This is a genomic window from Cobetia sp. PS-4MA (genome assembly GCF_057670765.1).
In genome coordinates this window covers 1,497,713-1,554,329 of sequence record NZ_CM173107.1, presented here as the reverse complement: position 1 = coordinate 1,554,329, position 56,617 = coordinate 1,497,713, and the positions used below count along the sequence as shown (strand labels likewise).

The window sequence follows — 56,617 nt, the reverse complement described above, 5'->3', positions numbered from 1 at the left end:
TCCCTGTCTCGATCAAGGATCTCTTCGATGAGGCCGGCATGACGACGCTGGCAGGCTCGCGCGCACTGGCAGATAGACACCCAGCCGACCAGGACGCTCCGGCGCTGAGCCGCCTGAAAGCCGCCGGCATTCTGCACGCCGGTCGCACCAGCATGAGCGAGTTCGCGTTTTCTGGTCTTGGCCTCAACCCGCACGTCGGCACGCCGCCCAACCCCTTCGATGGCAAGCGCATCACCGGCGGTTCGACCTCCGGCGGTGCGGCCTCCGTCGCCTTCGGGCTGGCCGCGGCGACCCTGGGCAGCGATACCGGCGGCTCGCTGCGGATTCCGGCGGCCTTCTGTGGGCTGACGGGCTTCAAGCCGTCACAGGCCAGCGTGCCGGGAGATGGCGCCTTTCCGCTGTCACCGAGCCTGGACTGTATCGGCCCCATCGCGCCCAGCGTCGCCTGCTGTCGCACGCTGTGGGAAGTCCTGAGCGGTGAGGTCGCTGACCCGACGCCCCTCACTCGCCCGCTGACGCTGCTGGTGCCGGAGAGCGAGCTGGTCAGTGAAGTGGACGCCGATGTAGCCGCCGACTTCGCCGCCCTGCTGGAACGACTCGAGGGGCTGGGTGTTCGCGTCCAGCGTGCGCCGGTCGAGGCCATCGAGGCCGCTTACGCCATCAATCAGCGCGGCGGCCTGGTCATTCCGGAAGCGGCCGCCGTGCATCACGAACTGCTGGCTGCCCATGAAGATCAGTATGATCCGTTGATCGCCGAACGCTTGAATGGCGGGCGTGACATCACGGCCAGCGAGTATCTGGCGCGCCTGTGGCCGCGCACCGCCATCCAGCAACGCTTCGCCCAGCAGGTGCAGGATGTCGATGCGGTGCTGATGCCGACCGTGGCCATGCGTGCCCCGCGTCGTGACCTGCTGGAGCAGGATGGCGCGCTGTTTGCCCAGCTCAACAAGCGTGCGCTGCGCAACACCAGCGTCTTCAACTATCTGGATGCCAGCTCGATCTCGATTCCCGCGCCGGCACCACAGAACGAGGAACCGCTGGGCCTGATGCTGTCACGCCCCCAGGGCCAGGATGTGGCGCTGCTGCGCGTCGCCCAGGCGCTGGAGACACTGCTGGCCTGATGATGCTGTCCCGGCTGACCGCAAGACGAAAAAAAGGGGCCTCCATCTGGAGGCCCCTTTTCCATGACACGGTTTTCATTGTGCGATGCCATGGCGTGGTCAGTGGACTGTCAGTCCAGGCGGCATCACTGATTGAGAATGATCGCCGTGATCACACCGGTCGCGACGGCCGTCAGAACGTAGCGGCCATCCACATTCAACCAGCGATGCCCTTCCGGCGGCCGGGACAGGTGGTGTGCCTTCCAGTCACTTACCCAGTAACGCTTGTTGCCGTAATAATCGCGCGAGACGTGGTCGCCCCGCTTCCAGTGCTGGGGCCCAGCGGAATGATGCCCCGCACGGGCCTTGCCGTGTCCTTGCGCTGCATGTTGCTGCTTGGCCTGGTGCTTCTGACCTTGCTGATTGCCTTGATGGTTGCCTTGCTGATTACCTTGCTGATTGCCTTGAGAGTGCTTGCGTTGCTGCTGATGCTGGCCTTGCCCACGATCATCACGATCATCAGGAGCCGCCTGCGCGACGGAGGCGCTCATCAGGGCAATCACCATGCTGCAGACTGTCAGGGTGCGGTTGCGCATCTTCGATCTCCTCGTCATGCCCGGGCACGTTCAACACCGGGAATTAGAAAACACTGTTCCTTAATTTTGATGACTTACGCTGCACTCTGCAAGTCTGCGCAAATTTCTTCACGTTTCCCGACAATGTGACCGAAGTTGTCGCCAAGATACCCACAGATGTCGCGACTTACCGACAGAGGTACCACGCAACACGACGAGATCCTGTTACGGGTGCCATGTCAGAAGTGCGGTTCACGGCCCAAGCAGTATCTCTTCAATGGTGCCGCTCTGAATATCCGTCAGGACGAATCCGCTGCGAAGCTGGAGCCAGCGCTGACCTGCGCTAGGTTCGGGTAGCTGATGTCGCTGCCAGTCCTCCACCCAGAGCGCCTTGTCAGATGCCAAGGCATCGGGCAACTGACCGCCACGTCTGAGCAGAGGCCCAGGTGACGCTGCCTTCGCATCGGACTTTCCTGCCGGAGGTGTCTCCGGGGCGGCCTTGTCCGCAACGGCCTTGGTCGGGACAGCCTTGTCCGCAACCGCCTTGTCCGCCTGCGCTTCTGCAGCCTGGCGTTGTTTCTGAATCTGCTTCAGCTCATGCATCTGCTCGGCCTGAACGCGTTCAGCCTTGGCCTGCCCTTCTAGCGCTTCGTGCTTCTTCTTGAGCTGCTCTTCATGACTCTTGCCGTCATCCGCGGCCTCGGCCTGCACCACCGAGGCACCCAACAACGCCAACGCCAGAGTCAGCCCCGTCAATGACCACCTGTTCATGTCTTGTCTCCTCGTCAGGCTGTATGCCTCTGGCGCCCTGAGCCCGGCTCAGACAACCATGAGTGGTCCCGGGAAGCGATGTGTCAGGCCCCCTGTTCTCCCCTCTCAGCATAACGCGTCAGCAGCGCAATGTGCGGTCGGATAACTCTCATCGGAACGATCTTTTATATGCCTGACAAGCACTTGACGCCAGATATCGCCCATCTGACCCAGATGAGAGGTGATCCCCGGGATCTCGGCAACGTACTGCCGCCACCATCTTGACTCACCCCGTGAGGCGGTCAGGGAGCCAAGGGTTGCCGTGTACGATGGCCTGCGCACCTTCATGCGCCAGCGATGCCCGGCGCTCGTCGCTGACCAGGATATTGGCAGCCCCTCTCCCGGACACAGGCGTGCGACCTGTTGCCCGGCCGCACGCCTTTCACTTCACCGCCTCAGCAGTGGGTTCGATCAGAAGCCTTCAAGCACGATCTTGCCCCTGGCCTTGCCGCTTTCCAGCAAGGCATGTGCGCGCTTGAGATTTTCGGCATTGATGGTGCCGAAGGTCTCCGTTGCCGTGGAGGTGATCTTGCCAGTGTCCAGCAGGCCCGCCACCTTGGTGAGGATCTCGCCCTGACGCGCGATATCAGCGGTGGTGAACAGTGAGCGAGTGAACATCAGCTCCCAGTGGATGGACACGGCCTTGCCCTTGAACGGCACCACATCGAGGGTCTGCGGATCATCGATCATGCCGAAACGCCCCTGCGGCGCGATCAACTCAGCCACTTGCGGTGCGTAGTGCTCGGAGAAATTGGTCGAGAACACGAAGGCCGGTGCACCGATGCCCAATGCCTCGATCTGCGCCGGCAACGGCTGGCTGTGGTCGATGACGTGATGCGCGCCCAGCGACGTGACCCACGCTTGGGTTTCTGGACGTGACGCGGTGGCAATGATGGTCAGATCCGTCAGTGCGCGCAGCAGCTGGATGGTGATGGAGCCCACGCCACCAGCCCCGCCGATGATCAGGATGGCACGTGCAGCGCCGGGTACCGGCTCGGTGACACGCAGGCGATCGAAGAGCATCTCGAAGCCGGTCAGCGTGGTCAGCGGCAGCGCAGCCGCCTCATGGACCTCAACGGACCTGGGCGCATGACCGACGATGCGCTCATCCACCAGATGGAATTCGCTGTTGGTACCGGCGCGGGTGATATCGCCGGCATACCAGACCTTGTCACCTGCGGCGAAGGAAGTGACCTTGTCACCGACGGCGACGACTTCCCCTACGGCGTCCCACCCGATGACGGCAGCTTCGCCTGCGGCCGGCTCGCGGCTTTCGCGGATCTTGTAGTCCACCGGGTTGACCGAGACAGCGGCAACCTTGACCAGCAGGTCGTGACCGGTGGCGACCGGTGTGTCCAATTCGATATCGACCAGGGCATCATCACGATCGATGGAACCGGCAGTGTAGTAACCAATGGCTTTCATCAAAGTCTCTCCTGAGATCATGTCAGTCACGGCAGCGCTGAATGGCTTTGCCGTGAAGCGATGACACCATGCTAACTCCATGGGCTGAGCGTAAAAACGACCCATATCCGCAAAGTTAATCCGGATAAAGCGGATAATGAGCAGCGAGTTTGCGGGTTGCCTCCAGGGAGACGCCAGCGGGTCGTCGGCTACAGAGGCAAGAGGCGACAACGCAGGACGGTCATCAGACACGTCCTGCGTTGGGGAAATACGCTGACAGGCAAGACAGGGCGAAGGACTGGCCAGACAAGCCCTTCGCCTGCCGCAAGCAGAGCCTGTCAGTTGGCGGGTGTCAGCTTGAGCAGGTAGTAATGCTTGTCGCTGCCATCGACACCCTGATTGAGCGCCGGGTGAGCATTCAGCTGATTGGTGGTGAGGTAGAGGCTGCCATCGGGCGCGAAGGCGAAGCCATCCGGCCAGCGCAGACGCTCATCATCCTGGGCAATGACCGACATGCCTTCGGGAGAAGAGAAGGTCAGCGCATTGTGCTCTACGTCACCGGCGATGATGCCGCCGCGACTGGCGTCGAAGATGAAGCCATCATTGGGACGCTTGGTGGCGTAATGCGTGATGGCGCGCGACAGCTCCGCCTCCGTGGCAGTGTCATCGGCCAGCTCAGCCGCCGGCAGACGATAGATATCACTGCCATTCACGCCACCGAAATACACGACGTCTTCTGCCGGGTCGAAGGCGATGGCGTTCAATCCCAGGTACCAGGGCTTCGGCTCGCCACTCTGCTCTCCCTCGCCATCACCATCGCCCGCCATCAGACGCCCATTAATGACCATGTCATGCGCCACCGGCATCAGCCTTTCATCGCTCTGCAGCACACGGCGCGTCTTGCCACTGGCGATATCCACCACCACGAAGGCCGGTTTCATGTGGGAGGCGGGGGCAGTGAAGGTCATGTCCGCGATATAGATCTTGCCGCGCCTTTCATCGATGACGAAATCCTGTAGGAAGGAGATCGGCAGCACGCTGTCTCCCCCAAGCGGGATCACCTTCTTGAGCGAATCACTGCGGGTATCCCAGCCCACCAGCTTGGGCGCACTGTCCTGACTGCCCATGTCGAGCATCCACACCACGCCCTGACGATCGGAATGTACGCCGATGATTGACGCGATGCCGACCTCGCCTTCTGCCGGGCCATCGGCCCAATCCAGAGTCGGGAATGGCACACGCTTGCCGCCCTGGGTGATCTCGACCACGCGCAGTGCCGGTGCATCGAGTGGCTGCTGGGACATGATCAGGCGGCCATCCGGCGTGAAGGTGATATTGCCGGGGCGGGTGTCCGAGTACTCGGCAAAGGTACTGAGGGTCGCGTGGCTCCAGGCACTGGCTGCGGCGCTCTGGTGGTTGTCGGCGGAGGCTTAAGCCGTTGTGGCATCAGCCTGCACGGCAGAGGCAGCGCTGACGCCCAGCGAGGCGATGAAGATGGCAGTCTTGAGGCGAGAAAACGGCATGGGGGCTCCTAGCCCGCCGGTTGGCGCTGTGCGCCGGGCCGGCAGGGTCGATGAAGATGAGATAGAGAGACTGGACGATGACGTGGTCATCGCCCGGGGGTTATAGAGATTCAGACGTGACGAATCAGGCGCGACGGCGCAGTTCATCTTCCAGTTCACTGAGACGCGGATTGCCGATGTAGAGCTGGGAGAGATCCTTGAGCGCCGCGGCGCCAATACGCGGACGTGCGTCCTTGCGCACCACCAGGGTGGCGTCATCTCGGGTACCCAGAAGCCCCTTGGGCTCCTTGAGGGCGCGAATCCGGTAGCGATGATGCAGGAACTGCGGATGCCACAGCGGCACCACGACCCAACGCCCCTCGGCGACGGCGGCTTCGTAGCGATCAAAGCACTCCGCTTCGCTACCGGTGCGGAAGACATACCCGGCTGCGCCCAGGCCGTACTGCTTGATGATCTCGGCCGAGAAGCGGCTGATGCCGGCACCGGGATTGATGCCCTGGATCAAGGGTTCCATCTTGCTCAGCGCCGGTTCCCGCAGCAGGTCCGTGACGCTTGCCACGGCACTTTCCGGCACATGATCCGGCCCCCCCCCCCCAGATGCAATAGGGTTCATATAGGACGGTGATCTTGTCGACATCGTGCAGCATCGGTGCCAGATAGGCCTCATGGCTCGACGGCAGCCAAGCAGAGGCCAGAATGTCGATCTCCCCTCGCCCCAGCATCGCGAAGGCCGCTTCGTGCGGCGCACTGGTGAAGGTGACGTCATGACCGTGACTTTCGAGAATACGGGCCACTTCCCAGGCACTGGCTTCGTGACAGGACAGCGCGATATGGCCGATGCGGATAGGGTCTGTCATGGCAGCCTCGAGTGGGTGGGCGTTGCAGGGGGAGAAAGCGAGCAAGTCAGGTGTTGCCGCCATGAAAAGCCAGGACCCACACCTCAGGCGAAAGCCGTCATCTCTTGCAAGGTGAACTCAGTGACCGCGCCTTCTGTCGCTGCCACGTACTCTTCCAGATGCGGTGCCTGCATGTGCTGCTGCCACAGCTCACGCGAGACCCAGTTCTCGTGAAAGGTGCCGGATTCTCGTTGTTCTGATGCAGGGTGTAAGTGAGGCAGCCTTCTTCAGCGCGGGTGATCGGCACCAGCTTGAGAAGCGCCGCCTTGACCTTCTCGATCTGGTCCGGCTTGGCGTGGATATTGGCGATGATGGTCAACTGGGACATGGCAGGAACTCCGTGAAGTGTCAGGAAGGCTTGAGTTGCTCAAGCGATGTGATCATCCTAGTCACAAGCCTTGTCCGTATAAACATCCCCTTTTTGCAAAGATAATTCGGAAAAACCGCACAATGCTACTGGACAACATCGCGCTGTTTCTGACAATCGTCGAGAAAGGCAGCCTGACCGCCGCGGGGCGCGAGACGGGACTGTCGCCGACGACGGTATCGGAGCGTCTGGCTTCACTGGAGGCGCACTACGGGGTGGTGCTGCTCAACCGCACCACACGTGCCATCAGCCTGACCGAAGAGGGCCGCACGCTGATGGAAGAAGCCCGTGGTCTGCTCGACAGTGCCTCGGAGCTTGAGACCCGTATCCGCCTGGGTGCCCAGACACTCACCGGTCGAATTCGCATCAGCGCACCGAGCGATCTGGGTCGCAACGCCCTGTCACGCGCCATCACCGAATTTCAACGTCAGCACCCCACCATCGAGATAGAGCTGCTGCTGTCGGACAGTTACATCGATATCGTCAGTCAGGGGATCGATCTTGCCCTGCGTTTCGGCACCATCATGGACAGCACGCTGCGCGTGCGTCATCTGGGCCAGAAACGCCGCCTGCTGTGTGCCTCTCCCGCCTATCTGGCGCAGCACCCCGCGCCACTGACGCCGGCCGATCTCAAGCACCACAACTGTCTGGTGATGCGCTTTGGCAAGAGCCTCGACAATGAATGGCACTTCGGCAACCACAAGGTGCCGCAGATCGTCACCGTCAGCGGCAATCGCATCGCCAATGATGGGGAACTGGTGCGCCAATGGTGTCTGGAAGGGTTTGGTATCGCCCTGAAATCGGAAGTCGACGTGGCGGACGACTTGCGCGAGGGTCGCCTCGTGGAGCTGCTGCCGGAGCACGCTGCCCCGCCCTCACCGCTTCAGCTGCTGTTCCCGCCCGCCCGCGCTCAGCCACGCCGCATGCAGGCCTTCGCCCAGCATCTGGTCGAGACCTTTTCGGACCACTGATCTGCCAATGCCCGTCCGGCTCGCCCATTCTCCTCATGACGTGCCGGGCAGAACGCACTTCCCGGCGAGAGACGACTCCTTCGCGGCCTTGGGGATCCCCCCGCGAAAAAGCCCCCGCCAGCCTGAGGCTGACGGGGACTGGGTGTCACATGACTCCCCCGAACCCAGGGGATCAGATCACTTGAACTTGTCTTCGTAGCTGGACTTGGCAGAGCTGACCTTGTCACTTGCCTTGGTCTTGGCAGAGCTGACCTTGTCACTTGCCTTGGTCTTGGCAGAGCTGACCTTGTCACTTGTCATGGCCTTGGCAGAGCTGGCCTTGTCACTTGCCTTGTGCTTGGCAGAGCTGACCTTGGAAGAGGCACTGTCAGTCCGGGAAGTCACCTTGGAACTGGCGTTGTCCTTGGCTGTGGTGTACTGGGGCTTGGCACTGTCCTTCGCCGCATCAGTGTAGGAATTTGCCATTGCCACTGAGGAGCCAGCTATGCCCATTACCATGAGTGCTGCAATCGTCATCCTGCGCATCGTACCTACTCCTCTCTACTCGCGAAATGTCCCCTTCCTGATCCGAAGGCCAAGGTCCTGGGAGACAGGGTGGTGGCACACTAACTCCTTGATATTTATGTTCGCAAGCCAGTCAGGCTCGCTTGACGAATGCTTGCATCTTGTCGAGGCGAGCGTATGAAACACGCGACGTCAACGTCTGATCACGCACACCAGAGGCACATCGCCTGCCGCGCCAGACGGGCGTGGATCTCAAGGAGCGTGCCCGGCATGCAAAGACCCCCTGCAACCGGAGGCTCAGGGGGTCTTGTCAACAGCGGGCAACTGCCCGACTCAAGCCGTGCCGAGCAAAAGCGTCATGCCATCAGTGGCGCTCGTTCTTGAGCACGTCAGCATAGTTCTTCTTCTGATAGCGGGAATTGGTATCGCTCGCCTTGTTGCTCGCCTTGTCGCTCACCTTGGACTTGGCATCGTGAGCCTTGCTGGCAACGTGAGAGGACTTGTCAGCCACCTGCCCGGAAGCAGCCGCCTTGTGGGATTGGGCAGAGGTCCTGACGCTGTCCTTGTACTGGGTGTACTGGGACTTGGCAGCGTGGCCATCATCAGCCGGGTTGCCGGCCATCGCTACGCTGGAACCGGCCATGCTGGCCACCATGAGTGCCGCGATCGTCAATGTGCGCATCGTGTCTACCTCATTGTCTTGCAGGAATACCGGCTCAAGAGGTCACACCTCAAGGCATACAATGAGTGCACACTAACGTGTTGATATTGCAGCCAGCAATTGCCCAACCGGGATATGACGATTCCTTTCACGTTACTCGCAGGCTGTAGCCAACTCGAGACGAGCGTGTCTCATCAGGCACCTGTCCCACCCTTGCCCGCCTCATGGCTTTACGCTGCTCCGCGATCCCCCAAAGCGGTAAAGATTCATCAGTGAATCATTGTCTTCATTTCATGGACGCTAACACCGATCGACGTGTCGATCAGGCTTGACCCAGCGCCAGAAAAACATTGTTATTTACTTGAGAAGAAAATTAAGTCACTGACAGGAAATAACCGAATTAAAAACACGTCAGTGAATGAGGTTCTTCATATCACAACAACTATGCCTTTCTGCCGACATCGGAGCCCAGAATGCCTCACGCGACCTGCACCTCAGACGATCACTTCATCCTCACCATCAGTTGCCCGGCGACGTCCGGCATCGTGGCGGCCATCACCACCTTCCTGACCACTCACGAGTGCTACATCAGTGAGCTGGCGCAGTACGATGATGAGGACAAGGGGCAGTTCTTCCTGCGCGCTCGCTTCCGTTTCAACACGGGCATCGAAGGCGATATCGAGCGTATGCGTCAGGCCTTTGAAGATGTGGCGGCGCCCTTCGAGATGCAGTGGCAGATCCACGGTGGCAAGGACAAGATGCCGGTGCTGATCATGGTCTCCAAGTTCGACCATTGCCTGGATGATCTGCTCTACCACTATCGCAAGGGTGAGCTGGACATGCAGATCACCGCGGTCGTCTCCAACCACCTGGACCTGCGCCCGATGGTCGAGCGCGAAGGCATCCGCTTCGTCTACCTGCCGATCACCAAGGACACTAAGGCGCGCCAGGAAGCGGCCTTGATGGACATCGTCGAGGAAACCGGCACTCAACTGGTGGTACTGGCGCGCTACATGCAGATTCTCTCCGATGAGCTGTGCCAGAAGCTGGCCGGGCGCGCCATCAACATCCACCACTCCTTCCTGCCGGGCTTCAAGGGCGCCAAGCCCTACCACCAGGCACACGCCCGCGGGGTCAAGCTGATCGGCGCCACCGCCCACTACGTCACGGCAGACCTCGACGAAGGGCCGATCATCGATCAGGCCGTACAGCGGGTCGAACACAACTTCGCCCCGGATGACCTGGTCGCCGCTGGCCGCAATACCGAGACCCAGGCGCTGACCAATGCCGTGCGCTATCACATCGAACACCGCGTCTTCCTCGCCAATGATCGCACCGTGATTTTCAAGTAAGGCGTCAAATAAGTTTTCAAACAAGGCGTCAAGCAAGTCTTCAAACAAGCCTTCAAGACAGACCACGCGTGAATCATCGGCCGTCATCCAAGGGAGGAAGCGCAGTCATGAATACCCAAGCGACACCCACCGCCGCCGTGATCGATGGCAAGGCCGCCTCGGCGCGACTGCTGGAGGAAGTCACGGCAGAGGTCGCCGGCCTCGCACGACAGGGCGTGATACCGGGGCTTGCCGTCGTGCTGGTCGGCGAGGACCCGGCAAGTCAGGTGTATGTGCGCAACAAGCTCAAGCGTACCGTCGAGTGTGGCATGCAGTCCTTCGAGCACATCCTGCCCAGCGAGACCCGCGAGGCCGAGCTGCTGGCGCTGGTAGCGAAGCTCAATGCCGACGCTGATGTGCACGGCATTCTCGTCCAGCTGCCGCTGCCGTCGCATATCCAGGAAGACGCGGTGCTGGAGGCCATCGACCCCGCCAAGGACGTTGACGGCTTCCATCGCATGAACGTCGGGGCGCTGGTCCAAGGGGCCGACGCCCTGGCGCCCTGCACCCCCACCGGCTGCATGCGCCTGCTGCGTGACACCTTTGCCGAGCGCGGTGGTGATCTTTCTGGCCTGCATGCGGTGATCATCGGGCGCTCCAACATCGTCGGCAAGCCGATGGCCAGCCTGCTGCTGGCCGCCAACTGCAGCGTTACCCAGCTGCACTCACGCAGCCAGAATCCCGCCGAACTCTGCCGCCAGGCCGATATCGTGGTGGCCGCGGTCGGGCGCCCGAACATGATCGGCGCTGACTGGATCAAGCCCGGCGCCGTGGTCATCGATGTGGGCATCAATCGCATCGCGCAGTCCGCCGAGGAAAGCCCTACCGGCAAGGCGCGCACCCGCCTGGTCGGGGACGTGGACTTCGCTGCGGTCAGCAAGATCGCCGGCGCCATTACGCCTGTCCCGGGGGGCGTCGGCCCGATGACCATCGCCTGCCTGCTCGCCAACACCCTGACTGCCGCGCGTCGCCAGTCGGCCTGAACCACTAGAGGTACGTTTGCGCGTACCGGGAGTGAATGATGCCCTTTTCCCTGCTCAAGTACGGCCTGTCCTCCGAGTATCCGGCCGAAGTCGACCTCCCACCGCCCACGGAGCTGAAGTCCCGCTACGACGTGGTCATCATCGGCGGCGGCGGGCACGGCCTAGCCACCGCCTACTATCTGGCCAAGTATCACGGCATCACCAATATCGCCGTGCTGGAAAAGGCCTACCTGGGCAGTGGCAACACCGCGCGCAACACCGCGGTGATTCGCTCCAACTATCTGACGCCGGAAGGCGTGCGCTTCTACAGCGAATCGGTGCGCATGTTCCAGGGACTGTCCAACGAATTCGACTACAACATCATGTACTCGGAGCGTGGCCAGCTGACCCTCGCGCATACCGATTCCACCGTGCGTGCCTTCCGCCAGCGCGCCGAGGTCAACACCCACTTCGGCGGGCGCACCGAGATGCTGGATCGCCAGCAGATTCGCGAGCTGGTGCCGAGCCTGAATCTGGACCCCGGCCACCTGCCGGTCATGGCGGGCCTGTGGCATATCGATGGCGCCACCGCGCGGCACGATGCCGTCGCCTGGGGATACGCCAAGGAGGCCGCCAAGCGCGGCGTCGAGATCCACCAGCTTACCGAGGTGCAGGATCTCGTGGTCGAAGGCGGAAAGATCCGCGCGGTGAAGACCAATCGCGGCACCGTGCAATGTGGCTGCGTGGTGCAGGCGGTGGCCGGGCACAGCTCGGTGCTCGCCAGCAAGGCCGGCTTCACCATGCCTATCATCAGCTATCCGCTGCAGGCGATGGTCACCCAGCCGTTCAAACCGTTTCTCGATCCGCTCGTCAGCTCCTCGGCCCTGCACTGCTACGTGCAGCAGACCAGCCGTGGCGAGGTGGTGTTCGGCGGTGGCTCCGACCCCTACCCGCTCTACAACACCCGCTCGACGCTGGACCTCAAGGAGAGCCTGATCGCCGCGGCGCTGGAGATGTTCCCCTTCCTGTCCCAGGCCCGCCTGATGCGCCAATGGGCAGGCACGACCGACATGACGCCGGACTACAGCCCGATCATGGGCGAAAGCCCCGTCGAGAATTACTACCTGGATGCCGGCTGGGGCACCTGGGGCTTCAAGGCGACGCCGATCTGCGGCAAGACCATGGCCGAACTGGTCGCCTCCGGCGGCAAGACCCCGGACCTGATCGCCCCCTTCGCGCTGGAACGCTTCGCGCGCTTCCGTCAGGTCAACGAGATGGGCGCGACTGCCGCCAGCCACTGACGCCTCGCGACGGCTCGACCTACAAGGCTCGATGACTGCCCGGGAATGCGCACCCCACGCTGGATGTACAAGAACAACGGTCAAGGATTTCCGCGATGAAGATCATGCCCTGCCCACTCAATGGGCCTCGAAATATCAGCGAATTCGTGTATGGCGGCGAGCTTGCCGACATGCCAGACCCCGATACCTGCAGTGACCGCGAGTGGGCCGACTACGTCTTCTTCAGCGACAACACCGCCGGTGTCGTCACCGAATGGTGGATGCACGCCGCCTCCAGCTACTGGTTTCTCGCCGAGCGTCACACCGTGACCGACGAGATCCTGCGCACCTTCGATCCCTCCGAGCGCTTCACCCAGCGCGTGGAGTTTCCACTGCACACTACGGACAGCTCGGGAGAACGCGCATGAACGCCAGAGTCCCCATGACCCGAGGCGCACGTCTGCCGGCCCCGCTGGGCCGACTGATCGACCGTGACACGCCGGTGACCTTCAGCTTCGATGGTGTGAGCTACCAGGGCTTTGCCGGCGACACCATCGCCAGCGCCCTGGCCGCCAATGGCCGCTGGCTGCTGTCGCGCTCCTTCAAGTATCACCGCCCGCGCGGCGCTCTGACCTTTGCCGGCCAGGATGCCAACACCCTGGTGCAATTGCCGGATGAGCCCAACGTGCTGGGCGACGAGCGCCAGATCAGCCCGGGGCTCGAGGTCACTGCCCAGAACGTCACTGGCAGTCTGGACAATGACCGCGACATGCGACTGGGCAAGTTCTCGAAATTCATGCCAGTGGGCTTCTATTACCGCGCCTTCTACAAGCCCAAGGGCGTCTGGAAGTACTGGGAGCCGCTGATTCGCCGCAAGGCCGGGCTCGGGACCCTGAATCTGGACGTGCGCGGCCACTATCACGACAAGGCCTATCTGTTCCACGACGTGGTGGTGGTGGGCGCCGGCCCGGCCGGCATGACGGCGGCGCTTGGGGCTGCCGAGGGTGGCGCCAACGTGCTGCTGGTCGAACAGGGCCGTCTGCTCGGCGGCGCCTTGACCTATGCGCGCTTCGACGCCGAAGGCCATGAGGCCAACCAGACACTGCAGACGCTGAGCGCGGCCGTCACGGCGCATCCGCGCATCGACGTGATGACCGAAGCGACCTGCAATGCCTGGTTCACGGACAACTACCTGCCGGTGATCCGCGGCAAGCGCCTCTACAAGGTGCGCGCCAAGGAATGCATTCTCGCCAGCGGCGCCTTCGATCAGCCGGTGGTATTTCGCAACAACGACCTGCCGGGCATCATGCTCGCCAGTGCCGCCCAGCGCCTGATGCAGCACTATGGCGTGTTGCCTGGCAAGCAAGGCGTGGTGATCACCGGCAGCGATGATGGCTATCTGGCCGCGCTGGACCTGATGGAGCACGGCGTCAACATCGTCGCGCTGCTCGACATGCGCGCCCAGCCCGATGATCCGAGCCTTGCCGATGCGGTGCGCCACTGCGGCATCGCCCTGAAGCTCGAGCACGCCATCTTCGAGGCGCAGGCGGAGAAGTCGCTGCATCACGTCACGGGCGTCGAGGTACGCAAGATCGTCGCGCACGGCGAACTGGCCGCCGAGGGAGAGGTGATCCCCTGTGATCTGGTCTGCATGACGGCGGGCTACATGCCGGTCTACCAGCTGGCCTGCCAGGCGGGCGCCAAGCTCTCCTATCTGGATGACGATGCGCGTTTCAGCCTCAGCGGCCTGCCGAAACATTTGCACATGGCAGGCTCCGCCAATGGCCTCTATCACCTCAAGGACGTGATCGCCGATGGTCAGCGTGCCGCGAGCGTCGCCCTGAACGGGCTTACCGTGGCGGGCAAGGTCGTGGATGTCACGCTGGAGGCGAGTGAGCCGGCGGTCGTTACGCCGTCACGCCCCTTCCGTCAGCATGGCTGGCCGCTGTTCGCGCACCCCAAGGGCAAGGAGTTCGTTGATCTGGACGAAGACCTGCAGATTCGCGACATCCTCAATGCCACCCGCCACGGCTATCGCGACATCCAGCTGGTCAAGCGCTTCTCGACACTGGGCATGGGTCCGTCCCAGGGCCGTCACTCGGCACTGCCGGCCGCGCGTCTGGTCGCCGAAGCCACCCAGCGCACCGTCAGCGAGACCGGCGTGACCACCGCGCGCCCGCCCTTCGTGGCCGAACCGCTGCCGCTGCTGGCCGGTCGCAGTTTCGCCCCCTACCGCCAGACACCGATACATCAGCGCCATCTGGCTCTCGGTGCCAGCATGATGCCGGCCGGCCACTGGGCGCGCCCGGCCTTCTATGGCCGCCCCGAGCAGCGCAATGACGCCATGCAGACCGAGGCGCTGGCCGTGCGCAACGGCGTGGGCCTGATCGATGTCTCGACCCTCGGTGGCATCGAGCTGCGCGGGCCGGATGCCGCCGAGCTGCTCAACCGCCTCTACACCTTCGCCTTCCTCAAGCAGCCGGTGGGTCGCACACGTTACGCCACCATGGCCAACGAGCAAGGCGTGATCATCGACGATGGCGTCTCGTGCCGCCTCGGTGAGGAACACTTCTATGTCACCGCCACCACCAGCGGCGTGGACCGTGTCTACCAGCAGATGCTGAAGTGGAATGCCCAGTGGCGACTCGATGTCGATATCACCAACGTCACCGCCGCTTACTGCGCCGTCAATCTCGCCGGGCCCAAGGCCCGCGAGGTGCTGAGCAATGTGTGTCGCGACATCGACCTGAGCCCCCAGGCCTTCCCCTATCTGGAGCTGCGCACCGGCCATCTCGAGACCGAGCTGCTGGGCACGCAGGGCAGGATTCCCGCCCGCCTGCTGCGGGTCGGCTTCGTCGGTGAACTGGGCTACGAGATCCACGTGCCGAGCCGTTTCGGCGAAGCGCTGTGGGACCTGCTGATGCTGGCAGGCGAGCAAGCCGACATCCGCCCCTTCGGCGTCGAGGCCCAGCGTCTGCTACGTCTGGAAAAAGGCCACATCATCATCGGGCAGGATACCGATGGCATGAGCCATCCCGGCGAGATCGGCCTTGAGTGGGCAGTCAGCCACAAGAAGCCCTTCTGTGTCGGCCGTCGTGCGATCGAGATTCTTGCCGCCCAGCCCCAGACCCGCAAGCTGGTCGGCTTCATGCTGCCCAAGGACAGCCCGCAACCGCTGGAAGGTCAGCTGGTGCTCAGCGGCGGGGAACAGAGCGCCGACGCCGCCAAGCCCGGTGGCGACATCACCGGCAACGTGACCTCGTGTGAATACAGCGCGACGCTGGGTGCCATCATCGGCCTGGCCTACGCTGGAATCGATAGCAGTACGCCCGGCAGCAAGATCACCATCCGCACCCAGGGCGACGTACTGGTCCAGGCCGAGGTCGTGGCACTACCCTTCTTTGATCCCAAGTCTGCCCGCCAGGAGCTGTGAAATGACGACATCAATGACGGACCACCTGGATGGCGCCACGGCGTTGGCGCGCTGTGCAGTGCCAGCAAGCCTCACTGGCGCGTCGACAACCGACGAATCAAGTGATTCGGTGACGGCAACCGTTCTCAGCCACTGCGCACTCGCCGACATGAGCGCTCTGGGACGCGCAGGCGTTCGCGGCCGCGAGGCCGCCGACTGGCTGGCCTCGCTGGACTTCACGGTACCGGATACGCCCAATACGGCAAGGCTCCAGACGGATGGCAGCTGGCTGGTCAGGCTGTCAGTGGGCGAGTTTCTGCAACTGACGCCGGCCATCACTCCCGATGCGGGCGTGGCCGACCTGCCGCTCATCGCGCAGGCGGATGACGCACTGGCCCGGGGCAGGCGCGTGCATTCCCTCCCACGGCGGGATTCCCACGCCTGGTTCAGCCTGAGTGGCAGCAGCGTACCGTCGCTGATGGCCAAGCTGTGCGGGATGGACCTGCGCAGTGAGGCCTTCCCGCCCGGGAGCGTCGCGCAGACGTCAGTGGCACGCACCAACGCGATCATCGTCAACGTGGGAAGCCATCAGTGCCCCTGCTTCCACCTGCTGTTCGACATCGCCTCCAGCCACTATCAGTGGGGCGTCATGCTCGATGCCATGCGCGAATACTCGGGGCAGACCGTGACAGCCGCTGCCCTGCTGGCCCATCATCACGGCTAGCGATTGCGACGCAACCTTGGCATCCGCTCGCGCATGCCTCTCACGCTGTCACCCGCTCCCCGTCGTCGTCTGAGTTCCAGGCAGCGACGGGGAGACTGCGTTTCACCTACGGCTCGCCATACGCAGCAAAAGGAACCAGGTATGCCCGATTCCCACGCCTCGCTCCCTTCCGGGCAGGATGTCGTGACCGATGACCCATCGCTCTCGACCGCGCCTGCTCGCGAGAATGATTACACCGTGCCTGCGCTGTTTCGCGGGCTGAGAATCCTCGAGATGTTCAGCAGCAGGCGCAAGGTGCTGACCACCAATGACTTCGCCGAGGAACTGGGCACCACCAATTCGGCCATCTACCGTATCGTCATCACCCTCACCGACATGGGCTATCTCAAGAAGATCGCTCGCAACACCTATGAACTGGGGCCACAGGTCATCTCGCTGGGCTTCAGCTATCTGGCCAGTCGGGATCTGGTCGAGGTAGTGGCGCCCCACCTGGACACCCTGCGCGATCAGACCACCATGTCATGTCACCTGAGCGTTCGTGAGGGCACGGATGCCATCTATCTCTACCGCGCCTTCGCCGCACAGCGCATGTCGGTCAACATCCCCATCGGCTCCCGTCTGCCGTGTCATGTCAGTGCCATGGGGCGCATCCTGCTCACGGTGCTGGGCGAGGATGAACTGCAGCAGCTCTATCGTCAGATCCGTCTGGATGACTACCCACCGCCGGCGCCCCAGAACCTGCCGGCCTTGAAGGATGCCATCGAGGAAGCCCGCCGCCAGGGATGGGTGGAAAGTCGCTCCGACTACGCCACTGCCATCGCCACGGGGCTTTATGACCATACCGGTCATCTGGTGGGCGCCATCAATATCTCGGGCCCCGATGCGATGATGGCCGACGAGCGCCGGCGCCTGCTGTTGCGCGGCGCGCTGATGGACTGCGCCCGCCATATCAATCATGAGCTGGGGGGACTGCACCGCCGCTGACAGGCAGTTTCCGTCTGGTCGCTGCTTGTTCATCCCGGGACGTCCATCATCCCTCTTGTTTCCCCCTCCTTTCCCTGTCCCTTGCCCACCCTTTCCCCTTACGCTCATCCTGGAACACGAGAAGGCCCGCCAATTGGCGGGCCTTCTCGGATCACACGCTGACAGGACTCACCTCACTCGGGGAATCCAGCACTTGGGGGGGGGGGGGGCAGACTCAACGCGCCGCCCCCTTGAGCACCGCAGCCGGAACTGCAGCGCTCGCCTTGCCGGCATGCCCGGACGCAGTGCCTTCTCCCTGTGACGGGGAGGACATGTTCACGAACTCCGGGTAGGCTCCCATGCCACATTCGTGCATGTCCATGCCTTCCAGTTCCTCTTCCTCGCTGACACGCAGGCCACCGCAGACCTTCTTGATCACCAGCAGCGCCACCAAGCTTGCGCCGAACATCCAGGCGAAGATGATCAGCGTGCCCAGGATCTGGGTGCCGAAGGCCGCATCCGGATTGGAGAACAGCACCGCCATGATGCCCCACAGGCCTGCGGAACCATGCACGGAAATCGCACCGACCGGGTCATCGATCTTGAGGCGATCAAGCCCCACTACCGACAGCACCACGATGATGCCTCCCACTGCGCCGACCAGCACCGCAAGGCCGGCAGACGGCAGCAACGGCTCGGCAGTAATCGAGACCAGACCGGCCAGGGCACCGTTCATCACCATGGTCATGTCAGTCTTGCCGAACATGGCGCGTGACAGCAGTGCCGCGGCCACCATCCCTGCCGAGGCCGCGGCATTGGTGTTGACGAAGATACGCGCCACGCTGTTGGCATCATCGAGACTGGCGATCTTGAGCATCGAGCCGCCATTGAAACCGAACCAGCCCATCCACAGGATGAACATGCCCAGCATGGCGATCGGCAGATTGGCACCCGGAATGGCACGTACCTTGCCGTCCACGCCGTAGCGCCCCTTGCGCGGACCGACCAGCAGCACCGCCGCCAATGCCGCCGCCGCGCCCGCCATGTGCACGACCACCGAGCCTGCGAAGTCCTGATACCCCATCGCATCCAGGAAACCGCCGCCCCACTTCCAGTAGCCTTCCACCGGATAGATGACCGCGACCATCACCACCGCGAAGATCAGAAACGGCCACAGACGCATGCGTTCCGCCACGGCCCCCGAGACGATGGACATGGTCGCGGCGGCAAACACCGCCTGGAAGATGAAGTCCGCCATGCTGGAGTAATAGGCCGCCCCTTCGCCAGCACTGATGTCGCTGAGGGTATTGTCAGCGCCGAGCATGAACGACAGCCCCGGAATTACGCTGCTGATGGCATTGTCACCGGGATACATCACGTTGTAGCCCACCACCAGGAACACTAGACAGGCGATGCCATAGAGCAGCGCATTCTTAGTCAGGATCTCGACGGTATTCTTGGAGCGCACCAGCCCGGATTCCAGCATCGCGAAGCCGCAGGCCATGAACATGACCAGCGCGGTACACATCAGGAAGTAGAACGTATCCAGCGCATAGCTGAGTTGGAGCACATCGATATTCACCAGCGTTTCCCCTTTGTTGTTATTCGCAAGCGCTTTCGTCAGCGGCTTGCGATCCATGCCCTATCACGCCCTCGGTGCCGAGGGCTGTATGCCGAGAGCTCTTTATCAAGAGCTCATTATCAGGAGCTCTTAGCCAGAGCGGCTTGCCCGCAACGTGGCCTAGACCGCTGCCTGCGCCGTCGCCTCGGCATTGGCCTTGGCCGCAACGCTTGCCTCGCGGGCTTCCAGCCACTCGAGCACGCTGGGCAGATAGCGCGTCAGCCCCTTGTAGTCGATCAGCTCCGCCGGCAGGGTCTTGAGCACCTTCAACAAGCGCGACTGCCAGACCGGGTTGGTACACAGGTCCTCGAGGCTGATCAGATAGGTGCGGATACCGAAGAACAGCGCATAACTGCGCGGCATGCGCACCAGCGTCTGCAGCTCGACGCGCAGATGCACATCACGACCGGCGTTTTCGGCGGTGATGGTGGTGCGATCACTGCCCCACTCGGCATAGGTCTCCGGGGAGCTGTCCATGCGCGGATGGATGGTCATGGTCCAGTTGAGGCGTCGCACCGGCCCGCCGACCTGGATGGCGCACAGGTATTTGAGCGCGCGATCGAACACGCCCATCTCATGCGCCAACGGCACCGGACCATGCCACTGCTTGAAGCTCATGCCAGCATCGAAGGCCAGTGACCAGTCCGCCGGACAGGTGATCATGCCGGCGTCCATGAAGAGGTCACCGTCGCGCTGGTCGAGCAGCGCGATATCGCCCTGCATCTGACGGCCGATATAGTCCAGTGGCGGCAGTGGCAGGCTGGCGTCATCGCCCATGCGGAAGCTCTGTTCCATCTCCAGCAGATGGTTGCGCCACACGCAGTCATCGCCGTCGCGCTCGAAACTGAAGGCCTGCGGATAGTCCCGGGCGTAGTGCGTCATCACGAATTCCAGGAAGTCCCAGGCTGCCGGCTGCATGTGCGGCATCACCAGGCAACGCTTGGGGTCCTTGGCCAGCACCCGCTCACGCTCAGCGATCTCGCTCAGATAATGCTCATCGATATCCAGCATGTGCTCGGTGATGGAACCCGGCTTGCCCGGCAAGACATGTGGCTCGATATTGACCGAGTAACGGTACTCATCTTCCGGGAACGGGAAGGGAAAACGCTGGATGGCGTAGTCGGAATTCTTGAAGGTGAACTGACCATGGAACGCCTGGTCATCTCGCGGGGAAAATTGCATGTTCCTGCTCCTTGGGGGTCCATCTCGCGAAAGACGGTTTCAGAGATCCAGCACCAGCCGCTGGCTGCGTGCCCGGGAAACGCAGGGCATCACGCAGCGCTGACTGGCCCGCTCCTGTTCATCGAGGAAGGCGTCACGGTGTTCCGCCTCCCCCTCCAGCATCTCGACCCGACACTGTCCGCAGACCCCGCCGCGACACAGGCTCGTCACCTCGACACCGCTGCGCTCCAGCGCTTCCAGCAGGGATTCCTGGGCACCGACCGCCACTTCCACGCCGCTGCCACGCGCCACGGCCATGAAGGGAGTCCCCGGCTCCGGGGCGGCAAAGACCTCGTGATGGATGCGCGCGAGACTCCAGTGCAGCTCGCGCGCCGCGTCCTTCACGGCATCGATCATGGCCTGCGGGCCGCAGAGATAGACGTGAGTGCCGGCGGGCTGACGCGCCAGCAGGGCCTTGAGATTCGGACGCTCGAGACGGTGCTGGGTGATGTTGCCACTCGCCAGATAGGGCGCGGCCTCCGGGAAGCGGGCGACGTCGAGGTCCTGGCTGCGCAGGTGCAGCTCCCAGCTGCCGCCACGACTCTCCAGCTCCGGCAGGTAAGAGAGAAACGGCGTGATGCCGATGCCGCCTGCCAGCATCAGGTGGTGACGCGCCTGCCAGTGCGGCAGAAAGAGGTTGGCCGGCGGGCTGAGCTCCAGCTCGTCCCCGACCTTGACGCGGGAATGGATGGCTTCGGAGCCCCCACGCGAGACCGGCTGACGACGCACCGCGATGCAGTACTGCGAGGGATCATCCGGCGGGCTGATCAATGAATAGGCGTTGCGACACACCCGCCCTTCTCCCGGAATGCCCAGCACCACATGACTGCCCGGCGAGAACGGCGTGAAGGGTGAGGCCTCATCGGCAGGCACCAGAGTGAGACGGCGCACGCTGCTGCTGAGCTGATCGACCGCGGCGACCCGCGCCTTCATGAAGCGAGACATGGTGCCACCTCCTCCTGTGGGGGAATCTCTCCCGGCGCTTCCGCATCGATTCGCACGCCCATGTAGGCGCCGAGACGCTTGGAAAAATGATCACGCACTTCCAGCATCAGGCCGCAGCCATCACAGGCTGACGGCGAGTGAATGACGTGCTCACTGACCTGCTGGCAGTGCACGCAGAACACATGCCGCCCCAAGGCAGCCACCGGCAGCATCACCATGTCATCCAGCAACAGCCCCTGCTGCTGAGCCAGATTGGCGACCTGCCACACGAAATGCTCACTGCCGATGATGACCAGACACCCCGCCGCGCCTACCTCGCCGATGGCACCCGCCAGCGCATCGCAGGCTAGGGGGCGATCATCGACGTCGTACCAGCGATGCAGGCGGGCGCTGTCGGCGGGCCCCGTGGGCAACGCCTCTGTTGCCGGAGTGGATTGCGAGGTGCCTCCCACCTCGCGGCTACCGAGCTGCCCCAGCAGCGTACTGATCAGCTGACAATGCATTTGCAGTTGCTGACGGGCGTTGCCCGCCGCCTCTCCAGTGCCTGGCAGGCTCTCGGGAGACTGGCACGCCACCAGATACCGTTGGGCATCGGGCAGCGCCTCGATGCGTGGATAGTGTTGCCGACTTCGAATCCCGGCAGTGACAGAGGATGATTGCGGGCTTTTCATGACACGACCCTGCTCTGAGAAATTGTCCTTGTTGTAATGCCGCCGTCTTGACGATGACGTGCATCCGACTACCACTCCATTTCATGAGCATATTTCGTGCCATTGATGGCAAAATCATTGCTCCACATAGCCGACATAATTACCTGAAACCCCCACTTCACATATGAACAATCAATAGAGATATTCACGCACCAAAACAGAACACAAAACTCATTAAAAACGGCTTACATTCACCATTATTGCCCTGACCAAACCTCACCTCATAAGCCAATCTCTACGCCTGACATATTTCTCATTTAATATCTTCAAGATGCTGAAATAATGGAAAAACTTTATCTTGGTAGAATGTAAGCGATCGGTGATCCCATCTACCACAGAGACCTGAATTCCGTCACGTTAGATGTCCACCTATCAATAAGTGGACACTTATCATGACGGAATTAAGCGTGTTGGAAGTCCCTCGCAAGCGTCGCCGCTTCACTGCCGCCTTCAAAGCCAAGATCGTCGAAGCGTGTCAGCAACCCGGTACCTCCGTTGCCGGAGTGGCTTTGGAGCACAGCCTGAATGCCAACCTGGTCCACAATTGGATCCGTACCACTCGTCAGCAAACGGCTGTGCCAGAAATACCGGCGTTTGTACCGGTGCCCATGGTCCGCGATTTATCACCGGACACTCCCCAGCATCAGGTGGCGGACCCTATTCGCCTCACCATCCCGCACCCCAACGGCCCGATGGTCATCGAGTGGCCTGCCTCGGAGGCCGACACCTGTCGATCTCTGATTCGGGAGCTGCTCGCATGATCCGCATCGACGAAATCTGGCTGGCTACCCAACCCCTGGATATGCGGGCCGGCCCGGACACTGCGTTGGCCAGGGTAGTGAAGGTCTTCGGCATGGCTCGCCCGCACTGTGCTTACCTATTCGCCAACCGGCGCGGCAACCGCATGAAGGTGCTGGTCCACGATGGCCTGGGCACCTGGCTATGCGCCAGGCGCCTGAACCAGGGCAAGTTCCACTGGGCTGACAACCGACATGGCGATTGCGTCGAGCTCTGCCCCGAGCAGGTCATGGCACTGGTGCAGGGCCTACCCTGGCAGCGTCTCGGCACCGACGGCGTCATCTCTGTGGTCTGATACGCCAGGCCAGGTACGGCACAGAACCTACCGGCCCGCTATTCGCTGATGCGCCAATCCCACTGCCTTCGGCGGACTGGCATACTGGTGGAATGACGACACCCCCCGACCTGACTCAACTCTCTCCTGATCAGCTCCGCCACTTGGCGGCAACGCTGATGACGCAGGTGGAGGAAAAGGAGAAAGCGCTACGCCACAGCGAGCAGGTCAATCAAAAGCTGACTTATGAAATGGCATTGCTCAAGCGCCACGCCTTCGGCAAGCGCAGCGAGCAGCTCAATGTCCTGCAGATCAGCCTGCTGGAGGAGGGGGTGGATGCCGACATCGCTGCCATCGAGACCGAGCTGGAAGAGCTCCACCTCCCTGCTGCCACGCCAGTGGCAAGGAAGACGCCCAAGCGCACGCCCTTGCCTACCGAACTACCGCGCACCGAGATTCATCATGATCCGGAGAATGATCATTGTCGGTGTGGTTGTCAGTTGCGGCGGATCGGCGAGGAAATCAGTGAGAAGTTGGATTACACGCCGGGCGTGTTCCACGTCGAGCGACATATCCGTGGCAAGTGGGTCTGCGACCAATGCGAGACACTGACCCAGGCACCGATGCCGGCGCAGATCATTGACAAGGGCATCCCCACAGCCGGCTTGCTGGCCCAGGTGCTGATCGCCAAATATGCTGATCACCTGCCACTCTATCGCCAGGAGCAGATCTTCGCCCGCGCCGGCGTAGCGATTCCGCGCTCCACCCTGGCCGAGTGGGTCGGCACCTGCGGGGTGCGACTTCAGCCGCTGATCGATGCACTGCGTGAAATGTTGCTCAACGAGCCGGTGCTGCATGCCGACGAAACGCCGGTACCGATGCTGGCCCCTGGCAAGAAGAAGACGCACCGCGCCTATCTCTGGGCCTACGCCACCACACCGTATGCCGAGTTGAAGGCCGTAATCTACGACTTCAGCGAGGGACGCGGCGGTCAACATGCCCGCGACTTTCTCGGGAAGTGGCGGGGCAAGCTGGTCTGTGACGACTACAGCGGCTACAAGCAGAGCTTCGCCAACGGTGTTACCGAGATCGGTTGCATGGCCCATGCCCGCCGCAAATTTGTCGATCTGCACGTCGCTGGCAAGAGCCAGATCGCCGGGCAGGCTATCGAACTGATCGGTCAGCTATACCAGGTGGAGCGTGAGGTACAGTCACTCAGCGCAGAAGAGCGTCAACGGCTACGGGAGACGAAAGCAAAGCCCATCGCCGATACGCTACATCGCTGGATGCTGGCGCATCGCGAGAAGGTCCCGAATGGTTCGGCGACGGCGAAAGCGTTGGATTACAGTCTGAAGCGTTGGGCTGCGTTGACGCGCTACCTGGATGACGGCGAGTTGCCGATCGACAACAACCGGGTGGAGAACCTGATTCGCCCCTGGGCGCTGGGTCGTTCAAACTGGCTGTTCGCCGGATCACTGCGCAGTGGCCAGCGTGCTGCCACTATCATGAGCCTCATTCAGTGTGCCAAGCTGAACGGCCATGAGCCCTATGCCTACCTGAAGAATGTGTTGGAAAGGCTGCCGACCCAAAAGGCCAGCCAGGTCCACGAGCTCCTGCCCCATCATTGGCAGCATACTGCTTGATCACTCGCAAGCGGTGATGCCCGAACGCTTACGGTAGAATCACGATCCCACAATCCACACGACACTACATGCTTCTCCACCGTCAGCATTCTGATGCACTTTCGCTTGCATGATATTGGCCTTTTTCCTTGATTGTACTCACCACCAAAGAAAGCGCCTCACCGAAGAGTGAGGCGCTTTGATGACTCAATATCGCCAGGTCATACCGGAGAAGACTTCCCGTATCGTGACAACTTTCCCGGACAACACTCCAGCGAGCTTGCTGACAAAAGACTCCGCACCTTTACCATCACAATCATGCGTAATGTCAGCCATGCCCAAACACGCTCATGCACAATGGAGATCGTGTCATCAGTAACCGCCCTGTCCCGGCACCCAGTTGGTGCCCGCCAACGGAACACGTGCCATGGCGGCCGCTTCCACATTCAGGGCGACCAGATCTTCCGGCTCCAGATGATGCAGGTGTGACTTGCCACAGGCGCGTGCCAATGTCTGAGCTTCCAACGTCAGCACGCGCAGGTAGTTGGCCAGGCGCTTGCCGGCCGCGACCGGGTCTAGTCGCTGGCTCAGCTCCGGGTCCTGGGTGGAGATACCGGCCGGGCACTTGCCATCCTGGAAGTCATCATAGAAACCGGCGGCGGACCCCAGCTTCTGATACTCCCCGGCGTAACGCGGATGGTTGTCGCCCAGCGCGATCAAGGCGGCGGTACCGATCGCCACGGCGTCGGCACCCAGCGCGATCGCCTTGGCCACATCGGCGCCGTTGCGAATCCCGCCGGAGACGATCAGCTGTACCTCACGGTGCAGGCCCATCTCCTGCAGTGCCTGCGTGGCCTGGGGGATGGCGGCCATGGTCGGGATACCGACATGCTCGATGAAGACATCCTGGGTGGCGGCGGTGCCGCCCTGCATGCCATCCAGCACGATGACATCCGCACCTGCCTTCACCGCCAGCTTGACGTCATAGTAGGTACGGGTCGCACCGATCTTGACGTAGATCGGCACCTGCCAGTCGGTAATCTCGCGCAGCTCGGCAATCTTGATCGCCAGGTCATCCGGGCCGGTCCAGTCCGGGTGGCGACAGGCGCTGCGCTGGTCGATGCCCTGCGGCAGCGTGCGCATGCCCGCGACTCGCTCGGAAATCTTCTGGCCCAGCAGCATGCCGCCCCCGCCGGGCTTGGCGCCCTGGCCGAGCACGACTTCGATGGCATCGGCCTTGCGCAGGTCGTCCGGGTTCATGCCGTAACGCGACGGCAGATACTGGTAGACGAGGCGCGAGGACTGGCCGCGCTCTTCCGGGGTCATGCCGCCATCGCCGGTGGTGGTGGAGGTGCCGATTTCCGAGGCACCACGCCCCAGCGCTTCCTTGGCCTGGGCGGACAGGGCACCGAAGCTCATGCCGGCGATGGTCACCGGCGTGCTGATCACCACCGGCTTCCTGGCATGGCGCGTGCCGAGCACGACTTCGGTCTCGCACTTCTCGCGATAGCCTTCCAGCGGATAGCGCGACATGCTGGCGCCGAGGAACAGCAGGTCATCGAAATGCGGCACCTTGCGCTTGGCGCCCCAGCCTCGGATATCGTAGATTCCCGTCTCCGCCGCGCGCTGGATCTCGTGGATGACATCGCGGCCGAAGGTCGCGGATTCGCGCAGTGCCGGGTTGTAGGGCTGTGTTTGAGTCTCGTCGGTCATGTTGGGCATCCTGATCAGTAGGCTGAGGCGTTGTCGACCTTGAAGTGATAGAGCTGACGCGCAGATCCGTAGCGCGTGAAGCTGGCCGGGTCTTCATCGATACCGGCACTCGCCAGCAACTCCGCCAGTTCTTCCAGGTGCTCGGCACGCATGTCCTTGGCGATGCAGTCCGCGCCCAGCGATGCGACCGTGCCCTTCACGTAGAGTCGCGCTTCATAGAGCGAATCGCCGAGTCCTTCGCCGGCATCGCCGCAGACCACCATGCGTCCCGCCTGGCCCATGAAGGCACTCATGGCCCCGATGTTGCCCTTGACGACAATATCCACGCCCTTCATCGAGATACCGCAGCGCGCCGAGGCATTGCCTTCGATGATCAGCAGGCCACCATGGGCGGTCGCGCCCGCGGACTGGGAAGCATCGCCCTTGACCCGCACGCAGCCGGACATCATGTTTTCCGCCACCCCGACCCCGGTGTTGCCGTGGATGGTGACGCTGGCCTTCTGATTCATGCCCGCGCAGTAGTAGCCCGCGTGGCCATCGATATCGACACTGATAGCGTCATTGATGCCGCAGGCGATGTTGTGGGCGCCGTCGGAATTGACCACTCGCCACTCACGCGCGTCCTTCAGGATGTCGGCATCGTGCAGGGCCTGGTTCAATTCGCGCAGCCCATCAACGGCCAGATCGTGAGTCTTCATCATTACGCGGCCTCCGAACGGGCGGTGTCATTTTCCCACAGATACAGGCGGCCGGGTTCCGGCTCCCACACGCGGGCATCCTTGATGCCCGGCAAACTGGCCAGGGCGCGGTATTCCGAGGCCATGGCCACGTAATCATCGGTCTCGGCGATCACGGCAGGCTTGCAGGCGATCGGGTCACGCACCACGGCGAAGCCATCACGGGTGCCGATGGTGAAGGTGAAGAAGCCATCAAGGTCCTTCAGGGCGCCGGTGATCGCGGCTTCCAGACTGTCGCCCTGCTCCAGACGCCAGGTCAGGTAGCCAGCGGCGACTTCGGAATCGTTGTCGGTCTCGAAGCTGATGCCCTCACGCTTGAGCTTGGTGCGCAGCCAGTTATGGTTGGACAGCGAGCCATTGTGGACCAGGCACAGATCACGCCCGGTGGAGAACGGGTGGCTGCCCTGCAGGGTCACGGCGCTTTCGGTCGCCATGCGGGTATGGCCGATGATGTGGCTGCCCTGCATGCCCTTGAGGCCATAGAGGCTGGCGATATGGGCCGGCAGGCCCACTGCCTTGAGGATCTCGATGCTCTGCCCCACGCTCAATACGCGAATCTGCGGGGCACTGTCGGCAAGCCAGCTACGCACGGCGCTCTCTTCCCCGGCGATCTTGAATACCGCGACACTGGCATTGCTGAACCAGTCCGCCACCGTGCCGACCTGCTCGCCCAGGCCCTTGGCGATCGCCTCCCAATCCTCATCGACACCATCGCTCTGCAGCGTCAGCTTGATGCCAGCGTCAAATTCGTCGCCATAGATGGCGAAGCCGGCGCTGTCCGGGCCGCGATCCGTCATCGCGATCAACATCGGCTCGAACAGCTCCCCCAGGCGCGATTCCAGCGCCGGGTTCTTGAGATAAAGCCCTACGATTCCACACATGGTGATGTCCTCTCACGGGCAGGAGGCGTCTCCTGCCTGGTGTCTTGAGCGTGGTGGTGACAGTGGCGACCCTCGTCTGACACGACCCGCGAGATCCGCGAGCGCCGCCGGATGAGATCAGAAGAATTCGGCGTAGCGCTGGACTTCCCAGGCACTGACCTGCGCGTTGTAATCCCGCCATTCCTCGCGCTTGAGGCGCATGAACTCGGCGCAGATCCCCTCGCCCAGGCTCTCGCGCAAAATGCTGTCCGCCTCGAGCGCATCGATGGCCAGGGCCAGATTCTGCGGCAGCGTCTCGATGCCTTTCTCGGCGCATTCGCTCGGGGTCAGCGAGTAGAGATTGATGTTGTGGGGCGTGCCCGGATCCAGCTTGCGTGCCACGCCATCCAGCCCCGCGGCGATGATGGCGGCGTGCACGAGATAGGGGTTGCAGCCGGCGTCCGGCAGGCGGAACTCGAGGCGACCATAGGGCACACGCACCATGGCCGAGCGGTTGTTGTCCCCGTAGGCGACGAAGACCGGCGCCCAGGTCGCGCCGCTGGTGCTGCCACCCCCGACCAGACGCTTGTAGGAATTGACGGTCGGCGCGGCAAAGGCACACAGCGCCGGGGCATGTGCCAGCAGTCCGCCGAGGAAGTGGTACGCCAGCGGTGACAGGCCCATGCCCTGGGTGTCGGAGTCATCGCCGAAAAGGTTGCGGCCGGTGTCATCACACACGGACAGGTGGAAGTGCATGCCATTGCCCGGGCGGTCCGCCAGCGGCTTGGGCATGAAGGAGCACACCATGCCCAGGTCATTGGCGATCTCGCCGGCGGCCATGCGCACGAAGGTGAAGCGGTCTGCCGAGGTCAGCGCATCGCTGTAGGTGTAGTTGATCTCGAACTGGCCATTGGCGTCCTCGTGATCGATCTGATAGACGTCGAAGTCCACCGCCTGCAACGATTCGACCAGACGCTCGAGGAATTCACGCGAACGCGACAGGCCCTTGTAGTCGTAGCAGGGCTTGGCGAGGGTATCGCTCTCATCCACCGGCAACAGCTCACCCGCTTCCCCCCGGCGGAACAGTGAGAATTCCGGCTCCAGCCCAGTATTGAGCGTCCAGCCCTTCTCCTTCAGGCGCTCCAGCTGCTTGAGCAGTACCACACGGCTGTCGTTGGCGAACGGTTCCCCATTGACATAGCCATCACAGGCCATGCGCGCATAGCCCGGCTGCCACGGTACCAGGCACAGCGAGTCCAGATCGCCACGCGCCATGAAGTCCGGCCCCTCCGGCGACATGCCGAGACCACTGACGGCGAAGCCGGCAAAGCCCGCGCCCTTCTCGACCACATCCATCAGGCAATTGGCCGGCACGGACTTGGTCTTGGCAGCGCCATGAATATCCACGAACTGCGCCAGCAAGTAGCGAATATCGTGATCCTTGATGAACTGTTGCGCCTTTTCGGGTGACATCTGGGTTTCCTCTGAGAGCGGACCGGGTTCCATCTCCCTCGACACTGTCTGCCACCCCGGGAAACCTGACCCCTTGTGGTGACTCGCCACGTCAAGATAGCGGATGAAACGAGTTTTTGTGATTCCTGCTGGTCAACTTTATTTCCCCCAAAGAAAAGCATGCAGCATGCCATTTCGCCAGCTGCCACCCAGAACCTTTCATCAACCTCCTGTTTTGCATGGAAATTTATTTTCCGAACTTGTTTTACCCCACAGAAAACGCCAAGTGATCCTGATTAAATTCCTGCCCGTTTCTCGAAATAGGCATCATTTCGGTGCCCAAAGCTCCCCTCTTCGCACCAGCATGACGCAAAGCGCTGATATTCACGCCCGAATTCGTGCTGCCAATCGCCGTCTGACTCGCTCAAGGGTTGCCGTGGCCATGGCCTTTGACGGAATTGGCAAGCCCCTTGCTTAACCATGAAGAATGTTTCTTTCCTTTCAAGAATGGACACTCATGCGATCAGGCAAGGCAAGCAGCAGGCACAAGCCCTTGTGAAGCGCCTGAAGAGGCGCCTGAAGAGGCGAAAGAACAACAACACCTCCTGCGGCGAATGCGCGTCTTGCGCGCCATCTTCGCCAGCACCAGCAGGACTACGGCACCACCCACTTACGCTAGGCAGCACGACTCACAGGAGAAAGGGACGCATGGCGAATTCATGGCGCATCTCGGCACTGGCCGAACAACACCGCAAGCTGGGCGCGGAGCTTGAAGACTGGAATGGCATGGGCACCGCCTGGAATTACGCCGTCTCGGACACGGCCGATGACCACGAGACCATCCGCACCCGCGCCGGTCTGATGGATGTCTCGGGACTCAAGAAGATCCACTGCAATGGCCCGCACGCCCAGGCCGTGCTGGATTACGTCACCACGCGGGACATGTCCAAGCTGTATCCGGGCAAATCGGTGTATGCCAGCGTCTTGAATGAGGCCGGCAAGTTCGTCGACGACTGCATCGTCTATTGCCTGGCGCCGAACTCCTACCTCGTGGTGCACGGTACGGGCACCGCGAATGAAATGCTGGCCAAGAGTGCCCTGGGGCGCGCCGTCAGCCTGACCTTCGATGACGACATGCATGACATGTCACTGCAGGGGCCGGTCGCGGTGGATTTTCTGGAGCGTCACGTGCCGGGCATCCGTGAGCTGCGTTACTTCCACCATCTGCAGACCCAGCTGTTCGGCTACCACGTGATGATCTCGCGCACCGGCTACACCGGCGAGCGTGGCTACGAGATCTTCTGCAAGGCCAAGGACGCTCCCTCTCTGTGGGAACAGATTCTCGAAGATGGCGCCGACATGGGCATCAAGCCGTGCAGCTTTGGCACCCTTGACTGGCTGCGGGTCGAGAGCCACCTGCTGTTCTACCCGGCGGACAATTCCGAAACCTACCCGTATCCCGACCAGCCGGTGGGCGATACCCTGTGGGAGCTGGGCCTGGACTTCACCGTCTCGCCGGGCAAGACCGAATTCCGTGGCGCCAGCGAACACTTCGCGCTGCAGGGCAAGGAGCGCGTCAAGGTCTATGGCGTGCTGCTGGACTCGAAAGACGTCGCCCAGATTGGTAACAAGATCTACGCCGACGGCAAGTGCGTCGGTGTCATCACTCAGGGCATGTACTCGCGCCTGAGCGATCGCTCCATGGCGCTGGCACGTCTCGAACCCGGCTATGCCGAGCATGGCACCCCGCTGACTCTCAAGACCGGCACTGACGGAGAGACCAGCCTCTCGGCCATCAGCCATTCCCTGCCCTTCGATGACCCGGAAAAGGCCAAGCGACTGGCTCGCGGCTGAGCACACGCACCATGTTGGGCACTGCAAGACCTGCAGTGACAACCGGGTGATGTGGCAGGACGCATTGCGAACGCAAGACGCAAGAGGCCTCCTCGACGTGACGTCGAGGAGGCCTCTTGCCTCACACCCAGTCCAGGTGATTGAGCAGGACTCTCGAAAGGTACTCCCGCCCCCTTGGCAGACATCAAGGATGAGGGTTGACGGCAAAGTTGGTAATGTCACGCCATACCCCGCTCGCGAGCCGATGCGCCGCATGCCTCACAAGGGCATGCCGCGTCCTCGCCGGCCATCCCCTTCCCATTGCCACCCTCTCCGCTACAGGAGTCATCATGCCGCGAAAATCCCCCGCTCCCTCCGAGAAGTCGGAACAGGACAGCTCCGACACTCTGCCCCGTGAACCAGCGACCGACCCCGCTGCGCAGTCAGAGAGGAAAGACACCATCACGGCGGCAGCTGACGAGACGCGTCTCGGACTTGAGCAGCACATCGCACGCGCGCTCAAGCAGCAGCGCGTCTCGCAGGGCTACAAGATTTCTGACGTCTCGCGTATCGCCGGTGTCAGTCAGGGCATGATCAGCAAGGTGGAGAACGCCCAAGTGTCCACCAGTCTCGATACCCTAAACAAGCTGTGCAATGCCTTGAGCCTGCCGATCTCGAAGCTGTTCAGCGATTACGATGTCAATGGGCGTGGTGCCCAGCACATCAAGGCCGGGCAAGGCATGCAGGTGGTACGCACCGGCACGGAAGTCGGCCATGCCTATCAACTGTTGAGCTACAAACAAGGCCCCAAGAAGCGCTACGAACCCTTCCTGATCACCATGGATGATGCCAGCGAAGTCTTCCCCAACTTCTGTCATGCCGGGCATGAATTCATCTATCTGCTGTCAGGACATCTCACCTATCGCCACGGTGACAAGTTCTATGAGATGGGCCCCGGCGATAGCCTGGCCTTCGATGCCGGCGTTCCGCATGGCCCCGAGAAGTTGAACGAGGTGCCGATTCAGCTGCTGTCGATCATTCACTACGACGACAACGAATAGGTCATCCGCTTCACCGCGCCTGATGACCCCGACAGTCTCCCCGCCCCTGGATGGCCCACTTTCCCTGGTGCTGGTTCATGACCGGCCCTCCTTAGTAGATGGCGCTTTCCGTGTCGGTGTCGCCTGGCGCAGGGCGTCCAGCTCGGTCAGATAACGCTCCAGCACCAGATTGGGTGCGCGGCTCTTGCGCGTGATGGCGCTGTAATAGGTGACATAGGAGTTGGCCACCGGGCTGAGCGCCTGCATCTGGCCATCGCGCACCCAGCGCTCGGCATAGTGGGTGGGCAGATAGCCGAGATAACGCCCGGAGAGCACCAGAAAGGCGATGCCCTCGCGGTCGGTCGCCGAGGCGGATGCCCTGAGTGGCTCATGCAGCGCCTTGATCGTGGGTGTCTGCGCGTAGGCAGGCAGCACGGCATCATGCTGGCGTATTTCCTCCTGCCCCACCGGGCGTCCGCGCGCGCGAGTGTCGCCTTCCCGGGGCTCGCGAAACAGCACATGGCCCCGCGCGCAGTAAAGGCAGGAGGTTTCCTCGTAGAGCGAACGATACTCGAGTCCCGGCAGCGTCTTGAGCGTCGGGATCACGCCGGTATGCAATCGCCCATCCAGTACGGCGCGCTCGATCTCATTGGGCGGGATCATGCGGATGTTGATCTTCACTTCCGGACCGTGCTTCTTGAGTGCGCTCAGGGCGTGAGTGATGTGCATCTCCGGCATAGTGACCAGGTTGTCGGTGATGCCGATGTTCAGCTCGCCCTTGAGCCAGGCGTGCAGTCCGTTGATGCGCGTGCGAAAGCCTTCCGCCGCTGCCAGCATCTGCATCGCGGCTTCATGGACGTCTCTTCCCTCATTGGTGAGCGCAAAACCACTGCGACCCCGCTGGCAGAGCTTGAGGCCAAGCCGCGTCTCCAGGTCACTCATCGCCATGCTGATGGCGGAGCGACTGATATTGAGCTCGATCTCGGCCGCCGAGAAGCCGCCGCACTCCACCACCTTGCGAAAGATGCGCAGCAAGCGCAGATCGGCATCGCCAAGCTGTCCTCTCATGCCGTCCTTGCGCATGGTCTGCCCTCCTGAGTTCCACGATATGGAAAGTTAAGTAAATGCTTTCCTGAAGATAAAGACAACGGCATTTATCTTATCAAAAGGGCTTTCTAATCTAGCCAGACAGGAGCCGAGATCCAACAACAACAGCACTCTTCGGGAGACATCATGACCGCCTTCGACACATCCCCTTCCGCCCAGGCAGGATTGAGCAAGGAACAACTTGACGCCTACTGGATGCCCTACACGGCCAATCGGCAGTTCAAGCAGGACCCACGCATCATCACCAAGGCGCAGGGTGCCTACTTCACGGATTCCCGGGGACGCCAGATCTTCGATGGCCTGTCGGGTCTCTGGACCTGCGGTGCCGGCCATTGCCGCCCGGAGATCGCCGAAGCGGTCAGCGCACAGCTGCGCGAGCTGGATTACGCGCCATCCTTCCAGTACGGCCACCCCAAGGCCTTCGAGCTGGCACATCGCATCACAGGACTGATGCCCGAGGGGCTGGATCACGTCTTCTTTACCGGATCAGGTTCCGAAAGCGCCGATACCTCACTGAAGATCGCGCGCGCCTACTGGCGCAAGAAAGGCAAGCCGACCAAGACCAAGCTGATCGGTCGCAGCAAGGGCTATCACGGTGTCAACTTCGGGGGCTTCAGCGTCGGCGGCATCGGCGCCAACCGCACGCTCTATGGCCAGGGGGTCGATGCCGACCATCTGCCGCATACCCTGCTCAAGGAAAATGTCTTCACCCCCGGCATGCCCCAGACCGGTGCCGAGCGCGCCGATGAGCTGCTGGAGCTGATCGCGCTGCATGATGCCTCCAACATCGCGGCCGTCATCGTCGAGCCGATGGCAGGCTCCGCCGGCGTGCTGCCGCCGCCAGTGGGCTACCTCAAGCGACTGCGCGAGCTGTGTGACCAGCACGATATCCTGTTGATCTTCGATGAGGTCATCACCGGCTTCGGGCGCATGGGCGCCATGAGCGGCGCCGAGGAATTCGGTGTCACACCGGACATCCTCAATGTCGCCAAGCAGCTTACCAATGGCGCGGTGCCGATGGGTGCCGTGGTCGTCAAGGGCGATATCTACCAGACCTTCATGGACAACGGCGGCGCCGATTACATGATGGAGATTCCCCACGGCTACACCTACTCCGGTCACCCGGTGGCGTGTGCCGCGGCACTGGCGGCTCTCGACGTGCTCGAGAATGACCAGCTCATCCCCCGTGTCCGTGAACTGAGCCCGGTGTTCGAGAAGAAGCTGCACGAGCTCAAGGGCACTCGCTACATCAGTGACATTCGCAACTACGGCCTGGCCGGTGCTCTGCAGGTCGAGGCCTATCCCGGCGAGCCGGCGCGGCGTCCCTACGAGATCGCCATGCATTGCTGGAAGGCCGGCTTCTATGTGCGTTACGGCGGCGACACCATCCAGCTGGGCCTGCCGTTCATCACCGAGCACGATGAACTGGACCGTCTGATCAATGCCCTGGGCGATGCCTTCGCCGCACAGGACTGATGATCGACGCTTAAGACTGACAATCACGTTCAGGACTGACGATCACGTTCGGACTGGCGAGCGACGCCAGCCCCATCACTGCCCTTTTTCTTGCAAGTCATCTCATGGAGCCCACAACAATGAAAACGCTCGGTCACCTCATCAACGGCAACCTCGATCACAGCGAAGGCCGTACCCAGGACATCTTCAATCCCTCCACCGGTGAGGTCGGCGGTCAGGTGCGCCTGGCCAGCAAGGCGACCGTCGAGGAAGCCATCGCGGCCGCCGCCGCCGCCTTCCCGGAATGGCGCAACACGCCGCCGATCAAGCGCGCCCGAGTGATGTTCCGCTTCAAGCAGCTGCTGGAAGAGCACGCCGACGAGATCGCCCGCCTGATCGGCCAGGAACACGGCAAGATCTGTCACGATGCGCTGGGGGAACTCCAGCGCGGCATCGAGAATGTCGAATATGCCTGCAGCGCTCCGGAATTGCTCAAGGGTGAGCACAGCCGCAATACCGGCCCGGGCATCGACTCCTGGAGCGAATTCCAGCCACTGGGCGTCGTTGCCGGCATCACGCCGTTCAACTTCCCGGCCATGGTGCCGCTGTGGATGTACCCGATGGCGATCGCCTGCGGCAACACCTTCGTCCTCAAGCCCTCCGAGCGCGACCCGACCTCCACGCTGTTCATCGCCGAGCTGCTGATGGAGGCTGGCCTCCCGGCCGGCGTCATGAATGTCGTCAATGGCGACAAGGAAGCCGTCGATACGCTGCTGGATGACCCTCGCGTACAGGCGGTCAGCTTCGTGGGCTCCACGCCGATCGCCGAGTACATCTACAGCCGCGCCGCCGCCAACGGCAAGCGCTGTCAGGCCCTCGGTGGTGCCAAGAACCACGCCATCGTGATGCCGGACGCCGACATGGAATACGTGGCCAACTCACTGAATGGCGCCGCCTTCGGTTCCTCCGGTGAGCGCTGCATGGCGCTGTCCGTCGCGGTGGCCGTGGGCGATGACGCCGCCGACAAGCTGATCGCGCAGATGAAGCAGCAGATGGAAGGCCTTAAGGTCGGTATCTACAGCGACAAGGGCAATGATTTCGGCCCGCTGATCACCGCGGCGCATCGCGACAAGGTGGTGGGCTACATCGATAGCGCCGAGCAGCAAGGCGCAAAGGTGGTGGTCGATGGCCGCAATCCGCAGGTCGAAGGCGGCGAGAACGGCTTCTTCGTCGGCGGCACCCTAATTGATGGTGTCACCCCGGAGATGACCTGCTATCAGGAAGAGATCTTCGGCCCGGTGCTGCTGGTCGTGCGCGCCGATTCGATGGAAGCCGCCATGCAGCTGATCAATGATCACGAATACGGCAACGGCACCTGCATCTATACCCGAGATGGCGAAGCCGCCCGCTACTTCAGTGATCACATCCAGGTCGGCATGGTCGGCATCAACGTGCCGCTGCCGGTGCCGGTCGCCTATCACAGCTTCGGTGGCTGGAAGCGCTCGCTGTTCGGCGATCTGTCCGCCTACGGCCCGGACGCGGTGCGCTTCTATACTCGCCGCAAGACCATCACCCAGCGCTGGCCTTCCGCCGGTCTGCGTGAAGGCGCCCAGTTCGCCTTCCCGTCCTGATCGATCGCCTTCCCGGCCTGATCCACGGATCATTGCCTGGTGACAACTGCGCCGGACAGCCCTGCTGTCCGGCGCTTTGGTGTGCGCATCACGCGAGATCATGCCGGCAGTCAGCCGCCGCCCCTTGCAGTGGCCAGAAACGACTCCACATAGTCAGGACATCTCATCACGAGAATCCCTGCCACAACTGCGGTCAACACCGTCACAAGGAGCCAGGATGATCTGGGTAATCGCCACCGTTACCGCCAAGGAAGGTCACGTTCAGGATGTCTTCAATGAACTCTGCGCCGTCGCGCCCACCGTGCGCGAGGAAGATGGCTGCCACGCCTACCACCCGTGCCTGGACTCCGAGCGCGCCGCCGACAAGGACAACGACCCACGCCCCGACACCATCACCGTGGTAGAAGCCTGGGAATCCCATGATGCCCTGCAGGCCCATCGCGAGACGGAACATATGCAGCGCTTCCGCGACAATGCCAGTGACTGGATTGCCGATGGCGATATCCGCATTCTGAGCCCGGCGGGATGAAGACGCCCCTCAGTGACGTGCTCTGCACTGAAAACATCATCTTGCCGCTCCCTTTCAGGGGGCGGTTTTTTTGACTCATCGGCCAGAAAGGTGCCGTACAACCGTCGAGACAGCCTTCCCTTTTTCCTTGTTTTCCTCTCGCCCTCTCATTGCACTCTTCTCGCCCTCTCTTCGTACTCCTCTCGCGCCCTCCTCGTCATCACAGTATTCATGAGAACTGGCCGAACGCTGAGCAATAATAGACAAACAACCTTTAAAACAGCCACTTGCGTGAAATCATTAAAGATCCAGCAACATGAAACCCCACGATTAGGCAGAGCGAATCCTTAAATGATCCGAGAGGCATCACCAGGAAAATAAGGGGGATTCGCACATCTCAATGACATTAAATGACAGACTTTTACGTCATGAAACACCAAGAATTACACTTGATTTATATTGAACGAAGATTCAATAAATCGCTAGATATCTCTGGGCATGACGCCGTCTTTATGGACCTGGAGTTTAGATAATACTTGATAGCGATCTGCTGGAATCTGTCAAGGGTGGACATGTCGCAAACCAGACACTAAGGTATGCAGCCTTCATTAACTCAATCTTAACGCTCACCGAAAGCACCAGGACTCGCGACCCACTGGATCACCAGTATTTTCGAAAGACTGTCGAAACCTCGACATTATCGATAAGAGAGGGAATCCATGACGCAGCATTACGCTGATGAGGGCAAGTGCATGCCACGACGCCCGCCACCCCGCACTTTCTTCCCTGGAAAGTGCTGACACCTCGTAGCTCGCAAGTGTGACAGGGTCTGCCTGTTCACCAGACGAAGACGCTTTGGACACGACAACCATCTCAAGGCAAGACGGCTCAGAACCTTCCTTTCATGACTCTCATCACCGCACTCCTGAACAGCTCGCTGCTCAGGTCAACAGGTGTTCTGTCATCCATTGGAGGCTCCGTACTTGAACAACGACTCTCTATCAATTCTCGACCATTACCGTTCTTCTCCTGCTGATCGCCTTCTATGGCGGTACCTACCTGATCACTCTCACCATTCGCAAGAAAAAGGAAGATGCTGACGAGTTCATGGTGTCCAACCACCGTGTCGGCTTCGGCATGGGCGCTGCCAGCATGACCGCCACCTGGATCTGGGCCGCCTCCTTCTATACCGCTGCCACCTCCGGCTATACCTATGGCGTGTCAGGCCCGATCCACTATGGATTCTGGGGCGCGCTGATGATCCTGTTCATCTATCCCTTCGGCCGCCGCTTCCGCAAGCTGGCCCCCAACGCCCATACGCTGGGCGAGCTGATCCATGCACGCCACGGTTCGAGCAGCCAGCTGATTCTGGCCTTCTCCAACGTGCTGGGCAGCGTCATCAGCCTGATGGTCAACTTCACGGCCGCCGGTGCGCTTGTCTCGGTGCTGTCGCCGCTGTCCTTCCAGACAGGTGTCATCCTGGCGGGGGTCGGGGTGCTCTACTATACGCTCTGGTCGGGCTTCCGCGCCTCGGTATTGACGGATTTCGCCCAGCTGGTGGCACTGATGGCCATCGCCATCGTCATCATTCCGGCCGTGTTCTTTGCCATGGGGGGCCCTTCGGAGCTGGTGGAAGGGCTCAAGCATGTCACGCCGCAACAGGCCGACTTCTTCTCGACTGATGCCATCCTCAATCAGGGGGCGCCCTTCTTCGTGGCCGTGCTGGCGTATGCCATCGGCAATCAGACGATTTCCCAGCGCCTGTTCGCGGTCAATGAAGATCACATCAAGCCGACCTTCATCACGGCTACCGTCGGCTACGGTGCCATCGTGATCGGTCTGGGGATGATCGGTCTGATGGCGCTGACCCTCGGGGTCGAGCCGCTCAATGGCGACATGAACAACCTGATTCCGCAGATGGTGTCGGAGTACCTGCCGCCCTTCTTCATCGCCCTGTTCTTCATCCTGGTGATCGGCTCGCTGTCCTCCACCGCTGACTCCGATCTCTCGGCACTCTCGGCACTCTCGGCACTCTCGGCGATCATGATGGCAGACGTCTACGGCAAGAACATCGCCCGTGGCAAGGCCGACCCTCGCCGCATGTTGCTGGTCGGTCGTCTGACGATGATCATCGCCACCGTGCTGGGGATCGTCTTCGCCAGCTTCTCTTTGGATATTCTGGTGATGCTGGTCTTCGTCGGCGCACTCTGGGGCGCCATCGTCTTCCCGGTGATCGCCAGCTGCTTCTGTGATCGCATCACCAACCTGGCCTTCACCAGTTCCGTCCTGGTCGCCATGGTGGTGTTCTGCATGGCACGCTTCGAGTGGGTGCCGCTGGAGGGTATCAGTGGGCTGATCTTCGAGCTGCTCGCCAGCATCGGCGGCGGCGTCATCATCGGCCTGATGGTCTTCGGCTTTCTCGGTCGCATCGCCGGACTGGTCGCCGGCGTGCTGGCCATGCTGGCCATGGTCGTCTTCGCGACCGGCGAACTGCGTGACTACACCGTGCTGCTGGCCTCGCTCACGGCCTACGGCACCAGCACCCTGGTCTGCGTGATCATGAGTCTCGCCAGCCGCCAGCCGCGCTTTGACTTCACCACCATCACCGACAAGGTCGGCCATTACGACGAGTCCCTGACCTGATCGGGATGCTTGCCACAAGCGCCCCGGCGGCCCTTGGCGTCGCCGGGGACTTTCCTACTGCACATTTCAGGAGACACACACCCATGACATTCCTGTTTGCCGCCTATGTCCTCATCTGGCCATTGCTGACCCTTGGCGTACTCGCCGTGATCTGCGGCGCCGTGGTGCGTGACAGTCGTCGCGCTCGCCAGGAGCACCGCGAGCTGGTCTGACCTTGCCTACACATAGAACAGCTACGGAAAGGCCCGCCCCGAGATGCTCGAGGCGGGCCTTTCCGTAGCTGTCGGGTCAACCGGATCCACTCAGGCCACCCGATGGGCAAATGTCATGACCAGCAGACTCAGCAGTCGGTGGGCGATGACGGTTGGCGCTCGCCAGGCACGAGCATATCATCGTCGCAACGCAGGATGACCGCGACACGAGGACGAACCACATGGACATGATGAGCAGCATGAAAGGACTCGCCGGCGGCGTCCTGATCGGTCTCTCGGCAGTGATGCTGATGGCCTTTCTGGGACGTATCGCCGGTATCAGTGGCATCACGCGGAGCGCGCTGCTGGAATCAGGCCCGGACCGCCGCTGGCGTATCGCCTTCGTGCTCGGGTTGATCAGCGGACCGCTGCTCCTTGTGCTGTTCAATCTTGACTGGGGCAATGTGGCCGAGGGCACGGATGCGCTGATCGGCGATCCCACCAGCGGGGTGCTGAGCATGATGTTCGCCGGCCTGCTGGTGGGCATGGGAACAGGCATCGGCGGCGGCTGTACCAGTGGCCACGGCGTCTGCGGCATCGCGCGTCTCTCCCCGCGCTCGCTGATGGCCACGGGGGTGTTCGTGGCCATCGCCATGCTGACGGTCTTCGGGACCCGACATCTGCTGGGAGAGTCACCATGAAAGCTGTCACCGGCTTCATCACCGGGCTGGTCTTCAGCCTCGGCCTGACACTCAGCGGCATGACCGACCCCGCGCGTGTCGTCGGCTTTCTCGACGTGGCTGGAGACTGGGACCCCACGCTGATCTTCGTGCTTGGCGGGGCAGTCATCACCACCTTCCTCGGTTATCGCCTCGCCTGGCGACGCAGCACTCCCCTGTTGGGTGAGCGCTTCCAACTGCCTACGCGCCGCGATATCGATGGCCGCCTGCTGCTCGGCGCGGCCCTGTTCGGTACCGGCTGGGGCCTGAGCGGATACTGCCCCGGGCCTGCCATCGTCTCCAGCAGCGCCATGAGTCTGCCATTGGCGGGTTTTCTACTGACGATGCTACTGGGCTGGTGGCTGGCCACGCGCCTGACTCGCACTCACTGATCCGAGCGCCACGCAAGAGAAAATCCTTGCATGAGAAACGCCCGCCATTCGGCGGGCGTTTCTCATGCAAGGCGAGTCACCACGACCACACGACGCCCTTTCTCTCAAGGGACCTCATTGCGATGATCTCGCTGATCAACAGCCCCGTGGGTCGTGTGCTGGATGAAGTCACATCCACATGAAGCGTCGAAAAGCCAAAAAAAGCCCGCCAATGGCGGGCAGGGAATGTCGGGACAGGACATTCAGGACAGGAAAGCGTTTGAGCAAGGGTTCTGCCATTGACGACGAGTGCGGTCTTGCGTTCGGGTCAAAACACTTGCTCAAGCGTTCTTCTCTCTCACGAGTTGTTCTCTGGAGCACTGACCATCAGGAGACAACGTGATGGTCAGTGGGTCCATTCAGCAACTGACAGAGGTAGGTCGATGGCATATCGGCGTCCTTGGCTGTCTTGCAGAGTCGGGGACTATTGCGTTGCCGCGAGCGGTTACGCGCTCTCGTTCAAGGCATGTTCGACGCGTGTGGCAGAGACACTCTTGCCGGCATCGTTGACGTAATCCGCCGAATCGCTTGCCAGTGCACGGGTGGTGCCCTGGATGCCGGCGTTGCTGATGGATGCCTGGACGCGGCTGGCAGCGACACTCATGCCGGTTTTCACGACATCATCATGGTGCAGTGTGGCTTGGTGAGTGACCGGCTGTGCCTGACCCATGATCACGCGATCACTGAGGGTGGCACGTACGCGGGCATCGGCTTCGCTGTCATTGGCAGAGGCCAGGCCAGTGGCGGCAACGGACAATGCGGCAATGGCGAATAGAGACTTGAGAGATTGCATGGGGGTTCTCCTATTGAAAAAGGTCATGTCAGTGCAGACAACTGGCCTGCAAGCGCCTGACGCAGACATCGGGCGTCTCAGACGTTGACGTCGCTCACGGCGTGACGAACACGGGTGCCGGCAACGCTATCGCCTGAATCATTGGCGACATCGAATTCCTGCAGGTGGATGGAGCGGTCATGTCCACGGATCTCGTCGTCACCGGAGGCAATCTGGAAACGGCCTGCAGAAGTGCTCATGCCGGTTTCCGCGAAGGTCGCCTGGCCTGTCGGTGCCTGCTGAGCGGCACCATGGATGACACTTTCACTGACGTTGTGCTGGACACGCTGGGCGGCCGGGCTGTCATCCGCCGCAAAGGTGGCGGTGCTCACGGTGGCGAGAGCGGCGGCGGCGATCAGGGTCTTGATAGTGTTCATGATGATTTCCTCGATGAAGATGATGTGATGATCAGGCCTGGAAATGCAGGCCAGGGATAACGGTCAATCAGACGTTGCTGTCGCTCAGGGCGTGCTGAACGCGGGTAGCGGCGACACTCTTGCCAGCGTCATTGTCGAAGGCCTGTTCACGGCTGGCGGTAGCGCTGCCGTGCCCTTCAATGGACGGCTGGGTCAGGGCAGTCTCGACACGACCTGCCGCGACGCTCTTGCCGGTTTCCGCGAAGGTGGCCTGAGCCGTCGGGGCCTGCTGGGCGGTGCCGACGACGACGTCCTGGCTGACGGACTGCTGGACACGCTGGGCAGCCGGGCTGTCATCCGCCGCGAAGGTGGCGGTGCTCACGGTGGCGAGAGCGGCGGCGGCGATCAGGGTCTTGATAGTGTTCATGATGATTTCCTCGATGAAGATGAAGTGATGATCAGACCTGGAATGCAGGTCGGGGATGACGGTCAATCAGACGTTGCTGTCGCTAAGGGCGTGCTGAACGCGGGTAGCGGCGACACTCTTGCCAGCGTCATTGTCGAAGTCCTGTTCACGGCTGGCGGTAGCGCTGCCGTGCCCTTCAATGGAGGACTGGGTCAGGGCGGTCTCGACACGACCTGCCGCGACGCTCTTGCCGGTTTCCGCGAAGGTGGCCTGTGCCGTCGGGGCCTGCTGGGCGGTGCCGACGACGACGTCCTGGCTGACGGACTGCTGGACACGCTGGGCGGCCGGGCTGTCATCAGCCGCGAAGGTGGCGGTGCTGACGGTGGCGAGAGCGGCGGCGGCGATCAGAGTCTTGAGATTCAGAGTTTTCATTGGGTTTTCCTTTCTATGTCCTGGGCAATATTGCCCTTGTGATGTCGTATGCAGTCTTGGCTGCATCCGTCTAGCTTGTTAACAGACTAATGATTATTGCGCTATCACACTAGCCGTGCTGCTGGCAGCTCACTGTTTCCATCAAAGAACCAGATTGCGTTGCCTGGGCATTGCCCTGCTCCTGAGGAGTGTTGGTGAACCTCAAGATGTACAACCTTCAACCCTCTTCTGCATCACTTCTGTACAACCTTGAAGGTGCGGACATCCCATGATCGAGAGCGGATCAAATGCTTGGCACTGTCCAGGACACTGCCGTATGACGTTTAAACTTTGGTCGCAATCATCAGAAAGACATTCATCAGCAACTTATCCTCTTACCCTGCTGAAACCCTCACCGTTGTGCTTGATGAGTATTACGCTTGAGCAAACGGGTTGGATGCATGCCATCTTCAAAAAAGTCGCAGGCGTCTTGACAGGTGCCTGCCGTCGACCAGATCCAGACTGCCGTTTCATGCCATGTGGAGTGAGCGCATTGTGGACGAATCCCGCATCGGCACATATCCCCCCACTGGAACAGCATTGATTCCAATGACGAACCAATAAAAGCCTGTATTGAACGTCTGGTCAGGCAGCAGTCTACGACTTTGGTAATAACCGCAGCGTTATCAATCGCTTACGAAACCCTCTGATGTTGTCCTCGGATCGCCCACTTGAGGCATGCCCTCACCTTTGCGCTACCGACGTTTCGTGACAGCCGGCAAAAAGGCATCGTCAGACACGAAAACGCGGGGCAATCCAAGGATTGCCCCGCGTTCAGTCAGCTAGCGTTGCGCGTATCTCAATAGCCCGGGTATTTCTCCCAGACCCACCGCTCGTCCTTGCCACCCCCGTCGGTATAGAGCTCCCAGCGAGCGCAATCGTGCAGGTCCTGGGCGACCTCGCCGATGACCTCTCGCAGTTCAAGCGGCTCCAGCCAATCAGCAGGTATCGCCTCTTCTCCCCATTGCGCCCCGAGCAGGTTGCCCGTGATGGCCCCCGTGGAATCCGAATCCCCATCATGATTGACCGCGATCTGGATCGCGGAGCGGAAATCCCGCGCGGTGAGTGCGCAATACACGGACATCGCCAGGGCCTCTTCCGCGATCCATCCCAACCCCAGCATCCTGACAGCCACCTGCGGCGCAGTGTCGGACTCGGCAAGCTCGCAGGCTTGCTTCAGGGCCTGCATGGTCTCTTCGCAGCCTGATTTGCGCTCGAGAATGCGCATGGCGTGCGCAAGTGCCTGTGCCATCGAGTCACCCGCCACCAGGCATTGGGTCATCACCGCCAGCACGCCGCCCGTCAGCTGACCGGTCACGTGGCCATGGGTCAGCGCGCAGACCTCTTCCCCGAGCGCGAAGCACATCTCATGGGAGGCCCCCATCACATGCGCGAACAAGCCGACGGGTGCCACGCGCATCACACCCCCACAGCCCTTGCTGTCGTTCTGCGCGGTGTCACTGTAGGTGCGCACCTGCTTGAGCGCGGACAGACACGTCATGCCCGGGGCGCGGCGCGAATGCAGTGCCGGCTGCTTGATCAACCAGCCACTGTCCAGCCATTCCTGTTCCGTTGCCTTTTGCTTGCGTTCCCCTTGGGTGTACAGCCAACGTTCATAGGCACTGTTGACCAGGCTACCTTGCGTCGTGATGCCTCTCAGACAGCCGCGCACGTGGCTACGCAACAGACCCTCGGCGGTAAACAGTGTCATCTGCGTATCATCGGTAATCCGCCCCAGCCCGCCATAGGCCGGTGCGTAATCGCGTATTCCTTCACTTCCGAAGCGCGCCTGGATCTCCTCGTGCGACAGGAACTCCACTGCCGCCCCCAGCGCATCTCCCACCGCACCACCCAACAGGCAACCCCGAAACCGCGATATCGTCTCAAGCGTCATGTCCCTTTCCCCTTCAATGGCCATCAAGATGGCATCAACGACCCTCAACACGGCTTACGCTAGCAGCAACGGCACCTTTGCGGAAAAACGCCCACATCCGGTGGTGCACATAATCAGGCAGAACTGGATAGGCCCCCAGTATCGGTGAGCACTGAGGATGACAGCGACGACGATGGACACCTTATATAGAAGAACGGCCGCCCAGGGGCGGCCGTTCTTCTTGCGGCAGTCATGACCTCATGACGTCCTGCCGCGTGCCTGTCAGCGATGACTCGGCTGCTCGGCGCAGGCAAATTCTCAGGAGGCAAGCTCGAGGATGTCGTCATACAGCGCCCGGGAGAGTGTGACGCCCTCCTCCAGATGCTTCTGGCGAGCCTGATAGCGACGCTCGGAGGAAAGACGCGCGCCCTGCTGCTTGACCAGGTCGAACAGCCGTTCAGAGCGCAGCATGTGCTGCTGGGGGCTGCCCCCCGTGAGACGCGCCGGGTCCATCGCGATGATCATCTCCCCATGATACGGCAGGCTGCCCTTGCCTTGATCATGCTCGCTGGATTCGATACTGAGCATGTCACCGATCAGCGGCCCTGCGATCAGCTCGATCATGATCGCCAGCGCAGAGCCCTTGTGCTCACCGAACGGCAGCATCGCGCCATGATCCAGCACCTCGGCCGGGTCACGGGACGGCGTACCGTCTCGATCAACCCCCCAGCCCAGCGGAATCTCGTCCCCCTGACGACGATGCAGCTCGATATCGCCACGTGCGATGGCACTGGTCGCGAAGTCGAACACGTAGGGATTGCCATCCCCGCGCGGCCAGCCGAAGGCAATGGGATTGGTGCCCAGCAGGGGCTGGCTGCCTCCATGCGGCGCCATGTACGACTGGGTCGGGTTGCAGGCGATGGCTACCAGCCCTTCCCGCGTCAGCCGCTCGATCTCGACCCACAATGCCGTGCCATGCACGCAATGGTTGATGGCCAGAATGGCAATCCCATTGGCTCTCGCCTTGCTGAGCAACTCAGGCACGCCCTGCTGGAAGGCCAGCGATGAGAAACCACCCTTGGCATCCACCTTGACGACGGAGGGCGCCGTATCCTCGACCACCGGCACGGCGTCCGGCACCACTCCTCCATTGTTCAGCGTGGCCACGAACCCCATCAGGCGATAGAGCCCATGGGAGCAACAGCCATCCATCTCGGCCGCGACCAGCGCATCACTCATGGCCTCGACATTCGATTCGCTGAAGCCATGGCGTGTCAGCACCTTGTGGCATAGCGAGGTGAGCGCCTCTCGATCGAGATTGATGTCCATTTCAGTATCTTCGTGCTTTGCATCACTCATGCGAACGCGTTCCTTTTCGATAAGGCGACCATCATTTCCAGGACGGCCCGCTGATGGCATCAGGCAACCACAGCGCAAGCCCCGGGAATGTGAGAATCAACGCCAGTACCACCAGCTGCAGGACGATGAAAGGCACGACCCCCTTGTACATGTGCTTGAGCGTCACTTCGGCAGGCGTGATGGCGCGTAGATAGAAGATGGAGGGGGCAAGCGGCGGGGTCAGATAGCTCGTCTGCATCACGATGAGGAAGGCCACGCAGAACCAGATCTCATCAAACCCGAGCAGACCGATGACCGGCATGGCCACGGGGATGACGATCAGCACCACCGAGATCATGTCGAGCACGAAACCGGCCAGGAAGGCGATCAGCAGGATGGCACCGAGAATGAACCATGGGCTCATGCCGGTATCCAGCAGCAGCGACTGAACGGTCGCCATGCCACCGGAGGCGAAGAAGACACCGGCGAACATGTTGCCACCCAGCACGATCAGCAGAATCATGGCGGTGATGTTGAGCGTGCGTATCGCGGCATTCCACAGGATGGACAGCGTGAGGTTGCGATAGCCCAGCGCCAGCAAGACAGAGCCTAGTGCACCACAGGCTGCCGCTTCCGTCGGCGTGGCGATGCCCATCAGAATCGTGCCCAACACCACCATGATCAGACTCATGGTCGGCAGCAATGCACTCAGGGTGATGGTGAGCAGCTTGCCCCAGCCCGGATGTTGCTCATCTTCTTTCAGTCGCGGCGCAAGCGCAGGCTTCAGGGCGCAGACCACGACGATATAGACGAGGAACAACAGCGCCATCAGAAGCCCCGGAATCAGCAGACCACTGAACAGTGACCCGACGGAGACACCCGCGACAGGCCCGAGAATGACCACGGTAATGGAAGGCGGAATCGCCGTGCCCAATGAGCCACTGGCGCAGATGGTGCCGGAGATGAGTGACTTGTCATACTGATGCTTGAGCATGACCGGCACTGCCAGCATGCCGATCACTGCCTCGGTCGCCCCGACGACGCCGCTGGCAGCCGCGAAGATGGTCCCCATGATGACCGCACCGACCCCCAGCCCACCCGGCAACCGGCGCGTCCACAGATGGATGGCACCGAACAGCCGCTCGGCGATGCCGGAATTCTCGAGCATCGCGCCCATGAAGATGAACAATGGTACGGCCGCCAGAATGGAGTTGGACGCCGTGTCTTCGATCTTGGTCAACAACTGATAGGCAGCGGCATCACCGAACTGGGCGACGCCGAAGACCGTCGCGACGACGATCATCGAGAAGGCGATCGGGAAGCCGAGCACGATCAGCGCGATGAGGGCCGGGAACATGATCAGGGCAAGGAAATCGCTCATGAGGACACCTCCGCGCCATGATCATGGCCCAGCAACGTGCTCCAGAGTTTGAACATCTCCGCGATCACCTGCAGCGTCAGATAGACAAAGCCCAGCCACCACACCCCGAAGACTGGCCAGATCACCGGATTCCAGGCCGAGCGACCAGAGCGCTCATTGCTGGAGAAGGCCTCGATCGCATAGAACGAAAGCTCCCAGACCAGCCAGCCCAGTACGGGGAGCAATACGCCATAACAGGCCAGATGCACCCCGGCTTTCAGACGTGGCGAAAAATTCTGACTCAACACATCCACACTGACGTGCTGGCCCACGCGAAGTGCATTCGCCATGCCAAACATGAAGATGGCGCCCATCACCATGTAGCTGACCTCGAACGCCCACAGGGTGGGCCTTCCCAGCACATAGCGACTGAAGACCTCATAGACCAGCGCAAGCACCAGCGGCAGTATCAGGACAGCCCCCAGATACCCCGCCCAACGGGTTTGACGCTCAATGGCATCGACTATTTTCATGACAACCTACCGAATGACAGCCAGGGGGAAGCACAGGCAAGGGCCTTGCCTGTGCCGGAAACGTCAGTTCCTGCGGGGTTCAGCGCCCCATTTCCCCGATCGGCAGACGGTAATCCTGCCAGGTGGTCATGCTGTCCTTGAAGGCACGTTGTGACTCGAGCACGCGCGCGAACCACTCGTTCTCACCCGCCTTCTCATCTTCCCAGGCACGTGTCTCTTCGTAGATGGCATCGATGAAGGATTGATCCAGCTGCACGATTTCGTTGGGCCCCTCTTCCAGCTCCTTGAAGGCCTTGAGGTCGGCATAGGAGCTGTCGAGCCAGGATTCGAACACGCTCAACTTGCCGGCAAGACGCAACTGACTCTGCTGGGCTTCGCTCAGGCCATCCCAGGCATCGACATTCACTTCGCACTCGAGGATGCCACCGGACTGGTGGACGCCGGGCAGGATGACGTACTGCGCCACGTCCTGGAAGCCGGTCGGCTTGTTGAGCTCCGGGCTGCCCCACTCCGCGGCATCGATGACGCCACGATCCAGCGCCGTGTAGATGTCACTGCCCGCCATCACCACGGTAGAGGCCCCCAGGCGCGAGGCGATTTCCGCCCAGGCACCGGATGTTCTCAGTCTCAGTCCCTGGAAGTCTTCCAGCGTCTGTACCTTCTTGCTTGAGTGCAGGAATATCTCGGTGCCCAGGGTGGAGCACGGGAAGGCCACGACTCCGAAGACTTCACGACGGAACGCTTCATAGAGCTCGACACCGCCACCCTCGTACATCCACAACATGAACTCTTCCGGCGTCAGGCCACTGGAGTGCCCAGCCAACAGCGCCGCCGTCGGGTCAGTCCCGTAGTCATAGTTGATGTAGTTGTGGCTGACCTGCGCGATACCGGACTTCACGGTATTGGTCACGCGCAGCGCGCCACCCAGCGTACCGCCCGGGAACACCTGAATGCTCACGTCACCATTGGTCAGCTCATTGGCATAATCGGCAAACGTCTTGGCATCTCGCTCAAGCCAGGGGCCGCCCCCCCAGGGGGTTGCCATCTTCCACTCGATATCGGCGGCCTGGGTGGTCGAGGTGACCAGCAGACCGGCTGCGATGCCCATGCCGAGCACATTTTTCGTGAGGCTATGCATTCTTGTTTTCCTCGTATTGTTCCAGTCGAAGGTGATTCCGTCTCTGAGCGTCTTGCATCGCAGTACGGGCATCCCCCATCTCACGATGCCCGCGATCACACATTCTCTCGCTGGAAGACCTCCACCGGGCGCGACATGACGTCTACGAAGGCGAGCAGATCCACCACCAGCAATTTCACTTCAGGAACCAGAGTTGCATATACGCAACATTGCGTCAAATGTGAATATTGGCTCGACATTTTGCACGAGGAAGCTCTAAATGAACCCTATCAAGACCTACGAGCACGCCGCTTCCCCATGACTCGGCACGCGGTGGCAAGCGCTTTTCAGCCGACAGGCGCTGCGCACTGACAACGCTCAGGGACCCGACAATTGCAGACGATCACGATGGAGCACGCTGACATGACATCTCACCAGGAAACGCCGATCGCTCTGAAGCATAGAGAACGCAAGGCAGGCGCCATTGGTGACAACCTCAAGGCGCTACGCAAGGAGAAGGGACTGACCATCGCGGCCGTGGCCAGCGCGTCAGGAATCTCGGCGGCCAGCGTGTCGAGAATCGAGAATGGACGTATCTCACCGACCTTCGAGGCGATCGTGAATCTCGCCAAGGGCCTGAAGGTGGATGTCAGCGAGCTGTTCTATCACACGGAAGACACGTCATTTCGGGGGTGGCTCGCCCTGACGCGAGCGCAGGAGGGAGACGTCATCGAGACGCCCAACTACCGGTATCGGCCGCTTTGCAACAATGTGGCGTCCAAGGAGTACATGGTATTGGAGACCACGGTGCTCAATCGCAGTCTCGAGGAATTCGGCGGCCTGCAGAAACACTCCGGCCAGGAACAGATCATCGTGACCAGCGGCGAGGTGACCGTCTGGACCGAGCTTTACGACCCCATCCATCTCAAGGTCGGCGATAGCCTGGCCTTCGACAGCACCCTCGGACACGCCATCACTTACAACGGCGACACCCCGGCGACCATGACCTGGGTATGCAGCGCCTACGCCTGAAGCCACTGCCGGCAAACGGCGCATGCAAAAAGGGCCTCATGAGAGGCCCTTTTCTTGAAGCTGGCTTGAGCAGCCGAGAACAACGATCCGAGTGATCAGCGATTGAGAATGATGGCAGTGATCGCGCCACCCGCCACAGCTGCCAGCACATAACGCCCATCGATGTTCAACCACCGATGTCCGCGCGGCGGCTTGGACAGGTGACGGTGATGCCAGTCCTTTACCCAATAACGCTGATCGGAATAATAGTGACGCGGCAGGTGGTCGCCACGACGCCAATGATGATCACGGCGCGCCTCGTGGCGGCGTTCTTGATGCTTGTGATGTTTCTTGTAGTGCTTCTTGTGATGGTGCTTGTCGTGATGACCATGTCCATGTCCATGGCCATGACCACGATCATGCGGCCCGGCCTGCGCCAGGGGAGCGCCCATCAGGGAAACGATCATCATCAGAATGGTCAGTGTGCGTGTTCGCATGGCTGGCCTCCTCGCAGTGCCCCGCCGCCCTGTCGGCGCCGGGTGTCAATAAGGGCATTTCCTGATTAGGAAACAGTGTTGCATAACCTTATCGACATCCCGAGGAGGCCGCAAGATGTCTCAATTTTCCCGATCTTTGTCGTTATTTTGTGCATATTACGTCGCCTGGTGACGAAGTTGATGTCGCTTCTACCCAACACCCTGCTGCCTTGCACCATCTCTCTCGGTGAGCGGTCACGGTACCGCCATGCCTGTCTTGCGCACTTCGCTCGCTCCTCCATTGCCTCCCCCATTGCCTCCTCAGTGCCCGAGTACCTGCCAGAAAATCGATAGCGAGTCATGCACCACATTGGTTCACCCAAACCATGCTCGACTCGATCTCTCATCACCTTCTCTATAGGCAGGTTTCGCCAGGACACCAGGTTTCCATCGCCGGACAGAGCGTGAGAACGGAAAAATCCACTTTGCTGAATCGTGTCATTGACACCGACATTTCCCCGTAACCCCACGTTTCATGCGGCCTTCAGCCCCAACGAGACCAGAATCTCCGAGATCACCCGAGGACATAGCCCAAAGTTCAAGCACGCGGGCTTTGCGTTTTGATGACCATTCATCGATCATTTGCACCACACCTGAGTCATTTGATCGATAAAAGACGATCTACCCCTGTCATCGCCGATAGGAACGCCAAGGCGGCTGCGTGACACCTCGGGTAGGAGCAGCAAGACAAGCCGTAAAAAAACAGGAGCCAATCATGGCCAGTACTGCGCCAGATTTGGATCGGCAGATCGCCCATATGGACGACGAGCTACTGCCGGTACCACGTCACAAACTGCACCGGTGGCCGCACTTTGCCGGTCTCTATGCCGCCGAGCACGTTGCCGCGACCGAGTTCGTCATCGGTGCCACCTTCGTGGCACTCGGTGCCGGTATCTGGGATATCCTGCTGGGCCTGCTGATCGGTAATGGCCTCGCAGTGCTCAGCTTCTGGTTGATCACGACGCCAATCGCGATCGAGACCCGTCTGAGCCTCTTCACCTATCTTCACCGTATTGCCGGTGATTCGATGTCACGGCTCTACAACTGGGCCAACGTGATCATATTCACCGCCATCTCGGCGGCCATGATCACCGTTTCCGCCACGGCGGTCAGGCTGCTGTTCGACATTCCGGCCCAGACCCAGTCCTACCCCACCAGCTTCGAGTTCATCCTGCTGGCACTGGCCGTTGCCGCCATCGTGGTACTGGTTGCCGTCTATGGCTTCAATGCCCTGACCGAATTCGCCAGCATCTGTGCTCCCTGGCTGATGTTGATGTTCACCGTCGGCGGTATGGTGCTGCTGCCGGAACTGACCGAATCCGTCACCGGCGAGACCACTCTTGACAGCTTCGCCACCTTGATCGAAGTCGGTGGCAGTACGGTATTCACCGGAGTCAACTCGCAAGGTGAAGCCGGAATCGGCATCTGGGAAGTCATCGGCTTCGCCTGGGCGGCCAACACCTTCTCTCACTTCGGTCTGATCGACATGGCGCTGCTGCGCTATGCCAAGCGCATGCGCTCCGGCCTTGCGACCAGCACCGGCATGATGTTCGGCCACTATATCGCCTGGATCTCCGCCGGCCTGATGGGCGCGGCCACCGCAGCCGTCGCGGGTATCAGCATCGATGTACTGGAACCGGGCGAAGTGGCGTTGCACGCCCTTGGCGCCGCTGGCTTCGTGATCGTGGTCGTCGCAGGCTGGACCACCGCCAACGCCAACCTGTACCGCGCAGGCCTTGCCGCCCAGTCGGCGATGCCGAACCTGTCGCGCAACAAGGCGACGCTGGCCGTGGGTATCTGCGTTGCCGTGCTCAGCTGCTTCCCGTTCGTCTATCGCAGCATGCTGCCGCTGCTGACCTATGCGGGTCTGGTGCTGGTGCCGGTCGGCGGGATCATCTTCGCTGAGCATCACCTGTTCCCGAAACTCGGCTTCAGCCGTTACTGGGCGCGCTACAAGGGCGTGAAGCACAACACGCCGGCACTGGCGACCTGGGCGCTGTCACTGATCTTCGGCTTTGGCCTCGAGATGGTCGACGTGATCCCGTTCTACTACCTGTTCCTGCCGACCTGGTTCGTCTCCATCATCCTCTACACCCTGATGGCCAGATCTGCCGGTGCTGCCGCCTCCTACCCGAAAGCCGAAGCGGCCGAGCGGGAATTCCAGGAGCGTGTCGAAGCCCTGCACGCCAAGCAGGCCGAGACCACCAACCATGCACCGGTCAAGGACACTTCGGGTTTGACCAAGGCCATCAGGGCCGTCTGGATGGTGCTGGGCCTGGCGGTGCCGATGGTCCTCGCACTGCGCGTGCTATTCGGTAGCCCGGACCTGGCCAGCTACGAAGCGAATCGTGAGATGTTCTATGACGTGACCATCTGGTCGACGATCATCTACTTCATCTTCGCGTACTGGGAGCTGCAGCGCAGCAAGGCGCTGTTCAACAAGCAGTCCCCGAAGCAAGCGGCCACCGCTAGCTGAGTCGGCAGGGGCTCGCCCCCTGCCATGCCAGCGGCGAAGGAAGCCTGAATCACACGGTTACCTTCGCCGCTGGCCGTTACGACCTACCCTTTCTTTACCCATCTCGACTCGACCGCGACACGCGGCAGGAGACCTCCCCATGACCCGTCTCTCCAATGCCAGTCTGACTCAGCTGGACGCCAAGGTAGCCACTCCGAACTATGACCGCACTGCGGTCAGCGCCGGTATCGTCCACTTCGGCGTGGGCGGTTTCCATCGTGCGCACCAGGCCATGTACCTCGACGAGCTGATGAATCAGGGCAAGGCGCTGGACTGGGGCATCGTCGGCGTCGGCGTGATGCCGGGCGACCGCCGCATGCAGGAAGCCCTGGCCTCGCAGGACCACCTCTACACCGTGGTACTCAAGCACCCCGACGGCAACTATGAGCCGCGCGTGGTGGGGTCCATCATCGATTACCGCTTTGCCCCGGACTCCCCGGATGCCGTCATCGAGCTGATGGCCGACCCGGCAATCCGCATCGTCTCGCTGACCGTCACCGAAGGTGGCTACAACTTCCACCCGGTCACCGGCGAATTCAATCTCGAGAACGCCGACGTCCAGCACGACGTGGCCAACCCGGGGGAAGCCAAGACCAGCTTCGGCCTGATCACCGAAGCCCTGGCACGTCGTCGCGAGCGTGGCGTCGCCCCGTTCACCGTGATGTCCTGTGACAACGTCGAAGGTAACGGCAACGTCGCTCACAAGATGTTCACTGCCTACGCGCGTGCACGTGATGCAGAACTGGCGGCATGGATCGAAGCCGAAGTGCCCTTCCCCAACTCCATGGTCGACCGCATCACGCCGGTGACCACGCCGGCTGACATCGAAGAACTGTCCTCACGTTTCGGCGTGGAAGATGCCTGGCCGGTGGTCTGCGAGCCCTTCACCCAGTGGGTGCTGGAAGACCACTTCGCCAATGGCCGTCCGGCCTTTGAAGATGCCGGCGTGCAGCCGGTGGAAGATGTCGAGCCCTATGAGCTGATGAAGCTGCGTCTGCTCAACGCTGGTCACCAGGCGCTGTGCTACTTCGGCTATCTGGCCGGCTATCGCTACGCCCATGAAGCCTGCAACGACCCGCTGATTGTCGACTTCCTGCTCGGCTACATGAACGAGGAAGCTCGCCCGACGCTGGCCCAGCTGCCGGGTATCGATCTCGACGCCCATTGCCGCACGCTGATCGAGCGTTTCGCCAACCCGGAAGTCAAGGACACCCTCGCCCGCCTGTGCGCCGAGACCTCCGACCGCATTCCGAAGTTCCTGATCCCGGTGGCACACGCACAGCTCAAGACCGACGGCGAACTGCGTCGTACCGCAGCCGTCGTGGCCAGCTGGGCACGTTATGCAGAAGGCGTGGATGAGCAAGGCGAGACCATCGACGTGGTCGATCCGCTGAAGGACGAGCTGATGGAGCGTGCCAGCCGTCAGCGCGAAGAGCCGACTGCCTTCCTGGACAACCGTGAACTGTTCGGTGATCTGGTCGACCAGCCGCGCTTCCGCGACGCCTACCTGGCAGCGCTGAAGAGCCTGCACGACAACGGCGCGCGCGCCACGCTGAAAATGCTGGTGGCAGACGCCAAGTAAGCATGGCGGTGCAGGGGCTCACGACAACGTGATGCCCCGCCAGCACCCGCAGAAAGACAAAAGCGAGACAGGCAGCCGCCTGTCTCGCTTTTTTTGTGCCTCACGCCACCCCTTTCCTCACACCAGCGCAACGGTCCACAACCCCGCCAGCATGATGACGATGCCGATCCACTTGGCGATGGCCGCTCGCTCGCGCAACCAGAGCACCCCGAGCATCACGCCCAGCGGGATCGACAGTTGACGCATCGCAACGACGAGGCTGACCTCCGCCGTCAGCGTCATGGCAACCAGCACTAGTCCGTAAGTCGCCATCACCATCACGCCGGTCAGCACCATGCTGCCCCGCTCTCCCTGCCATAGCGCAGGCAGACGGCGACGCTCTGCCGGCAGCAACATCACCAGCAGCGCGCCCCAGGCGACGGTCATGATGGCCTGCAACACCAGAAAGACAGCACCCGCCGAGGTGGGCGAGTAGCCGACACTCACCATGATATCCAGTGCCTGCTTGTCGATCAGCGAATAGCCGGTGGTGCCGACTGCTGCCAGCAGCGCGAACCCCAGTGCCGGGGTCAGGTAGGTCGAGGGGCGCAGGCCCTGCGGACTGCTCAAGGGCAGCACCAACGCGCCGAGCACGATCAGCCCCATGCCGACCAGATCCAACGTCGTAAGTGCCTGACTGCCCAGCAGACTCAGCGACACCAGCGGCACCAGCACCACCGGCAAGGCCCGCGCGACGGGATACAGCACACTGACCTCGCCGCGCGCATAGGCCCAGGCAAGTCCGCCCATGTAGAGCACCTGACAGAGTCCGGTGGCCACCAGCCAGCCCCAGAATTCAACGGGCAGCACGGCAAACGACGGCCCCAGTCCCAGCAGCGGCGCAAAGATCAGCGCACCACTGGCCATGGCCAGCATGAAGAAGGCCAGCGACGGCGCTCGCCCCTTGCCGAGCAGATTCCAGCCCGCGTGCAGACAGACCGAGATCAGGATGAGTCCCAGCGCCAGTGGGCTCAAGAGGCACTCACGGCAATCGTGTGGGCTTGAACTTGAGCTTGAACATGAGATTGGGCCTGAACATGAAATTGGGCTTGAGAGTGAGCTTGCCCGTGCATGGAGATGGGCATGCGGACAGACATGTGGAGATTAGGGGCTTTCAGGGCAACCAGGCGGCAATCGCCAATGAGCATATGTCCTTACCTTTTGCGAGAAGACGCCAGCCTCAAGGCCTTGTGCAAGGACCCGAGGCTGGCGCCTGAAGGGGTGGAGTGAAGTGGTGGGGTGAAATGGTAGATCAAGGTGGGCGAGCGAGGTGACAGGCAGTGCAGCGTCAGGCCTGGCGTCGCCGCCCCGTCACCAAGCTGTCAGGGGCGCTCGCCGCGCGCCAGCCGCGCCTCGATCTCGCTGATCACCTCGGGCAGCTGCGCGATGGTGTCGATCATGAAGTGCGGCCCGGACGGTGCGAACTGGGCTTCGATGGCGCTGCGCCTTTCGTTGAGCTCTGCCTCTGACAGGGCCATGAACGCTGCGTGATCCAGGCCCATGGCGTTGCCGGAGCAGGTCAGCGCGACCGTCCACATGCCGGCACTGCGACCTTCCAGCAGCCCCGGCGCAGTGTCATCCACCTTCACGCAGG

54 protein-coding genes and 1 pseudogene (2 of these 55 cut by a window edge) are annotated in these 56,617 nt (G+C 61.6%); 25 read left to right on the top strand and 30 right to left on the bottom strand.

Annotated elements, in window-relative coordinates; all coding sequences use genetic code 11:
• Window positions 1-1,121, top strand: partial view of an amidase gene (locus tag AC26AR_RS06670; RefSeq protein ID WP_417286304.1) — the 3' portion only. The gene continues 283 nt to the left of window position 1, outside the view; the window shows 1,121 of its 1,404 coding nt (coding positions 284-1,404); the start codon falls outside the window, past its left edge; the stop codon is at window positions 1,119-1,121.
• 125 nt (window positions 1,122-1,246) lie between these two features.
• Here AC26AR_RS06670 and AC26AR_RS06665 read toward each other — a convergent pair whose 3' ends face one another.
• The 7 genes and pseudogenes from AC26AR_RS06665 to AC26AR_RS06635 form a co-directional block, all read right to left on the bottom strand.
• Complete coding sequence (locus tag AC26AR_RS06665) at window positions 1,247-1,696, bottom strand: RcnB family protein (protein WP_176503725.1); 450 nt, start codon at window positions 1,694-1,696, stop codon at window positions 1,247-1,249.
• 231 nt (window positions 1,697-1,927) lie between these two features.
• Window positions 1,928-2,431, bottom strand: a complete 504-nt coding sequence (locus AC26AR_RS06660) for an RcnB family protein (RefSeq protein WP_289864173.1) — start codon at window positions 2,429-2,431, stop codon at window positions 1,928-1,930.
• A gap of 465 nt (window positions 2,432-2,896) precedes the next feature.
• A complete protein-coding gene (locus AC26AR_RS06655; protein WP_404626989.1) occupies window positions 2,897-3,910 on the bottom strand; it encodes a zinc-binding alcohol dehydrogenase family protein in 1,014 nt (337 codons plus the stop codon).
• A 317-nt stretch (window positions 3,911-4,227) separates the two neighbouring features.
• On the bottom strand, window positions 4,228-5,193 hold the full coding sequence (locus AC26AR_RS06650) for an L-dopachrome tautomerase-related protein (protein ID WP_404626988.1): 966 nt from the start codon (window positions 5,191-5,193) through the stop codon (window positions 4,228-4,230).
• Window positions 5,194-5,536: 343 nt separating this feature from the next.
• Complete coding sequence (locus AC26AR_RS06645) at window positions 5,537-6,025, bottom strand: glycine betaine ABC transporter substrate-binding protein (protein WP_488107770.1); 489 nt, start codon at window positions 6,023-6,025, stop codon at window positions 5,537-5,539.
• 43 nt (window positions 6,026-6,068) lie between these two features.
• A pseudogene (locus AC26AR_RS06640) lies at window positions 6,069-6,269 on the bottom strand (glycine betaine ABC transporter substrate-binding protein); the annotation flags it as partial.
• Window positions 6,270-6,366: 97 nt separating this feature from the next.
• Entirely contained in the window at window positions 6,367-6,636 is a 270-nt protein-coding gene (locus AC26AR_RS06635; RefSeq protein ID WP_404626983.1) for a putative quinol monooxygenase, read from the bottom strand.
• Window positions 6,637-6,758: 122 nt separating this feature from the next.
• Between AC26AR_RS06635 and AC26AR_RS06630 the strand changes: the two genes are divergently transcribed.
• Complete coding sequence (locus AC26AR_RS06630) at window positions 6,759-7,646, top strand: LysR family transcriptional regulator (RefSeq protein ID WP_404626981.1); 888 nt, start codon at window positions 6,759-6,761, stop codon at window positions 7,644-7,646.
• 177 nt (window positions 7,647-7,823) lie between these two features.
• Here the strand turns inward: AC26AR_RS06630 and AC26AR_RS06625 are convergent, their stop codons facing one another.
• Both AC26AR_RS06625 and AC26AR_RS06620 read right to left on the bottom strand, forming a co-directional pair.
• On the bottom strand, window positions 7,824-8,111 hold the full coding sequence (locus AC26AR_RS06625; protein ID WP_417286306.1) for a hypothetical protein: 288 nt from the start codon (window positions 8,109-8,111) through the stop codon (window positions 7,824-7,826).
• Between the two features lie 403 nt (window positions 8,112-8,514).
• A complete protein-coding gene (locus AC26AR_RS06620) occupies window positions 8,515-8,832 on the bottom strand; it encodes a hypothetical protein (protein ID WP_404626978.1) in 318 nt (105 codons plus the stop codon).
• 452 nt (window positions 8,833-9,284) lie between these two features.
• Between AC26AR_RS06620 and purU the strand changes: the two genes are divergently transcribed.
• The 7 genes from purU (at window position 9,285) to AC26AR_RS06585 (ending at window position 17,564) form a co-directional block, all read left to right on the top strand.
• Window positions 9,285-10,163 (top strand): formyltetrahydrofolate deformylase, encoded by an 879-nt coding sequence (purU, locus tag AC26AR_RS06615; RefSeq protein ID WP_077377058.1) that lies wholly within the window; start codon window positions 9,285-9,287, stop codon window positions 10,161-10,163.
• Window positions 10,164-10,270: 107 nt separating this feature from the next.
• Window positions 10,271-11,185 carry a bifunctional methylenetetrahydrofolate dehydrogenase/methenyltetrahydrofolate cyclohydrolase FolD gene (gene folD / locus AC26AR_RS06610; protein ID WP_488107769.1) on the top strand — a complete coding sequence of 305 codons (915 nt, stop codon included), beginning with the start codon at window positions 10,271-10,273 and terminating at the stop codon, window positions 11,183-11,185.
• A gap of 38 nt (window positions 11,186-11,223) precedes the next feature.
• Window positions 11,224-12,465, top strand: a complete 1,242-nt coding sequence (locus tag AC26AR_RS06605; protein ID WP_084208837.1) for an FAD-dependent oxidoreductase — start codon at window positions 11,224-11,226, stop codon at window positions 12,463-12,465.
• 95 nt (window positions 12,466-12,560) lie between these two features.
• Window positions 12,561-12,872, top strand: coding sequence for a sarcosine oxidase subunit delta (locus tag AC26AR_RS06600; protein WP_054555966.1), 312 nt, complete (start codon window positions 12,561-12,563; stop codon window positions 12,870-12,872).
• Window positions 12,869-15,877: a 2Fe-2S iron-sulfur cluster-binding protein gene (locus tag AC26AR_RS06595; protein WP_417286308.1), complete on the top strand. Its 3,009-nt coding sequence runs from the start codon at window positions 12,869-12,871 to the stop codon at window positions 15,875-15,877. The genes AC26AR_RS06600 and AC26AR_RS06595 overlap by 4 nt, the downstream gene beginning before the upstream one ends.
• 1 nt (window position 15,878) lies before the next feature.
• Complete coding sequence (locus AC26AR_RS06590; protein ID WP_404626970.1) at window positions 15,879-16,580, top strand: hypothetical protein; 702 nt, start codon at window positions 15,879-15,881, stop codon at window positions 16,578-16,580.
• 141 nt (window positions 16,581-16,721) lie between these two features.
• Entirely contained in the window at window positions 16,722-17,564 is an 843-nt protein-coding gene (locus AC26AR_RS06585) for an IclR family transcriptional regulator (RefSeq protein ID WP_084208839.1), read from the top strand.
• Window positions 17,565-17,778: 214 nt separating this feature from the next.
• Here the strand turns inward: AC26AR_RS06585 and amt are convergent, their stop codons facing one another.
• From amt to AC26AR_RS06565, 4 genes are all read right to left on the bottom strand, one after another.
• Window positions 17,779-19,125 carry an ammonium transporter gene (amt, locus tag AC26AR_RS06580; RefSeq protein ID WP_169477139.1) on the bottom strand — a complete coding sequence of 449 codons (1,347 nt, stop codon included), beginning with the start codon at window positions 19,123-19,125 and terminating at the stop codon, window positions 17,779-17,781.
• 159 nt (window positions 19,126-19,284) lie between these two features.
• Window positions 19,285-20,346, bottom strand: coding sequence for a heme-dependent oxidative N-demethylase family protein (locus AC26AR_RS06575; RefSeq protein ID WP_404626969.1), 1,062 nt, complete (start codon window positions 20,344-20,346; stop codon window positions 19,285-19,287).
• A 39-nt stretch (window positions 20,347-20,385) separates the two neighbouring features.
• Window positions 20,386-21,330, bottom strand: coding sequence for a PDR/VanB family oxidoreductase (locus AC26AR_RS06570; protein WP_404626967.1), 945 nt, complete (start codon window positions 21,328-21,330; stop codon window positions 20,386-20,388).
• A complete protein-coding gene (locus AC26AR_RS06565) occupies window positions 21,315-22,001 on the bottom strand; it encodes a dimethylamine monooxygenase subunit DmmA family protein (RefSeq protein WP_479399309.1) in 687 nt (228 codons plus the stop codon). The genes AC26AR_RS06570 and AC26AR_RS06565 overlap by 16 nt, the downstream gene beginning before the upstream one ends.
• A gap of 431 nt (window positions 22,002-22,432) precedes the next feature.
• On the opposite strand from AC26AR_RS06565, the gene tnpA reads away from it, so the two are divergent.
• From tnpA to tnpC, 3 genes are all read left to right on the top strand, one after another.
• The gene (gene tnpA / locus AC26AR_RS06560) at window positions 22,433-22,801 is read left to right on the top strand and encodes an IS66-like element accessory protein TnpA (RefSeq protein ID WP_404625307.1); all 369 of its coding nucleotides are present in this window, start codon (window positions 22,433-22,435) and stop codon (window positions 22,799-22,801) included.
• Entirely contained in the window at window positions 22,798-23,133 is a 336-nt protein-coding gene (gene tnpB, locus AC26AR_RS06555; RefSeq protein ID WP_404625308.1) for an IS66 family insertion sequence element accessory protein TnpB, read from the top strand. Before tnpA ends, tnpB begins: the two co-directional genes overlap by 4 nt.
• A gap of 92 nt (window positions 23,134-23,225) precedes the next feature.
• Window positions 23,226-24,755, top strand: a complete 1,530-nt coding sequence (gene tnpC, locus AC26AR_RS06550) for an IS66 family transposase (protein WP_488107768.1) — start codon at window positions 23,226-23,228, stop codon at window positions 24,753-24,755.
• 351 nt (window positions 24,756-25,106) lie between these two features.
• On the opposite strand, the gene AC26AR_RS06545 is transcribed toward tnpC, so the two are convergent.
• The 4 genes from AC26AR_RS06545 to glnT all read right to left on the bottom strand — a co-directional run bounded on the left by AC26AR_RS06545 (window position 25,107) and on the right by glnT (window position 29,517).
• Complete coding sequence (locus AC26AR_RS06545) at window positions 25,107-26,447, bottom strand: FMN-binding glutamate synthase family protein (protein WP_404626963.1); 1,341 nt, start codon at window positions 26,445-26,447, stop codon at window positions 25,107-25,109.
• Between the two features lie 14 nt (window positions 26,448-26,461).
• A complete protein-coding gene (locus AC26AR_RS06540) occupies window positions 26,462-27,148 on the bottom strand; it encodes a protein glxC (protein ID WP_404626961.1) in 687 nt (228 codons plus the stop codon).
• The gene (locus AC26AR_RS06535) at window positions 27,148-28,065 is read right to left on the bottom strand and encodes a class II glutamine amidotransferase (RefSeq protein WP_404626960.1); all 918 of its coding nucleotides are present in this window, start codon (window positions 28,063-28,065) and stop codon (window positions 27,148-27,150) included. Before AC26AR_RS06535 ends, AC26AR_RS06540 begins: the two co-directional genes overlap by 1 nt.
• Window positions 28,066-28,182: 117 nt before the next feature.
• On the bottom strand, window positions 28,183-29,517 hold the full coding sequence (gene glnT, locus AC26AR_RS06530; protein ID WP_404626959.1) for a type III glutamate--ammonia ligase: 1,335 nt from the start codon (window positions 29,515-29,517) through the stop codon (window positions 28,183-28,185).
• A 103-nt stretch (window positions 29,518-29,620) separates the two neighbouring features.
• Between glnT and AC26AR_RS06525 the strand changes: the two genes are divergently transcribed.
• The 3 genes from AC26AR_RS06525 to AC26AR_RS06515 all read left to right on the top strand — a co-directional run bounded on the left by AC26AR_RS06525 (window position 29,621) and on the right by AC26AR_RS06515 (window position 32,390).
• On the top strand, window positions 29,621-29,974 hold the full coding sequence (locus tag AC26AR_RS06525; protein ID WP_404626958.1) for a hypothetical protein: 354 nt from the start codon (window positions 29,621-29,623) through the stop codon (window positions 29,972-29,974).
• Between the two features lie 230 nt (window positions 29,975-30,204).
• A complete protein-coding gene (locus AC26AR_RS06520) occupies window positions 30,205-31,350 on the top strand; it encodes an aminomethyl transferase family protein (RefSeq protein ID WP_404626957.1) in 1,146 nt (381 codons plus the stop codon).
• Between the two features lie 329 nt (window positions 31,351-31,679).
• Window positions 31,680-32,390, top strand: coding sequence for a helix-turn-helix domain-containing protein (locus AC26AR_RS06515; RefSeq protein WP_279875709.1), 711 nt, complete (start codon window positions 31,680-31,682; stop codon window positions 32,388-32,390).
• 75 nt (window positions 32,391-32,465) lie between these two features.
• On the opposite strand, the gene AC26AR_RS06510 is transcribed toward AC26AR_RS06515, so the two are convergent.
• Window positions 32,466-33,452 carry a LysR family transcriptional regulator gene (locus AC26AR_RS06510; protein WP_404626953.1) on the bottom strand — a complete coding sequence of 329 codons (987 nt, stop codon included), beginning with the start codon at window positions 33,450-33,452 and terminating at the stop codon, window positions 32,466-32,468.
• A gap of 150 nt (window positions 33,453-33,602) precedes the next feature.
• On the opposite strand from AC26AR_RS06510, the gene aptA reads away from it, so the two are divergent.
• From aptA to AC26AR_RS06475, 7 genes are all read left to right on the top strand, one after another.
• The gene (aptA, locus tag AC26AR_RS06505) at window positions 33,603-34,952 is read left to right on the top strand and encodes an omega-aminotransferase AptA (RefSeq protein ID WP_077377099.1); all 1,350 of its coding nucleotides are present in this window, start codon (window positions 33,603-33,605) and stop codon (window positions 34,950-34,952) included.
• Between the two features lie 119 nt (window positions 34,953-35,071).
• Window positions 35,072-36,562 carry a CoA-acylating methylmalonate-semialdehyde dehydrogenase gene (locus AC26AR_RS06500; protein ID WP_404626951.1) on the top strand — a complete coding sequence of 497 codons (1,491 nt, stop codon included), beginning with the start codon at window positions 35,072-35,074 and terminating at the stop codon, window positions 36,560-36,562.
• A gap of 217 nt (window positions 36,563-36,779) precedes the next feature.
• Window positions 36,780-37,091, top strand: coding sequence for a putative quinol monooxygenase (locus tag AC26AR_RS06495; protein ID WP_404626949.1), 312 nt, complete (start codon window positions 36,780-36,782; stop codon window positions 37,089-37,091).
• Window positions 37,092-38,177: 1,086 nt separating this feature from the next.
• On the top strand, window positions 38,178-39,713 hold the full coding sequence (locus AC26AR_RS06490; protein ID WP_488107767.1) for a sodium:solute symporter family transporter: 1,536 nt from the start codon (window positions 38,178-38,180) through the stop codon (window positions 39,711-39,713).
• A gap of 83 nt (window positions 39,714-39,796) precedes the next feature.
• A complete protein-coding gene (locus AC26AR_RS06485; protein WP_218024758.1) occupies window positions 39,797-39,925 on the top strand; it encodes a putative transporter small subunit in 129 nt (42 codons plus the stop codon).
• Window positions 39,926-40,104: 179 nt separating this feature from the next.
• Window positions 40,105-40,605, top strand: coding sequence for a YeeE/YedE family protein (locus AC26AR_RS06480; protein WP_488107890.1), 501 nt, complete (start codon window positions 40,105-40,107; stop codon window positions 40,603-40,605).
• Window positions 40,602-41,015, top strand: a complete 414-nt coding sequence (locus AC26AR_RS06475) for a DUF6691 family protein (RefSeq protein ID WP_404626945.1) — start codon at window positions 40,602-40,604, stop codon at window positions 41,013-41,015. Before AC26AR_RS06480 ends, AC26AR_RS06475 begins: the two co-directional genes overlap by 4 nt.
• 484 nt (window positions 41,016-41,499) lie before the next feature.
• Here the strand turns inward: AC26AR_RS06475 and AC26AR_RS06470 are convergent, their stop codons facing one another.
• From AC26AR_RS06470 to AC26AR_RS06430, 9 genes are all read right to left on the bottom strand, one after another.
• Complete coding sequence (locus AC26AR_RS06470) at window positions 41,500-41,847, bottom strand: hypothetical protein (protein ID WP_404626943.1); 348 nt, start codon at window positions 41,845-41,847, stop codon at window positions 41,500-41,502.
• Between the two features lie 77 nt (window positions 41,848-41,924).
• Window positions 41,925-42,263 carry a hypothetical protein gene (locus AC26AR_RS06465; RefSeq protein WP_341542903.1) on the bottom strand — a complete coding sequence of 113 codons (339 nt, stop codon included), beginning with the start codon at window positions 42,261-42,263 and terminating at the stop codon, window positions 41,925-41,927.
• Between the two features lie 67 nt (window positions 42,264-42,330).
• Window positions 42,331-42,669: a hypothetical protein gene (locus AC26AR_RS06460; protein WP_404626941.1), complete on the bottom strand. Its 339-nt coding sequence runs from the start codon at window positions 42,667-42,669 to the stop codon at window positions 42,331-42,333.
• A gap of 66 nt (window positions 42,670-42,735) precedes the next feature.
• Window positions 42,736-43,080, bottom strand: a complete 345-nt coding sequence (locus AC26AR_RS06455; protein WP_488107766.1) for a hypothetical protein — start codon at window positions 43,078-43,080, stop codon at window positions 42,736-42,738.
• Between the two features lie 838 nt (window positions 43,081-43,918).
• Window positions 43,919-45,013 (bottom strand): ADP-ribosylglycohydrolase family protein, encoded by a 1,095-nt coding sequence (locus AC26AR_RS06450; protein ID WP_404626939.1) that lies wholly within the window; start codon window positions 45,011-45,013, stop codon window positions 43,919-43,921.
• Window positions 45,014-45,310: 297 nt separating this feature from the next.
• Entirely contained in the window at window positions 45,311-46,351 is a 1,041-nt protein-coding gene (locus tag AC26AR_RS06445) for an Ldh family oxidoreductase (protein ID WP_488107765.1), read from the bottom strand.
• A gap of 31 nt (window positions 46,352-46,382) precedes the next feature.
• Window positions 46,383-47,711, bottom strand: a complete 1,329-nt coding sequence (locus AC26AR_RS06440; protein ID WP_084208862.1) for a TRAP transporter large permease — start codon at window positions 47,709-47,711, stop codon at window positions 46,383-46,385.
• A complete protein-coding gene (locus AC26AR_RS06435) occupies window positions 47,708-48,223 on the bottom strand; it encodes a TRAP transporter small permease subunit (protein WP_084208863.1) in 516 nt (171 codons plus the stop codon). The genes AC26AR_RS06440 and AC26AR_RS06435 overlap by 4 nt, the downstream gene beginning before the upstream one ends.
• Before the next feature lie 79 nt (window positions 48,224-48,302).
• On the bottom strand, window positions 48,303-49,361 hold the full coding sequence (locus tag AC26AR_RS06430; RefSeq protein WP_417286353.1) for a type 2 periplasmic-binding domain-containing protein: 1,059 nt from the start codon (window positions 49,359-49,361) through the stop codon (window positions 48,303-48,305).
• Window positions 49,362-49,763: 402 nt separating this feature from the next.
• On the opposite strand from AC26AR_RS06430, the gene AC26AR_RS06425 reads away from it, so the two are divergent.
• On the top strand, window positions 49,764-50,372 hold the full coding sequence (locus AC26AR_RS06425) for a helix-turn-helix domain-containing protein (protein WP_176502569.1): 609 nt from the start codon (window positions 49,764-49,766) through the stop codon (window positions 50,370-50,372).
• A gap of 95 nt (window positions 50,373-50,467) precedes the next feature.
• Here the strand turns inward: AC26AR_RS06425 and AC26AR_RS06420 are convergent, their stop codons facing one another.
• Window positions 50,468-50,848 carry an RcnB family protein gene (locus AC26AR_RS06420; RefSeq protein WP_176502570.1) on the bottom strand — a complete coding sequence of 127 codons (381 nt, stop codon included), beginning with the start codon at window positions 50,846-50,848 and terminating at the stop codon, window positions 50,468-50,470.
• 754 nt (window positions 50,849-51,602) lie between these two features.
• Here AC26AR_RS06420 and AC26AR_RS06415 point away from each other — a divergent pair.
• Window positions 51,603-53,363: a purine-cytosine permease family protein gene (locus AC26AR_RS06415; RefSeq protein ID WP_404626935.1), complete on the top strand. Its 1,761-nt coding sequence runs from the start codon at window positions 51,603-51,605 to the stop codon at window positions 53,361-53,363.
• A gap of 139 nt (window positions 53,364-53,502) precedes the next feature.
• Window positions 53,503-54,984, top strand: a complete 1,482-nt coding sequence (locus tag AC26AR_RS06410; RefSeq protein WP_284727486.1) for a mannitol dehydrogenase family protein — start codon at window positions 53,503-53,505, stop codon at window positions 54,982-54,984.
• Between the two features lie 117 nt (window positions 54,985-55,101).
• Here AC26AR_RS06410 and AC26AR_RS06405 read toward each other — a convergent pair whose 3' ends face one another.
• Entirely contained in the window at window positions 55,102-55,998 is an 897-nt protein-coding gene (locus AC26AR_RS06405; RefSeq protein ID WP_284727485.1) for an EamA family transporter, read from the bottom strand.
• A 347-nt stretch (window positions 55,999-56,345) separates the two neighbouring features.
• On the bottom strand, window positions 56,346-56,617 hold the final stretch of the coding sequence (gene phnX / locus AC26AR_RS06400) for a phosphonoacetaldehyde hydrolase (RefSeq protein ID WP_284727484.1). Its footprint extends 547 nt past the window's final position; 272 of the gene's 819 nt are visible here — the last part of the coding sequence; the start codon falls outside the window, past its right edge; its stop codon occupies window positions 56,346-56,348.

What these genes read in the sequence shown, in the direction of transcription:
- AC26AR_RS06545 (WP_404626963.1), bottom strand. Translation starts at nt 26,447, where the DNA reads ATGACCGACGAGACTCAAACACAGCCCTACAACCCGGCACTGCGCGAA.
- AC26AR_RS06540 (WP_404626961.1), bottom strand. Translation starts at nt 27,148, where the DNA reads ATGATGAAGACTCACGATCTGGCCGTTGATGGGCTGCGCGAATTGAAC.
- tnpB (WP_404625308.1), top strand. Translation starts at nt 22,798, where the DNA reads ATGATCCGCATCGACGAAATCTGGCTGGCTACCCAACCCCTGGATATG.
- AC26AR_RS06595 (WP_417286308.1), top strand. Translation starts at nt 12,869, where the DNA reads ATGAACGCCAGAGTCCCCATGACCCGAGGCGCACGTCTGCCGGCCCCG.
- AC26AR_RS06500 (WP_404626951.1), top strand. Translation starts at nt 35,072, where the DNA reads ATGAAAACGCTCGGTCACCTCATCAACGGCAACCTCGATCACAGCGAA.
- AC26AR_RS06630 (WP_404626981.1), top strand. Translation starts at nt 6,759, where the DNA reads ATGCTACTGGACAACATCGCGCTGTTTCTGACAATCGTCGAGAAAGGC.
- AC26AR_RS06465 (WP_341542903.1), bottom strand. Translation starts at nt 42,263, where the DNA reads ATGAACACTATCAAGACCCTGATCGCCGCCGCCGCTCTCGCCACCGTG.
- AC26AR_RS06420 (WP_176502570.1), bottom strand. Translation starts at nt 50,848, where the DNA reads ATGCGAACACGCACACTGACCATTCTGATGATGATCGTTTCCCTGATG.
- tnpA (WP_404625307.1), top strand. Translation starts at nt 22,433, where the DNA reads ATGACGGAATTAAGCGTGTTGGAAGTCCCTCGCAAGCGTCGCCGCTTC.
- AC26AR_RS06485 (WP_218024758.1), top strand. Translation starts at nt 39,797, where the DNA reads ATGACATTCCTGTTTGCCGCCTATGTCCTCATCTGGCCATTGCTGACC.
- AC26AR_RS06585 (WP_084208839.1), top strand. Translation starts at nt 16,722, where the DNA reads ATGCCCGATTCCCACGCCTCGCTCCCTTCCGGGCAGGATGTCGTGACC.
- AC26AR_RS06535 (WP_404626960.1), bottom strand. Translation starts at nt 28,065, where the DNA reads ATGTGTGGAATCGTAGGGCTTTATCTCAAGAACCCGGCGCTGGAATCG.
- AC26AR_RS06475 (WP_404626945.1), top strand. Translation starts at nt 40,602, where the DNA reads ATGAAAGCTGTCACCGGCTTCATCACCGGGCTGGTCTTCAGCCTCGGC.
- AC26AR_RS06525 (WP_404626958.1), top strand. Translation starts at nt 29,621, where the DNA reads ATGAAACGAGTTTTTGTGATTCCTGCTGGTCAACTTTATTTCCCCCAA.
- AC26AR_RS06410 (WP_284727486.1), top strand. Translation starts at nt 53,503, where the DNA reads ATGACCCGTCTCTCCAATGCCAGTCTGACTCAGCTGGACGCCAAGGTA.
- purU (WP_077377058.1), top strand. Translation starts at nt 9,285, where the DNA reads ATGCCTCACGCGACCTGCACCTCAGACGATCACTTCATCCTCACCATC.
- AC26AR_RS06665 (WP_176503725.1), bottom strand. Translation starts at nt 1,696, where the DNA reads ATGCGCAACCGCACCCTGACAGTCTGCAGCATGGTGATTGCCCTGATG.
- AC26AR_RS06565 (WP_479399309.1), bottom strand. Translation starts at nt 22,001, where the DNA reads ATGAAAAGCCCGCAATCATCCTCTGTCACTGCCGGGATTCGAAGTCGG.
- AC26AR_RS06520 (WP_404626957.1), top strand. Translation starts at nt 30,205, where the DNA reads ATGGCGAATTCATGGCGCATCTCGGCACTGGCCGAACAACACCGCAAG.
- AC26AR_RS06515 (WP_279875709.1), top strand. Translation starts at nt 31,680, where the DNA reads ATGCCGCGAAAATCCCCCGCTCCCTCCGAGAAGTCGGAACAGGACAGC.
- AC26AR_RS06650 (WP_404626988.1), bottom strand. Translation starts at nt 5,193, where the DNA reads ATGTCCCAGCAGCCACTCGATGCACCGGCACTGCGCGTGGTCGAGATC.
- AC26AR_RS06440 (WP_084208862.1), bottom strand. Translation starts at nt 47,711, where the DNA reads ATGAGCGATTTCCTTGCCCTGATCATGTTCCCGGCCCTCATCGCGCTG.
- AC26AR_RS06605 (WP_084208837.1), top strand. Translation starts at nt 11,224, where the DNA reads ATGCCCTTTTCCCTGCTCAAGTACGGCCTGTCCTCCGAGTATCCGGCC.
- AC26AR_RS06490 (WP_488107767.1), top strand. Translation starts at nt 38,178, where the DNA reads ATGGTGTCCAACCACCGTGTCGGCTTCGGCATGGGCGCTGCCAGCATG.
- folD (WP_488107769.1), top strand. Translation starts at nt 10,271, where the DNA reads ATGAATACCCAAGCGACACCCACCGCCGCCGTGATCGATGGCAAGGCC.
- tnpC (WP_488107768.1), top strand. Translation starts at nt 23,226, where the DNA reads ATGACGACACCCCCCGACCTGACTCAACTCTCTCCTGATCAGCTCCGC.
- AC26AR_RS06620 (WP_404626978.1), bottom strand. Translation starts at nt 8,832, where the DNA reads ATGCGCACATTGACGATCGCGGCACTCATGGTGGCCAGCATGGCCGGT.
- AC26AR_RS06495 (WP_404626949.1), top strand. Translation starts at nt 36,780, where the DNA reads ATGATCTGGGTAATCGCCACCGTTACCGCCAAGGAAGGTCACGTTCAG.
- AC26AR_RS06455 (WP_488107766.1), bottom strand. Translation starts at nt 43,080, where the DNA reads ATGAAAACTCTGAATCTCAAGACTCTGATCGCCGCCGCCGCTCTCGCC.
- AC26AR_RS06510 (WP_404626953.1), bottom strand. Translation starts at nt 33,452, where the DNA reads ATGCGCAAGGACGGCATGAGAGGACAGCTTGGCGATGCCGATCTGCGC.
- AC26AR_RS06645 (WP_488107770.1), bottom strand. Translation starts at nt 6,025, where the DNA reads ATGAACCCTATTGCATCTGGGGGGGGGGGGCCGGATCATGTGCCGGAA.
- AC26AR_RS06470 (WP_404626943.1), bottom strand. Translation starts at nt 41,847, where the DNA reads ATGCAATCTCTCAAGTCTCTATTCGCCATTGCCGCATTGTCCGTTGCC.
- AC26AR_RS06435 (WP_084208863.1), bottom strand. Translation starts at nt 48,223, where the DNA reads ATGAAAATAGTCGATGCCATTGAGCGTCAAACCCGTTGGGCGGGGTAT.
- AC26AR_RS06445 (WP_488107765.1), bottom strand. Translation starts at nt 46,351, where the DNA reads ATGAGTGATGCAAAGCACGAAGATACTGAAATGGACATCAATCTCGAT.
- aptA (WP_077377099.1), top strand. Translation starts at nt 33,603, where the DNA reads ATGACCGCCTTCGACACATCCCCTTCCGCCCAGGCAGGATTGAGCAAG.
- glnT (WP_404626959.1), bottom strand. Translation starts at nt 29,517, where the DNA reads ATGTCACCCGAAAAGGCGCAACAGTTCATCAAGGATCACGATATTCGC.
- AC26AR_RS06655 (WP_404626989.1), bottom strand. Translation starts at nt 3,910, where the DNA reads ATGAAAGCCATTGGTTACTACACTGCCGGTTCCATCGATCGTGATGAT.
- AC26AR_RS06600 (WP_054555966.1), top strand. Translation starts at nt 12,561, where the DNA reads ATGAAGATCATGCCCTGCCCACTCAATGGGCCTCGAAATATCAGCGAA.
- AC26AR_RS06625 (WP_417286306.1), bottom strand. Translation starts at nt 8,111, where the DNA reads ATGGCAAATTCCTACACTGATGCGGCGAAGGACAGTGCCAAGCCCCAG.
- AC26AR_RS06570 (WP_404626967.1), bottom strand. Translation starts at nt 21,330, where the DNA reads ATGTCTCGCTTCATGAAGGCGCGGGTCGCCGCGGTCGATCAGCTCAGC.
- AC26AR_RS06425 (WP_176502569.1), top strand. Translation starts at nt 49,764, where the DNA reads ATGACATCTCACCAGGAAACGCCGATCGCTCTGAAGCATAGAGAACGC.
- AC26AR_RS06575 (WP_404626969.1), bottom strand. Translation starts at nt 20,346, where the DNA reads ATGCAATTTTCCCCGCGAGATGACCAGGCGTTCCATGGTCAGTTCACC.
- AC26AR_RS06450 (WP_404626939.1), bottom strand. Translation starts at nt 45,013, where the DNA reads ATGACGCTTGAGACGATATCGCGGTTTCGGGGTTGCCTGTTGGGTGGT.
- AC26AR_RS06590 (WP_404626970.1), top strand. Translation starts at nt 15,879, where the DNA reads ATGACGACATCAATGACGGACCACCTGGATGGCGCCACGGCGTTGGCG.
- AC26AR_RS06460 (WP_404626941.1), bottom strand. Translation starts at nt 42,669, where the DNA reads ATGAACACTATCAAGACCCTGATCGCCGCCGCCGCTCTCGCCACCGTG.
- AC26AR_RS06415 (WP_404626935.1), top strand. Translation starts at nt 51,603, where the DNA reads ATGGCCAGTACTGCGCCAGATTTGGATCGGCAGATCGCCCATATGGAC.
- AC26AR_RS06430 (WP_417286353.1), bottom strand. Translation starts at nt 49,361, where the DNA reads ATGCATAGCCTCACGAAAAATGTGCTCGGCATGGGCATCGCAGCCGGT.
- AC26AR_RS06635 (WP_404626983.1), bottom strand. Translation starts at nt 6,636, where the DNA reads ATGTCCCAGTTGACCATCATCGCCAATATCCACGCCAAGCCGGACCAG.